This window comes from Planifilum fimeticola, assembly GCF_003001905.1.
Taxonomy (GTDB): Bacteria; Bacillota; Bacilli; order Thermoactinomycetales; family DSM-44946; genus Planifilum; species Planifilum fimeticola.
In genome coordinates, this window is sequence record NZ_PVNE01000002.1 from 1 (window position 1) to 57,671 (window position 57,671).

Annotated in this window: 49 protein-coding genes and 3 tRNA genes (1 of these 52 running past the window's edge); 46 read left to right on the forward strand and 6 right to left on the reverse strand. The window is 59.0% G+C overall.

The annotated features are described in order from the left end of the window. Positions 1-344 precede the first annotated feature (344 nt). Positions 345-1,727, reverse strand: a complete 1,383-nt coding sequence (locus CLV97_RS01440) for a GGDEF domain-containing protein (RefSeq protein WP_106343756.1) — start codon at positions 1,725-1,727, stop codon at positions 345-347. A 194-nt stretch (positions 1,728-1,921) separates the two neighbouring features. On the opposite strand from CLV97_RS01440, the gene CLV97_RS01445 reads away from it, so the two are divergent. From CLV97_RS01445 to phoU, 22 genes are all read left to right on the forward strand, one after another. Continuing rightward, complete coding sequence (locus CLV97_RS01445; RefSeq protein ID WP_106343939.1) at positions 1,922-2,836, forward strand: Gfo/Idh/MocA family protein; 915 nt, start codon at positions 1,922-1,924, stop codon at positions 2,834-2,836. Between the two features lie 13 nt (positions 2,837-2,849). Further along, entirely contained in the window at positions 2,850-4,532 is a 1,683-nt protein-coding gene (locus CLV97_RS01450; RefSeq protein ID WP_106343757.1) for a polysaccharide deacetylase family protein, read from the forward strand. 41 nt (positions 4,533-4,573) lie between these two features. Beyond that, positions 4,574-5,812 (forward strand): DegT/DnrJ/EryC1/StrS family aminotransferase, encoded by a 1,239-nt coding sequence (locus CLV97_RS01455; RefSeq protein ID WP_106343758.1) that lies wholly within the window; start codon positions 4,574-4,576, stop codon positions 5,810-5,812. Between the two features lie 192 nt (positions 5,813-6,004). Continuing rightward, entirely contained in the window at positions 6,005-7,900 is a 1,896-nt protein-coding gene (locus tag CLV97_RS01460) for a beta-N-acetylhexosaminidase (RefSeq protein WP_106343759.1), read from the forward strand. A 123-nt stretch (positions 7,901-8,023) separates the two neighbouring features. Next, positions 8,024-10,120: an alpha-amylase family protein gene (locus CLV97_RS01465; protein WP_106343760.1), complete on the forward strand. Its 2,097-nt coding sequence runs from the start codon at positions 8,024-8,026 to the stop codon at positions 10,118-10,120. 171 nt (positions 10,121-10,291) lie between these two features. Further along, positions 10,292-11,554, forward strand: coding sequence for an Nramp family divalent metal transporter (locus CLV97_RS01470; RefSeq protein WP_106343761.1), 1,263 nt, complete (start codon positions 10,292-10,294; stop codon positions 11,552-11,554). Between the two features lie 178 nt (positions 11,555-11,732). Then, positions 11,733-13,295: an extracellular solute-binding protein gene (locus CLV97_RS01475; RefSeq protein WP_106343762.1), complete on the forward strand. Its 1,563-nt coding sequence runs from the start codon at positions 11,733-11,735 to the stop codon at positions 13,293-13,295. Between the two features lie 219 nt (positions 13,296-13,514). Further along, positions 13,515-14,531 (forward strand): NAD-dependent epimerase/dehydratase family protein, encoded by a 1,017-nt coding sequence (locus CLV97_RS01480; protein WP_106343763.1) that lies wholly within the window; start codon positions 13,515-13,517, stop codon positions 14,529-14,531. Between the two features lies 1 nt (position 14,532). Then, positions 14,533-15,600: a dihydrodipicolinate synthase family protein gene (locus tag CLV97_RS01485; protein ID WP_106343764.1), complete on the forward strand. Its 1,068-nt coding sequence runs from the start codon at positions 14,533-14,535 to the stop codon at positions 15,598-15,600. A gap of 6 nt (positions 15,601-15,606) precedes the next feature. Then, positions 15,607-16,266: a YesL family protein gene (locus CLV97_RS01490; RefSeq protein WP_106343765.1), complete on the forward strand. Its 660-nt coding sequence runs from the start codon at positions 15,607-15,609 to the stop codon at positions 16,264-16,266. A 13-nt stretch (positions 16,267-16,279) separates the two neighbouring features. Further along, positions 16,280-17,170 (forward strand): ROK family protein, encoded by an 891-nt coding sequence (locus CLV97_RS01495; protein WP_170070324.1) that lies wholly within the window; start codon positions 16,280-16,282, stop codon positions 17,168-17,170. Positions 17,171-17,182: 12 nt separating this feature from the next. Beyond that, complete coding sequence (locus tag CLV97_RS01500) at positions 17,183-18,145, forward strand: ABC transporter permease (protein WP_425440533.1); 963 nt, start codon at positions 17,183-17,185, stop codon at positions 18,143-18,145. Positions 18,146-18,158: 13 nt separating this feature from the next. Beyond that, positions 18,159-19,034, forward strand: coding sequence for a carbohydrate ABC transporter permease (locus CLV97_RS01505; protein WP_245891317.1), 876 nt, complete (start codon positions 18,159-18,161; stop codon positions 19,032-19,034). A gap of 360 nt (positions 19,035-19,394) precedes the next feature. Next, positions 19,395-19,997, forward strand: coding sequence for a TetR/AcrR family transcriptional regulator (locus CLV97_RS01510; protein ID WP_106343767.1), 603 nt, complete (start codon positions 19,395-19,397; stop codon positions 19,995-19,997). Between the two features lie 92 nt (positions 19,998-20,089). Then, the gene (locus tag CLV97_RS01515; RefSeq protein WP_106343768.1) at positions 20,090-22,120 is read left to right on the forward strand and encodes a YhgE/Pip domain-containing protein; all 2,031 of its coding nucleotides are present in this window, start codon (positions 20,090-20,092) and stop codon (positions 22,118-22,120) included. Between the two features lie 173 nt (positions 22,121-22,293). Further along, on the forward strand, positions 22,294-23,007 hold the full coding sequence (locus CLV97_RS01520) for a response regulator transcription factor (protein WP_106343769.1): 714 nt from the start codon (positions 22,294-22,296) through the stop codon (positions 23,005-23,007). Further along, positions 23,004-24,761: a two-component system histidine kinase PnpS gene (gene pnpS, locus CLV97_RS01525; protein WP_106343770.1), complete on the forward strand. Its 1,758-nt coding sequence runs from the start codon at positions 23,004-23,006 to the stop codon at positions 24,759-24,761. Before CLV97_RS01520 ends, pnpS begins: the two co-directional genes overlap by 4 nt. A gap of 172 nt (positions 24,762-24,933) precedes the next feature. After that, complete coding sequence (locus CLV97_RS01530) at positions 24,934-25,872, forward strand: PstS family phosphate ABC transporter substrate-binding protein (RefSeq protein WP_106343771.1); 939 nt, start codon at positions 24,934-24,936, stop codon at positions 25,870-25,872. Positions 25,873-25,958: 86 nt separating this feature from the next. After that, positions 25,959-26,903, forward strand: coding sequence for a phosphate ABC transporter permease subunit PstC (gene pstC / locus CLV97_RS01535; protein ID WP_106343772.1), 945 nt, complete (start codon positions 25,959-25,961; stop codon positions 26,901-26,903). Then, positions 26,903-27,826 (forward strand): phosphate ABC transporter permease PstA, encoded by a 924-nt coding sequence (pstA, locus tag CLV97_RS01540; protein ID WP_106343773.1) that lies wholly within the window; start codon positions 26,903-26,905, stop codon positions 27,824-27,826. Before pstC ends, pstA begins: the two co-directional genes overlap by 1 nt. 15 nt (positions 27,827-27,841) lie before the next feature. Beyond that, positions 27,842-28,600, forward strand: coding sequence for a phosphate ABC transporter ATP-binding protein PstB (pstB, locus tag CLV97_RS01545; RefSeq protein WP_106343774.1), 759 nt, complete (start codon positions 27,842-27,844; stop codon positions 28,598-28,600). A 19-nt stretch (positions 28,601-28,619) separates the two neighbouring features. Beyond that, positions 28,620-29,276, forward strand: coding sequence for a phosphate signaling complex protein PhoU (phoU, locus tag CLV97_RS01550; RefSeq protein ID WP_106343775.1), 657 nt, complete (start codon positions 28,620-28,622; stop codon positions 29,274-29,276). A gap of 65 nt (positions 29,277-29,341) precedes the next feature. Here the strand turns inward: phoU and CLV97_RS01555 are convergent, their stop codons facing one another. Then, positions 29,342-29,548 carry a NucA/NucB deoxyribonuclease domain-containing protein gene (locus CLV97_RS01555; protein WP_170070325.1) on the reverse strand — a complete coding sequence of 69 codons (207 nt, stop codon included), beginning with the start codon at positions 29,546-29,548 and terminating at the stop codon, positions 29,342-29,344. Positions 29,549-30,185: 637 nt separating this feature from the next. Here CLV97_RS01555 and CLV97_RS01560 point away from each other — a divergent pair. The 21 genes from CLV97_RS01560 (at position 30,186) to CLV97_RS01665 (ending at position 51,058) form a co-directional block, all read left to right on the forward strand. Then, on the forward strand, positions 30,186-31,118 hold the full coding sequence (locus CLV97_RS01560) for a sporulation protein (RefSeq protein WP_106343777.1): 933 nt from the start codon (positions 30,186-30,188) through the stop codon (positions 31,116-31,118). A 315-nt stretch (positions 31,119-31,433) separates the two neighbouring features. Next, the gene (gene polA / locus CLV97_RS01565; protein ID WP_106343778.1) at positions 31,434-34,079 is read left to right on the forward strand and encodes a DNA polymerase I; all 2,646 of its coding nucleotides are present in this window, start codon (positions 31,434-31,436) and stop codon (positions 34,077-34,079) included. Between the two features lie 14 nt (positions 34,080-34,093). Next, complete coding sequence (gene mutM, locus CLV97_RS01570; RefSeq protein ID WP_106343779.1) at positions 34,094-34,918, forward strand: DNA-formamidopyrimidine glycosylase; 825 nt, start codon at positions 34,094-34,096, stop codon at positions 34,916-34,918. Positions 34,919-35,170: 252 nt separating this feature from the next. Then, positions 35,171-36,373 (forward strand): ROK family transcriptional regulator, encoded by a 1,203-nt coding sequence (locus tag CLV97_RS01575; protein ID WP_106343780.1) that lies wholly within the window; start codon positions 35,171-35,173, stop codon positions 36,371-36,373. A gap of 15 nt (positions 36,374-36,388) precedes the next feature. After that, positions 36,389-37,687, forward strand: coding sequence for an ABC transporter substrate-binding protein (locus tag CLV97_RS01580; RefSeq protein WP_106343781.1), 1,299 nt, complete (start codon positions 36,389-36,391; stop codon positions 37,685-37,687). A gap of 132 nt (positions 37,688-37,819) precedes the next feature. Next, positions 37,820-38,686: a carbohydrate ABC transporter permease gene (locus CLV97_RS01585; protein WP_106343782.1), complete on the forward strand. Its 867-nt coding sequence runs from the start codon at positions 37,820-37,822 to the stop codon at positions 38,684-38,686. 21 nt (positions 38,687-38,707) lie between these two features. Continuing rightward, the gene (locus CLV97_RS01590; RefSeq protein ID WP_106343783.1) at positions 38,708-39,538 is read left to right on the forward strand and encodes a carbohydrate ABC transporter permease; all 831 of its coding nucleotides are present in this window, start codon (positions 38,708-38,710) and stop codon (positions 39,536-39,538) included. Positions 39,539-39,681: 143 nt separating this feature from the next. Beyond that, on the forward strand, positions 39,682-40,632 hold the full coding sequence (locus CLV97_RS01595; RefSeq protein WP_106343784.1) for an ROK family protein: 951 nt from the start codon (positions 39,682-39,684) through the stop codon (positions 40,630-40,632). A gap of 63 nt (positions 40,633-40,695) precedes the next feature. After that, the gene (locus CLV97_RS01600) at positions 40,696-41,661 is read left to right on the forward strand and encodes a glycoside hydrolase family 130 protein (protein WP_245891318.1); all 966 of its coding nucleotides are present in this window, start codon (positions 40,696-40,698) and stop codon (positions 41,659-41,661) included. Between the two features lie 15 nt (positions 41,662-41,676). Further along, positions 41,677-42,876 (forward strand): prenyltransferase/squalene oxidase repeat-containing protein, encoded by a 1,200-nt coding sequence (locus CLV97_RS01605; RefSeq protein WP_106343785.1) that lies wholly within the window; start codon positions 41,677-41,679, stop codon positions 42,874-42,876. Further along, positions 42,873-43,412: an SDR family NAD(P)-dependent oxidoreductase gene (locus CLV97_RS01610; RefSeq protein WP_245891319.1), complete on the forward strand. Its 540-nt coding sequence runs from the start codon at positions 42,873-42,875 to the stop codon at positions 43,410-43,412. The genes CLV97_RS01605 and CLV97_RS01610 overlap by 4 nt, the downstream gene beginning before the upstream one ends. Before the next feature lie 588 nt (positions 43,413-44,000). Next, positions 44,001-44,762 (forward strand): 2-phosphosulfolactate phosphatase, encoded by a 762-nt coding sequence (locus tag CLV97_RS01620; protein WP_170070326.1) that lies wholly within the window; start codon positions 44,001-44,003, stop codon positions 44,760-44,762. Between the two features lie 117 nt (positions 44,763-44,879). Further along, positions 44,880-45,494, forward strand: coding sequence for a dephospho-CoA kinase (gene coaE / locus CLV97_RS01625; protein WP_106343789.1), 615 nt, complete (start codon positions 44,880-44,882; stop codon positions 45,492-45,494). Beyond that, complete coding sequence (locus tag CLV97_RS01630; RefSeq protein WP_106343790.1) at positions 45,452-46,087, forward strand: lytic transglycosylase domain-containing protein; 636 nt, start codon at positions 45,452-45,454, stop codon at positions 46,085-46,087. Before coaE ends, CLV97_RS01630 begins: the two co-directional genes overlap by 43 nt. A 215-nt stretch (positions 46,088-46,302) precedes the next feature. Beyond that, positions 46,303-47,340, forward strand: coding sequence for a glyceraldehyde-3-phosphate dehydrogenase (locus CLV97_RS01635; RefSeq protein ID WP_106343791.1), 1,038 nt, complete (start codon positions 46,303-46,305; stop codon positions 47,338-47,340). Between the two features lie 115 nt (positions 47,341-47,455). Next, on the forward strand, positions 47,456-47,956 hold the full coding sequence (gene nrdR, locus CLV97_RS01640; RefSeq protein WP_106343792.1) for a transcriptional regulator NrdR: 501 nt from the start codon (positions 47,456-47,458) through the stop codon (positions 47,954-47,956). Between the two features lie 274 nt (positions 47,957-48,230). Next, positions 48,231-49,700, forward strand: a complete 1,470-nt coding sequence (locus CLV97_RS01645; RefSeq protein WP_106343793.1) for a DnaD domain protein — start codon at positions 48,231-48,233, stop codon at positions 49,698-49,700. After that, positions 49,697-50,638: a primosomal protein DnaI gene (gene dnaI, locus CLV97_RS01650; RefSeq protein WP_106343794.1), complete on the forward strand. Its 942-nt coding sequence runs from the start codon at positions 49,697-49,699 to the stop codon at positions 50,636-50,638. Before CLV97_RS01645 ends, dnaI begins: the two co-directional genes overlap by 4 nt. Positions 50,639-50,800: 162 nt before the next feature. After that, positions 50,801-50,876 (forward strand) — tRNA-Phe (locus tag CLV97_RS01655). Between the two features lie 7 nt (positions 50,877-50,883). Continuing rightward, a tRNA-Gly gene (locus CLV97_RS01660) sits at positions 50,884-50,958 on the forward strand. 12 nt (positions 50,959-50,970) lie between these two features. Further along, positions 50,971-51,058: transfer RNA gene (locus CLV97_RS01665), tRNA-Leu, on the forward strand. A gap of 294 nt (positions 51,059-51,352) precedes the next feature. On the opposite strand, the gene CLV97_RS01670 is transcribed toward CLV97_RS01665, so the two are convergent. The 4 genes from CLV97_RS01670 to queD form a co-directional block, all read right to left on the reverse strand. After that, complete coding sequence (locus CLV97_RS01670) at positions 51,353-52,822, reverse strand: thioredoxin-like domain-containing protein (RefSeq protein WP_170070327.1); 1,470 nt, start codon at positions 52,820-52,822, stop codon at positions 51,353-51,355. A 132-nt stretch (positions 52,823-52,954) separates the two neighbouring features. Next, a complete protein-coding gene (gene queC, locus CLV97_RS01675; RefSeq protein WP_106343796.1) occupies positions 52,955-53,647 on the reverse strand; it encodes a 7-cyano-7-deazaguanine synthase QueC in 693 nt (230 codons plus the stop codon). Positions 53,648-53,661: 14 nt separating this feature from the next. Beyond that, on the reverse strand, positions 53,662-54,360 hold the full coding sequence (locus CLV97_RS01680; protein ID WP_245891320.1) for a 7-carboxy-7-deazaguanine synthase QueE: 699 nt from the start codon (positions 54,358-54,360) through the stop codon (positions 53,662-53,664). Next, positions 54,357-54,881, reverse strand: coding sequence for a 6-carboxytetrahydropterin synthase QueD (queD, locus tag CLV97_RS01685; RefSeq protein ID WP_106343798.1), 525 nt, complete (start codon positions 54,879-54,881; stop codon positions 54,357-54,359). The genes CLV97_RS01680 and queD overlap by 4 nt, the downstream gene beginning before the upstream one ends. 204 nt (positions 54,882-55,085) lie before the next feature. On the opposite strand from queD, the gene mqnC reads away from it, so the two are divergent. The 3 genes from mqnC to ytxC form a co-directional block, all read left to right on the forward strand. Continuing rightward, positions 55,086-56,195, forward strand: a complete 1,110-nt coding sequence (gene mqnC / locus CLV97_RS01690) for a cyclic dehypoxanthinyl futalosine synthase (protein ID WP_106343799.1) — start codon at positions 55,086-55,088, stop codon at positions 56,193-56,195. 124 nt (positions 56,196-56,319) lie between these two features. Beyond that, positions 56,320-56,958: a metal-dependent hydrolase gene (locus CLV97_RS01695; RefSeq protein WP_170070328.1), complete on the forward strand. Its 639-nt coding sequence runs from the start codon at positions 56,320-56,322 to the stop codon at positions 56,956-56,958. A gap of 14 nt (positions 56,959-56,972) precedes the next feature. Further along, positions 56,973-57,671 carry the 5' portion of a putative sporulation protein YtxC gene (gene ytxC, locus CLV97_RS01700; protein WP_146130383.1) on the forward strand. It continues 264 nt past the right edge of the window, so 699 of the gene's 963 nt are visible here — the first part of the coding sequence; the start codon lies at positions 56,973-56,975; its stop codon lies beyond the right edge, outside the window.

The following is a 57,671-nucleotide window of genomic DNA, read 5'->3' on the forward strand; positions in this document are numbered from 1 at the left end:
CAGGTGATCCTGCGGTACCAAATCTTCGATATTGACCAATTCAATACTGCCTTGCCGATGGGAGTGGGTTTGAAACATACCATCCCGTCCTTATCCTTTTTGTGTTATCTTCTGATTTCGACAAAAAAAGACTGCTGACCTGCTACCTTTGTCAGCAGTCTCACCGGGATTTGAAACCCGGTGTTTTTTATGCATCCGACCACCCGGGATGCGACAAATGGTCCGCCGGCATATGGGTTCCGGCTCATTGATCCTGTCATGCAATTCGTTTAATGCTCCTTTGCCGCTGACCCCGTCAAAGGCGGCATCGCCCCCGAAGCGTCGGCGCTCTTGTCTTGCGTGAATCATCCGTCATGGCGCGTTTTTTCCTTCAGCAGGTTCCGCTTTCGCATCAGCTCCTGGACGAAGGTGAGGCGGTAGATTTGCCGGGGTCGCCCTTTGGTGGCCACTTTCTCTTCTCCGACGATGTCCACCAGCTGGGCATCGATCCACTGCAGCAGGATCCGGTGGGCGCTGCGGATGGTGACGCCCAGCACCGCGGCCAGTTCGTGGGCGGTGTAGTCCGTTTTGCCGTACCGGGCGATCTGGGCGGCCAGCTTGCTCATGTAAATGGCGGACATGCCCGCTTTTTCCGCTTCCCGCAGGAGGGTTTCATCGGTGACGGAAAGTTCGTAGATCATGGGATGGGTCATTTCCACCGGACCGATGACGCTGCGGTCCTCCCGCACGATGAAGCAGATGTTGCCGCCGAATTCCGTGGATTGCCGGAGGGCCATCCGGGCGTGGGTTCCCGCATCCGTGGCCGATCGGCCGAAGCCGATGCCGATGCTCAGGGTGATGCCCAGGGAGCGGTGGGTGTCCTTCAGCAGGGGGAGATATTTGTAGCCCCGGGTTTCCCGCTCGAAGACGCCACGGGTGGTGAAGAAGAGGTATTCTCCTCCTCCCAGGTTGGTCAGATGGCCGTCCAACTGTTTCACGTAGTCCAGCAGCAGCCGGTGGAGGTCCAGTTCCAGCCGTTGGATGTCGTGCTCGTAGGAAAACTGTCCGGCGATCTTCCGGTAGTTGTCGATCTGGATCAGGCCCACCACGATTTGCGCCTCTTTGTTCCGCCGGGTCTCGGTGGACAGCAGCGCCCGCTCCAGGGCCACGATCAAATCCTGCAGGGTGGGAGTGACCCACTCGTGGGGGATGTTCTCTTTTTCCATTTCCATGGCGACGGCGTGGATGCCGGTCATCGCCACGCACCGCGGATGGCTGAGGGCATTTTTTCGGTGAAAGCGGACAATCTCTTCCACCGGCGCCGTGGGCGGACCATGGAAGTAGGCGGACTCGCGGTTGCTTTCCCCCAGTTCCCCCAGGATTTGTTTCACGTATCGCTCGGCGATAGAATCCACGGAAAGTTTCTGGGCGCCGTGCAGACTCTGGAGCCGGAAGAGGGAGCGGTACAAACCCGTTCCCATCAGGGGAACGTAGTGGGCGGGCACCTTGAATTCGAGGCGGTCCTGGGCCAGTTTGTACCCCCGGTATTCCGGAAACAACATCACTTCGACGGAATCCATCAGCTCCGACACGGCGTCCAACAGCTCCTCTTCGGAGGACAGGGGACGCAGGTGGGGCACGAAGGTCGGAAAGGATTTCAGCGCCTCCCCGGTGCGATCCACCAGCGGTTTGGGTCCGATGACGCCGATGGCGATGACGGAATCTCCGGTGGTGAAGGGTTCGCTCATGGACTTCTCCTCCTGATGCGCTAATGAGTGATCGGATAAAAAGACACTTAATCGACTTGTCTATAAAATAAAACATTTCGTATAATGATTGCAAATGTACAAAAAAGTAAATCGTCATCGACTTGTTTTTCATTTCGGCCGTTTCTCGAATTCTTTCGCCTTTGAAGAGAATTGAGAAGAAACGGGGGGATTACATGGCGTCGATAAAAATCGGGATGATCGGTTTGGACACCTCCCATTGCACGGCCTTTGCCCGGCTGTTGAATGATCCGGATGAGGAATTTCACGTGCCGGGGGGAAGGGTGACCGTCGCCTATCCCGGCGGGTCCCCCGATTTTGAGCTGAGTCGGTCCCGGGTGGAGGGGATCACTGAGGAGCTGCGGGAACATTACGGTGTCCGCATGGTTTCCTCCCCGGAAGAGGTGGCGGAACAGTCCGATGCCATTCTCCTGACGGCTGTCGACGGGCGCGTCCATCCGGAGTTGCTCAGGCGGATCGCCCCCTGCAGGAAACCGGTTTTTATCGACAAGCCCTTCGCCGTCAGTTTCCGGGATGCCCGGGAGATGGTCCGCATCGCGGAGACGCATCGGACTCCCCTGATGAGCGCCTCCTCTCTCCGGTACGCGGAACCCCTGGTGGCGGCCCTGGAGGAAATGGATGAGCCGTACGGGTGCGATTGTTTCGGGCCGATGGCGATCGAGCCGACCCAGCCCGGCCTGTTCTGGTACGGGATTCACGGGGTGGAGATGTTATACGCGGCGTTGGGGACCGGATGCGTCCGGGTGAGGGCCGTATCCCATCCCCGGCAGGATGTGGTGGTCGGGGAATGGGCGGACGGCCGGATCGGGACGTACCGGGGAAACCGGGAGGGCAATGCCTCCTTCGGAGCGCTGATTCACGGCAGGAGGAAATCCGTGTTCGCGGATGTGACCCGGAGCCGCAAACCCTATTACGCCGGTTTGTTGGAGCAGGTAATGTCGATGTTCCGTTCGAGTTCGCCGCCGCTGGATATACGGGAGACGCTGGAGATCATTCGTTTCATCGAGGCGGCCAATGAAAGCAGGGTCACGGGGAAAGCGGTGGAGTTGGATCGCCAGCACGAGGTGTGAGGGGGGAACAGATGTGAAAATGGCCGATGTGGCGGTCCTCTTGGACCGGGAAGAGGCGCGAAGGCGGTGGCGTTGGGGAGAAAACGCCTTCGGCGGGGAACTGCTTGAAATCCTGTCCCACGGCGGCATTCCCCACCGCCGGGTCTTTGATCCGAAGGAACTCGCTTCCCGTGCGCCGGATGTTTTGCTCGTCGCCCTGGCGGGGAAGGAGGCGGTTCCCCTGTTGAAGGGGGTGGCCGAACGGGGAGGAGAAGTGTTCATCTTCGGCAGCTATCCCGAGATGGCCGAAGCGTTGGGAGCGGCGGAAAAGATCCTCGAGGGAGCGGGCTACGCATACACGGAGGTGGAGAACCAACCTCCTCTGCGCTTTCTTCGCGCCTGCCGCTGGAGGGTTACTTCCCCGACTCCCTTTGCCACCAAGGGGGGATTGAACGAAAGAACCCCCGACGGACCTTTTTACGGCCCCCTCTACCACCGGTTCGAGATCGGATCGGGGGGCATCACCCACTGGGCGGTGGATCTTTCCGCCACGGTGGTGGGGCTTCAGCAAGGAACCCGTCCGGTGGAGAGGGACGGGTTCCCCGCCCCCGACGGCACGGCGGGGATCGATGACGGCATCCTGAAAGCCGATGACGGTTTCGAGATGGACTGGGAGGTGGATCGGGCCCGTACCGAGACCGGCGAGCGGTATTTCGCCCACCCCTATGCGGATTTGTGGAAGGAAACCCTGCTGCGGTCGCTGATGAAGACAGTGACCGCCCGGGGGTTGACGATTCCCTTTGTGGATTACTGGCCCGGCGGCATCTCCCAGGTGGCGATGATTTCCCTGGACAGCGACTGGAATCTGGATGACTCGGCGGAGTCCACCCTGCGATTGCTGGGGGAGTGCGATGTGGCCGCCACCTGGTGTCTGATGGAGCCCGGATACAGCTCCGGGATCTATCCCAAGGTGACCGCGGCGGGGCATGAATTGGCCCTTCACTATAACGCCTACGAGCCGGACGGAGGGGCCTGGGGGCGGGAGGCGTTCTCCAGGCAACTGGAATGGCTCAGGGGTGCGATCGGGACGGAGCGGGTGGTCTCGAACAAAAACCATTACACCCGGTATGAAGGATGGGGGGAGCTGTTCCGCTGGTGCGAGGAGTTCGGCATCCGGTCGGATCAGACCCGGGGGCCGAGCAAAAAGGGGAACATCGGCTTTTTGTTCGGCACATGCCACCCCTATTTTCCCATCGCCCGGGCAGAGGAGGAAAACCGGTTCTACGACGTGCTGGAAATCAGCTTCCTCACCCAGGACATCAATCTCGGCCGCCTGGCGGATGAGAGCGTGATCGTCCCCTTTTTGGAGGGGGTGCGGCGGGTGCGGGGCGTCGCCCATTTTCTCTTCCATCCCATCCACCTCCACCGGGAAGAGCCGGTCCGAAGGGCGCTAAGGAGGGTGGTCGAGGAGGCGCGAATGCGGGATTTTGACTTCTGGACGGGGGAGCAAATCGATGACTGGGAGCGGCGCCGCAGGCGCATCCGTCTGGCGGGAGTGGATGAAGAGGGGAGACCGCTGGTATCCGAGACGGCGGGATGCGAGGATGCGGCGATCATGGTTCCCGTTCCGAGGGGAACGGAAGAGCGGGGGAGGACGGTCCTCCGCCACGGAGTTCGGTGCAAAGCATGGTCCCTGTCGCTGGCAAAACGGGTTTGAGGGCATTTTCCGACCATGGTGCTTGAAGGAGGGGAAAGCCGGTGCGGGAAGAGGAGCTGGCCATCCATGGGGGGCCGAGGGTGAAGACGGACGCCTTCGGAACGGGAAAGCGGTTCGGCGCGGAGGAGGCGAAGGAACTGCTGGAGGCCTTGGAACAAAACACGCTGTTTTATCACTCCGGGACGAAGGTGAAGACCTTTTTGAAGCGCTTTAACGAACTGTACGGCGTTCGATACAGCGTGGCCGTTTCCTCCGGAACGGCGGCGATCCACGTCGCCCTGGGGGCGGCGGGGGTGACGGTGGGGGACGAGGTGATCACCAGTCCGATCACCGATCAGGGGACGCTGATTGGCATTTTGTACCAGAACGCGATTCCGGTGTTTGCCGACCTGGATCCCCGTACCTACAACCTGGACCCGGCCTCGGTGGAGAAGCGGATCACTTCCCGGACCAAGGCCATCCTGGTCGTCCATCTGGCGGGCAATCCCGCCGACATGGACGGGATCATGGAGGTCGCCCGGCGGCACCGTCTCAAGGTGATCGAGGATTGCGCCCAGAGCTGGCTGACCCGCCACCGGGGAAAACTGGCGGGCACCTTCGGCGATTACGGATGTTTCAGCACCAACGATTTCAAGCATATCAGCACCGGGGACGGGGGAATCGTCACCGTCAATTCCGGGGATGAAGAGGATTTTCAGCGGGTGCACGCCTTCGCCGACAAGAATTACCGGCGCTTTTCGGATGAGGTGATGCGGGATCCGGAATGCCTGGCCCCCAATTACCGGATGACGGAGCTTCAGGGGGCCGTCGGCATCGCCCAGCTGAAGAAGTTGTCCTGGATCTGCGGAAAGCGCCATGCCTACGGCGAGCAGATCACCGAGGGCATCCGGGATTTGCCGGGCGTCCTTCCGCCGAAAGTGCCCGAGGGAGGCTGGTCTTCCTATTGGTTTTACATGTTCCGGTTGGATGAATCGCAGCTGTCCTGCACGCGGGATCAGTTCACCCTCGCCCTCCGGGAGGAGGGGATCCCGGCGAGCCCCGGTTACATTCCCCGGGTGCTCTACCGGCAGAAGATGTTTCGGGAGAGACGGGCCTATCCCGACAGCGATTTCCCTTTTTCCCTGTCGGACGTCTCCTATGAACCGGGACTCTGCCCCGTCGCCGAGCGGATTTTGGAGACGGCGATCCGCCTGCCCGTGAGCGAATTTTTCACGGAAAAGGACATCGACGACATGATCCGTGCGATCCGGAAAGTGGCGCATTATTACGCCAAGAAGTGAGCAGTCGGTATGGTCTGTCGGGCGGGAGGGAGTGACGCGATGCGCTCTTGCAACCGGTGCGGCGCGCACTTCCTTGGCGGGTGCGGCTTCGGGCCCCGCGGGGACGGAGATGAGCGGTCCCGTCCGGAGTTTGGAGGGTGCAGGTTTGACGGCCCGTTAACAGACTTTATCAGCGGGTGGGGGGAAAAGAGCATGAGGCTGCGTTTTCAAGGAGATCTGTCCGGCCTGGAAGCCGGGCTGAAGGAGCTGGAAGAGGATCTTTCCTTTGTCCGGGATGAAAAGGGGTTCCCCGTCGAAGCGGAGCGAATTTCGGAAAATCTGCTGCAGGTTGAAGTGGGGAAAGAGCGGGGGCGGATCCGGTTCCGCGATCCCGTCCATTTCTACCGCGGACTCGGCATTCTGATCGGCGCCCTCCGGGACGGAAAGCCGGTAGACGTGACGGAAAAGCCCCGGTTTTCGATGAACGGGGCCATGTTCGACTGTTCCCGGAACGCCGTGTTCCGGCCGGAGGTCCTGCGGCGGGTGATCCGGATCATGGCGGTGATGGGACTCAACATGCTCATGCTGTACACGGAAGAGACCTACACCGTGGAAGGGGAGCCCTACTTCGGGTACATGCGCGGCCGCTATACGCCGGAGGAGCTGAGGGAGCTGGACGATTACGCCGCCCTTTTCGGCATCGAGATGATTCCCTGCATTCAAACCCTGGCCCACTTGGCCGCCTTTCTGAAGTGGGCGCCGGCCCAGAAGTACCGGGACACCGAGGACGTGCTCCTGGCCGGATCGGAGGATACCTACCGGCTGATCGAAGAGATGATCCGCTCCGTCGCCGGAACGTTCCGAAGCCGGCGCATCCACATCGGGATGGACGAGGCGTTCGGCCTGGGGAGGGGGCGGTATCTGGACCGCTTCGGTTACCGTCCCCCCTTCGAGATCATGATGGATCATCTCGGGAAGGTGCTTGACATCACTTCCCGATACGGGCTGAAGCCGATGATGTGGAGCGACATGTTTTTCCGGATGGGCTCCCCCGGTCACGAGTACTATGATCTGAACGCAGAGATCCCTGGGGAGGTGGTCCGCCGGATGCCGGAGGGGATCCGGTTGGTGTACTGGGATTATTACCACGATGATCCCGCCTTCTACGAACAATTCATCGAAAAGCACCGCTCGCTGGGGTCCGATCCCGTTTTTGCGGGAGGGGTGTGGACCTGGGCGGGGCCGGCGGTCCATTACGAGAAGACCTTCGCCACCACCAACGCGGCGCTCAGCGCCTGCAAGCGGAAGGGGATCCGGGAGGTGTTCGCCACCTTCTGGGGGGATGACGGGGCGGAGACCAACATGTTGGCCGGACTGCTGGGGCTGCAGTTGTTCGCCGAACACGGCTATTCCGAGCAGCCGGATCCCGAGAAACTGAAACGGCGCTTTGCCCTCTGCACCGGCGGCGATGCCGACGCCTTCCTCAACCTGGGGAAGTTCGACACCTTTCCCGGGGCGGACACAGGGGCGCTGATTCCCGACAATCCTTCCAAATTTCTGTTATGGCAGGACGTGTTGATCGGCTTGTTCGACAAGCACATGGAGGAAACGGATGCCGCGGAATATTACGATCGGCTGCACCGCAGCCTGAAGGCCGATCGGGACCGGGCCGGAAGGTGGAGGGAACTCTTTGAAGTTCCCGTCCAGTTGAGCGCCGTACTGCGTCTGAAGTGCGACATCGGCCTGAGGATCAAGGCCCATTACGATCGCGGGGACAAAAGCGGGCTGGAGGCCATCGCGGGAGAGGAACTGCCGGCATTGCACCGGGAAATCGACCGGTTGCGGAAGGCGCATCGGAAACAGTGGCTCAGCACCTACAAACCCTTCGGCTGGGAGGTGCTGGACATCCGCTACGGAGGCTTGTTGGCCCGGGTGGAGACGGCGATGGAACGTCTTCGCGACTTTTGTGCCGGAAAGATTTCACGCATCGAGGAGCTGGAGGAAGAGCGGCTGGGCTTTGACGGGTTCCGGCCCGGACAGGACCCGGGGGTCGGGAAAGCCAATCTGTATTCCCGGATCGCATCGGCCTGCGTCATGGGCTTCCGCTGAAGCCGAAGGCGGAGTGGGACATTCCGGAGGGTCTTACGGGAGTAGGGACGGAGGGGTGCTTGTGCCGAAGGAAGCGCCGCCTTCTTACATGCGGTTCATTTTTCTTAAGATTGGGGGGATCCGATGAATCCGGATCGCCTGCTGCTGATCGCCGATTTGATTCCGCCGGGTCCGGAGGCGTTGGAACGGTTCGACGTGGGCGCCCAGGTGGAGGCGATCACCCGCTTGGGTTTCAACGCCCAGCATATCGAGGTGACCGATGTGACCGTCGGGGAGGCGGGGATCGCCTTTTTCAAGTCCGAACACGCGCGCTTAAACCGGCGGGACCTGCTGAAGGAATACCGAAAGCACCACGGGCGTCGGGGGAGTTGGGACATTGTCTATTTCAACGTGCACTGGCTGAGCGGGGAATTGATGCCGCTTCATCCCGAGTGGCTCCAGCGGGATGGCGGCGGGGAGATCATTCCCATTCCCTACGGAAGCGGGGGCTATTCCTGCGTCAATTCCCCCTTTCGGGATTGGGCGAAGGAAATGATCAGGGAAATCGGCGCGTACGGAGTGAAGGGGATCTTCCTGGACGGCCCCGTGTTCAGTCCGAAGGGCTGTTATTGCGACGCCTGCAGGGCCGGTTTCGAAGGACAACACGGGTTTCAATACACGCCGGAGCAAATGAAGGACCCCCTCGTCTTTCACAAGGTGCTGACCTTCAAGCAGGAGAGCATCGCCCGGTTTGTCCGGGATGTGCGGGCATCCCTGAAAAGCGTCAATCCGGACGCGGTGCTGTACATGAACGGACTCCCGCTGGGGCCGGGCACCTGCGGCCGGGACAACCGCCTGGCAGAACCCTGGCAGGATGCCTTGCTCGCCGAGGGAGGGTTTTTGGCCGGGGATTTGCGGAGTCTGCCGGTCTGGAAGCCGGCGGCAACGGCCAAATGGCTGGAAACCCAGTCGGAGGGGAAGCCGACCATCGTCGCCGTCGCCGGGAGGCACGGCCCGTGGAACCGTTATCTGCTTCCCGCGGCGGAAACCTGGATCGCCTGCGCCTTTTCCGTCGCCAACGGCGCCCACATCTGGTACGGCATCTACGATGCCAACCGGGATGACCCGCGGATGGACACCGTGAGGGAAATCAACCGTCTTTTATCCGCCCACTCCGATTGCCTGGCGGGGACTGCCCCGGTCGCCAGGGTGGCCCTGGTCTGGTCCCTGAAAAACGCCAATTTCTATCAGACCACCGCGGAGCAGCTGGATTTTGTGGAAGGGAAGACCGACCTTGAGCATCGGATGAAGAGCGATGCGAGGCGGGCTTTTAACGGATGGTTCGAGGTGTTGTCCCGTTCCCACCGCCTCTTCGACGTGATCGATGATCGCTTCCTGGAGCGCGGCGGTTTGTCCCGGTACGAGCTGATCATCCTCCCCAACGTGGCCTGCATGGGGGAGGAGGAGTGCCGGTCCATCCGGGATTACGTGGCGGGGGGCGGCCATGTCATCGCCACCTACGACACCGCCCTCTGGGATGCCTGGGGGAGGCCGCGGGAAACCCATCCCTTGAAGGACGTGTTCGGGATCGCGGAGACGAAGGGGGTCGAGCATCTGCGCTGCGATCATGTGGCTTTGGAGCCGGCGCCGCTGACCGAGGGAATCGACCAGCCGCTCATTCCCGCTCCGCATCTGCACGTGAAGGTGATTCCCGGGCCGGGGACCTGGGCCCATATGCGTTTCCGGGAAAAGCAGCCGTCCAGTTACTGCGACCTTCCTCCGGAGACGGACCACCCGTTCCTCTTGAGGAACCGCTTTGGAAAAGGGACGGCGCTCCTGTTTACGGGAAACCTCGACGCGATGTACGATACCTACCGTTTTCCCGAACACGGCCGGCTGATGCAAAACGCCGTCGACGGGCTGAGCCGGCGCGACATCCGGCTGGATGAAGGATTGACCTCCCTCTTTGTCAATGTCCGCGAAAAGGGAAATCGGCGGATCCTCCACCTGGTCAATTGCACCCACGACGGAGGGCGGCCGATCGATCGGGTGAAAGTGTTGCGGGAGGTGGAAATCGCCGTTCATACGGGGAGAAGTCCCCAATCGATCCGAACGCTCCGGGGAGAGCGCGATCTTTCCTTTTCCTTCGCGAAGGGATGGGCTTCTTTCAAGGTGCCGGAAGTGAGAGAGTATGAGGCTGTGGTGATCGATTTTCCGGATCGGGAGGATTCACACCATTGACGCACGCTTGTCCATCCCGCTCATCCGCTTGACTTGTCGGCTCGGCATGTCGGGCGAGCAGGCGTGGTGATGCGGTCCGGGCAGCGGGCAGCGACCCGGGAGACAGAAAAGATTTTTCGGCTGAAAGGGAAGGGAGGCGCCTTTTCACACCCAGGTGGAGGTGGGATTCGGATGGCAAATCCGGAAAAGAAGCCGTTGGGCGAAGAGCCAAGGGCGGAGGAGGGCCCGGGCTTTATCCGCTGGTTCAGATCCCTGGGACCGGCGGTCATTACCGCCGCGCTGGTGCTGGGTCCCGGGAGTCTGACGGTGTCCACCAAACTGGGCGCCTTGTTCGGATATCAGGTGCTGTGGATTGTCGTCCTGGCGACGCTGTTCATGATGGTTTTCACCGAGATGGGCGCGCGGATCGGAATGGCTTCCGACCAATCCCTGCTCACCCTCGTCCGGCGGAAGTGGGGTACGCCGGCGGCTGTTCTCATCGGGGCGGGCTCGTTTCTGATCACCTCTTCCTTTCAGGCCGGCAATGCGATCGGGACGGGAATCGCCTTCGGGACGCTGACCGGAACCCCTGCTTCCCTTTGGACGGTTCTCTTTACGCTCTTGGCGATCGGTTCGCTGTTTCTGAAAAACTTCTATCGTTTTCTGGAAAAAATGATGCTGTGCCTGGTCGGCCTCATGCTGGCATCCTTCCTCTTCACGCTGCTGATGGTGAGGCCGGATCCGGCGGCGATGGCGGGTGCCCTGATTCCCCGCATTCCGGAAGGCTCCTTCGCGTTGATCACCGCCTCTGTGGCCACGACCTTCTCCATCGTCGGCGCCTTTTATCAATCCTACTTTGTTCAGGAGAGGGGATGGGGACGCGGGCAGGTGAAGGAGGGGGTTCGGGAGAGTTATTCGGGAATCCTCTGTCTGGGTCTGATCTCCGCCATAGTGATGATCTGCGCGGCCGCCGTTTTGCTTCCTCAGGGAATCGAGGTGAATTCCGTCGTCGAAATGGGCAAGACGTTGGAGCCCCTTTACGGAGGCACTGCCACCGCGGTGTTCACCCTCGGCCTTTGGGGAGCCGCCCTCTCATCTCTGATGGGAAACGCGGCGATCGGAGGCGCTTTGTTGGCCGATGCCCTGGGATGGGGCACCCGGTTTCACGAGAAGCGGGTGAAAGGGTCGGTGATGGCCGTCATGTTGATCGGAGCCCTTGTCGCGCTGACCTTCGGCAGTGCGCCCCTGGAGCTGATCGTGACGGCCCAGATGATCACCGTCGTGGTCGTCCCCGTGATCGGAACGGCGATGTTTCGGATTTCCAACGACCGAGCCGTCATGGGGGATCTGAAGAATTCGGCCGTCAAGAACCTGATCGGCGGGATCGGCCTCCTCGTCCTTTATTTCTTGTCGGTTTACACCCTCGGAAGTTTGATCCGCGACGCCTTGGGATGAAGCCGCGTGACGGGACCATATTTAAGACAATTAAAAGACTTGTCTTGATATCGCCATCCCCCTTTATAATAGTAGTGAACCCATCTATCCAGAATCTTCCGAAGCAGGCGTCTCTTTTGAATAGTGCATACGGAAGGGCAACCATTTTTCGGGGGAAAAACCGGAAGGAGGAGAGGCGATGCGGAAGTTTCGCCGGTGGATCGCTCTGATGTGTGTGGTGGCATTGACGGGAACCCTTCTGGCGTGTTCGTCCCAGGAGGCGGAGGATGCGGACTCCAAGGATAAGAAGTACACCATCACCTCCATCGATTTCCTTTATACGGACATCCCTCCCAAGGACGGCCGGGGCGTGAAGATGATCAATGAACGGTTCAACGTGGATTACCAGCGGGAGTACGTGGTCTACACCGAGTACGTTCAGAAGCTGACCGCCCGGGTGGCCTCCGGAGACATCCCCGACGTGATCGGCTTCGAGGGAAGCATCGACCGAACCAACTTTTTCAAGTGGGCCAAGCAGGGGGCGTTTCTGCCGCTGAACGATTACATCGATGATTATCCCACCCTGAAGATGGTGCCGAAGGAGGTGTGGAACGCCGTCTCCGTCGACGGGAAAATTTATGCGATTCCCAAGTACTACCCCAAAAACTATCTGCTCACGCCGATCATCCGCAAGGATTGGTTGGACAAACTGGGCCTTAAGATGCCCACCAATTACGAGGAACTGAAGGAAGTTGCCATCGCCTTCGCCACGAAGGATCCGGACGGAAACGGAAAGGACGACACCTACGGCCTGGTGTTCGGGGAGAAGGTCTGGCCGAACTATCACTTCGGCACCTACTGGGACGCGGATGCCTGGTATCACAAAAACGAGAAGGGGCAGTACATTCCGGGGATCATCAGCGACGCCCGGAAAGAGTGGATCCGGGTGATGGCCGAGCTGTACAAGGCCGGCGCGATCCAGAAGGATTTCGTCCTCCTCAATCCCAATGAAGCCAATACCCGCGTGTTTTATGCGGGGAAGGCGGGAATCTTGGTCGGAGCGCCCCGGGGGATGTCGGACGATTACATGAAAGCCCTGAAAAAGATCCATCCCGATGCGGAACTGGCCGCCATTCCTCCCTTTAAAGCCCCTGACGGTTCCCAGGGTTACACGGCGGGATCGGGCTATTACACCATGACCGCCCTGTCCGCCAAACTGGCCGATGATCCGGGCAAGGTGCGCCGAATCCTGGAGATCATCGATTTCGGCCGCAAGTTTTACCCCCCTGAACAGCAGAAGCCGGAAAACAAGGATTTCGACTGGCTTTACGGCAATGAGGGAACCGGGTACCAAATCGTGGACGGCGTTGCGACACCCCCTGAGGGGAAAAAGGGGCTGGCCCCCTTCAACTATCTGTTCGACAACAAGATGTGGGCGCCCAGCGACGAGGCCAACCAATATCACTTGACGTACAAGACGGAGGAATACCGGAAGCTGGCCAAGGAGCTGGAGGAGATGCATGCCGGCATCAAGCACTATCAAAATCCGATCCATCAGGTGTATTCGAAAACCTTTGTCGATAAAGGACAGGAGATCACCGAGAAGTTGCTGAACGAGCAGGCCCGGATGATCACCGGCGATCTGCCCCTGTCCGAATGGGATCGGCTGGTGAAGGAATATCTGGATTCCGGCGGGGCGCAGATCATCGAGGAAGTGAACCAGGAGATTCAGAAGAACAACATTCAGCCCGGATGGAAATGAGGCCGTCCGGCGGAGCCTTCCTCCGCCGTCTGCCCGAGAGAGCCGGTCCTGATCCGGCACCGGCTCTCCCGCCTCTTTTATAGTCCGGTGAAACAGGCGGAAAAGCGGAAAGAAGTCCGCCGATGCTTCGCCCTCCAGCGGCATCCTGCGATCCGGGTCTGGTCATTTCCATACACGCAAGAGCCGCTCCACCTTTACACGGAGAGGAGAGGAACAGCGATGGAAAGTCTTGAAGAATTGGAGCAAATCATGACGGAACCTTCGGACCGGCTGATTCGCGACGTGTCCCGGCTGGACGGGGATCTGATCATCCTGGGCGTCGGAGGGAAAATGGGTCCCGGACTGGCGAAACTGGCCAAGAGGGCCTTTGAACGGGCCGGGCTGAAGCACAGGGTGATCGGGGTCTCCCGCTTTTCGGACAAAGGGGTTCGCGAGGAACTGGAGAGGTGCGGAGTGGAGACGATTTCCGCCGATCTCCTGGAAGAGGATCAACTGCAGGCCTTGCCTGACGCCAAGTACGTGATTCACATGGTCGGCCGGAAGTTCGGAACCAAAGGCAAGGAACACCTGACCTGGGCGATGAACGCCTATCTTCCGGGAAGGGTGGCCCTGAAGTATCGGGATGCCCGGATCGTTTCCTTTTCCACCGGGAATGTGTACCCCCTCGTGAAACTGGCGCAGGGGGGCGCGACGGAAGAGGATCCGCCTCGGCCCGCCGGCGAGTACGCCCAGTCCTGTCTGGGGCGCGAGCGGGTATTCGAATACTTTTCCCGGAAATTCGGGATTCCGATGTTGCATTTTCGCCTCAATTACGCCATCGACATGCGTTACGGGGTGCTTCTGGAAATCGCCCGCGCGGTGCGTCAGAGACAGCCCATCGATCTCCGCATGGGCCAGGTCAACGTGATCTGGCAGGGGGACGCCAGCGAAATGGCCATCCGCTCCCTTCTTCATTGCCAGTCGCCGCCCAAGATCCTGAACGTGACGGGGCCGGAAAGCATCCCGGTCCGTTGGCTGGCCCGGGAGTTCGGCCGCCGGTTCAACGTGGAGCCGATCTTTGAATATGAAGAGGCGGACAGCGCCCTCCTGAGCAACGCTTCGGAGGCCCATCAGCTCTTCGGTTATCCCCGGGTTTCCCTCCGGCAGATGATCGAGTGGACGGTCAAGTGGCTTGAGGCCGGGGGCGTCACCTACGATAAGCCGACGCACTTCCAGGAACGGGAGGGAGAGTTCTGAGATGGCGAACGAATCCTTGTCCCCCCGGTTGCGGGAGGCATTGCGCGACGGTCTGGTGATTCCGGCCCATCCCCTGGCCTTGAACGCCTCCAGGCGTCTGGATGAGCGGAGACAGCGGGCGTTGACCCGTTACTATGTCGAAAGCGGTGCCGGAGGGGTGGCGGTGGGGGTTCACACCACCCAGTTCGCCATCCGCAGTCCGGGGATCGACCTGCTGGAACCGGTGCTCCGTTTGGCGGCGGAAGAAGTGGCGCGGCGGGAGCCGGATCGCCCCTTCCTGCTGGTGGCGGGGATCTGCGGGGAAACGGAGCAGGCCCTCCGGGAAGCGGAATTGGCCCGGAAGCTGGGCTATCACCTGGGGCTGCTCAGCCCCGGCGGACTCGGTCATCTCAGCGAGGAGGCCCTTCTCAAGCGGGCCGAGCGGGTGGCCGAAGTGATCCCTCTGTTCGGTTTTTACCTGCAGCCGGCCGTCGGCGGGAGGGAACTCTCCTTCGATTTTTGGAAGGCTTTTGCGGAGATTCCCGGGGTGGAGGCGATCAAAATCGCCCCCTTTGACCGGTATCGGACGGTGGACGTGGTCCGGGCGGTGTGCCATTCTTCCCGACGGGATGAAGTCGCCCTGTACACCGGCAACGATGACAACATCCTGGCGGATCTGTTGACCCCCTTTCGGTTCACCGTCGACGGAAAGATCGTGGAAAAGCGGATTGTCGGCGGTTTGCTGGGACAGTGGGCGGTCTGGACCCGGAAGGCGGTGGAACTGCTGGAAGAGGTCAAGCGGGTTCGGAACCAAAACGCGATTCCGTCCGAATTGCTCGCCCTGGGAAGCCGACTGACCGATGCCAACGGCGCGCTGTTCGATGCGGCCAATCGCTTCCGCGGCTGTATCCCGGGGATTCACGAGGTGCTCCGCCGTCAAGGGCTTCTGGAGGGACGATGGTGCCTCGATCCGGAGGAGGAACTGTCTCCGGGACAGATGGAGGAGATCGACCGGGTGTGTCGGGAGTATCCGGAGCTTGCCGACGATTCCTTTGTGCGCCAAAATCTGCGGCGTTGGCTGGAGGTGTGAGATGTCATGCGCGGTTGGGCAGGAGCGCTGATGCGGGCGGGGGAATGGGTGGTCCGCCTGGCATGCCTGAATTTCCTCTGGATCCTGTTCACCCTCCTCGGCGTCGGGATCCTGGGGCTGTTTCCCGCCACGGCGGCCGTATTTTCGGTGATCCGCAAAGGGCTAGTGGATGAGGGAAAGACGTTTCCGCTGTTTCGCACCTTTTGGTCGTTCTACCGCGCCGATTGGATTCCCATGAACATTCTGATGCTCGTCTATTCGGTGATGGGACTGGGACTTTTTCTCGACTTCCGCCTGGTTCGCGGATGGGAGGGAGCAGCGCAGCCGTGGGTCGTCCTTTTCCTGGTCTTCGCCCTTTCCGTCTATCTCCTTTCCCTGATCCACCTTTTCCCTCTCTATGCCCATTACCGGATGAAGCTGCACGAGTACGTCCTGCAATCCTTCCTCATCACCCTGTATCGACCACTGTCCTCCGCGTTGATGGGGGGTGCCGTGTATTTGATGTACGCCGCCATGACGTGGCTGCCCGGCACCCTTCCGGTGTTCGCGGTCAGTCTTCCCGCCGTGGTGGTGATGGCGCTTTCCTTCCGAACCTTCCGTTCGATCGACCCGTCCACCGCCATCCCCAGTACAGGCTGGGCCGGGGTCGGAAAAAAACATGCCTGAGGGGGGAAGCGGTGTGGAACGGGCTTTGGGAGTGGATATCGGAGGGACAAAGGTGGCCGCCGGTCTGGTCAGCGCCGCCGGGGAATGTTTGCACTACACGGAGCTGCCCAGCGTTCCCGGCGACGGCGACGAGATGTTTCGGCAGGTGATGAGGGCCATCCGGGGCGTGATGTCCGAGGCCGGGGTGTCGCCCGACGGCATCCGCGGGATCGGCGTCGGTGTTCCGGGAAAAGTGGACCGGAAAAAGGGGCTGGCGGTCATGCAAAACAATCTTCCTTGGCGCGATTTTCCCTTGGCGGACCGGATCCAGGAGGAGATCCCCGGCCCGGTGGTGCTGGACAACGACGTTTGCATGGCCGCCCACGGGGAGTGGATGAAACGGGGGGGATCGGTGAAGGAAACCTTCGTCTATTTCACGATCAGCACCGGCATCGCCTGCTGCACCATCCATCGAGGGCGGATACTTCGGGGAACGGGATTTTCCGGGGAAATCGGCCTGGCGGTCTTTTCGCCGGATGGAGGCCGTCTGGAGAAGAAGGCGGCGGGACCGGCGATCGGACGGCTTGCTGGCGGGAAAGGCCCGGAAGCCTCCCGGCGGGTGATGGACCGCTTCCGGGAAGGCGACCTTCGGGTGGTTGCGGGGATGAACGGGGTGATCGAGGAGTGGGCCCGGGGATTGTATGCGATCATTTGTCTGCTGGATCCCCACCGGCTGGTGCTGGGGGGAGGAGTGATCCACCGCAACCCGTTCCTGTTGGATGAGATCCGCCGCCGCCTGGAATCCTTGGTCATTCCGGAACAGCGTCCGTCGCTGAACCGGATCTCCCTCACGGCGCTGGGGGAGAGGGCGGGATGTATCGGGGCCGGTCTACGGGTGCTGCGGGGAGAAACCGTTTCGTCCTGAGGGGGTGGAGGTATGGAAACCCAGAAACAAACCGAAATGGGCACCGGGATCCGCTGGGCGATCCCTGCGGTCAAGCGGCGCAGAGCTCGCCCCCTTTACCGGTATTGGCATCTCTATCTGCTGATTTTGCCGGGGCTTCTCTATTTTCTCGTCTACAGATACCTCCCCATGTTCGGGCTGGCCATGGCCTTCCAGGATTTCAGCCCTTTTTTGGGTTTTTTCGACAGCCCCTGGGTCGGCTTGAAGCATTTCAAGACGATGTTCGAGGATGAAGAGGCGCTCCGGGTGATCTGGAACACCCTGGAGATTTCCCTGCTTCAGATTTTGTTCGCTTTTCCGCTGCCCATCATCCTGGCCCTGATGATCAATGAGCTGCGCAATGCCGTGTACAAGCGGCTCATTCAGTCCATGGTCTATCTGCCCCACTTCCTGTCCTGGGTGGTGGTGGTCGGGATTTTCGTCGTCTTCCTCAAATCGGACGGCATTGTGAACCAGCTCCTGCAAGCGCTGGGATTCGGTCAAATTCCCTTTCTCACCAGCCCGGAATGGTTTAAGCCCCTCATCGTGTTCCAGGTGATTTGGAAGGAATCGGGATGGGGAACCATCATCATCCTGGCCGCTCTGGCGGGGGTCAATCCTCAGCTGTACGAGGCGGCGGTGATTGACGGCGCCAACCGCTGGCAGCAGATGTGGCACATCACGCTGCCCGCCATTCGCAGCACCATCGTCATTTTGCTGATCCTGCGGCTTGGCTCGGTGATGGATACCGGTTTTGAGCAGATCTTCCTGATGCTCAATCCCTTTACGATGGAAGTGGGGAACGTTTTGGACACCTATGTTTATTTCAAGGGGATTCAACAGGGGGATATCAGTTTTGCGACGGCGGTGGGATTGTTCAAGGGAGCGGTCGGCCTGATCCTGGTGGTGATCGCCAACCGCCTGGCGAAGCGGTTCGGTGAAGGGGGAATTTACTGAAGGAGGGAAGGGCGTGAGATATCGAAGCACCGGCGGGAAGATCGCGGATGCCATCAACGCCTTTGTGTTGCTGTTGATCGCTCTGTCGATGCTGTTTCCCTTTGTCTATATCTTCGCCGTATCCTTTTCCAGCTTGGAAGAGGTGCTCAAGAACGAACTGCTGCTTTGGCCCAAGGAATGGGTGACCGACGCCTATCGGTATATTCTTTCCTCCGAACAATTCATCCGGTCGTTTTTCGTCACGGTGTTCGTCACCGTTGTCGGAACCTTCGTCAACATGGCCTTCACCACCACCATGGCCTACGGTTTGTCCCGGCCGGTGCCCGGACAAAAACAGCTTTTGTTCATGGTGGTGTTCACCTTGCTGTTCAGCGCGGGGATGATCCCCACCTACATGGTGGTCCGGGCGACGGGGCTGATCGACAGCCTGTGGGCCCTGATTCTCCCGGCGGCCATCAACCCCTTCAATCTGATCGTCATGCGCCAATTCTTCCTCAACATACCGGAGGAGCTGCACGAAGCGGCCATCATCGACGGGGCGAACCACCTGCAGATCTTCTGGCGAATCATTCTGCCCCTGTCCAAACCGGCCCTGGCCGCCATCAGCCTGTTTTACGCCGTCGTGCACTGGAACAACTATTTCTCGGGGATTTTGTACATCAACGATCCCGCCAAGTGGCCCCTGCAGGTGATTCTTCGGCAAATCGTCATCGTGAATGAACCGAATGCGGCGCTCCGGGGCGGACAGCAGATGCTCGAAAATCCGCCCCCTCCCGAGACGGTGCAGATGGCGGCGATCCTGCTCGCCACCCTGCCGATTCTGTTCGTGTATCCCTTTTTGCAGAGATATTTTGTCAAGGGAGTCATGCTGGGTTCGGTGAAGGAATGACTCCCCGGGGCGTGCGGCCCTTCCGCAAAGATGTTTGCACCATGAAATGCCCCGCGTTCCGCCGGCTTTTGAGCTCGGGGCCCGGTCTTCTCCATGATGTTTGATGGCGTCAGGGTTGACCGCAGGCATGTGCGGTTAGAAAAAAGCCTTTTTTGCGGCCCCTGGTTGACAGCCATGAAAATGGAAAAGAGGCGAGGTTGTGATGGATCTCGGTGCCGGTGAGGTTGTACGCGGGGCAAAGCGCCTGAAGGGGCATTTTCCCGACTGTTCGGGAAGATGCCCTTGCTTCAATCCGTTTCGGATTTGGCGTATACTGATTTAGAGTGATTCCGCAAGGACAGATTACCGGGAGGCCTTATCATGCGCCACGAAACAGTGGATCTGATCTTTGATGCCGCAATAGAAGTCTTTGCCGAAAGCGGTTTTGACCAAGCGAAAATGGACGATATCGCAAAGGCGGCCGGAGTTGCGAAAGGGACCATTTACTATCACTTTAAGAGCAAAGAAGAATTGTTCGTCGGCTTGATGAATGAGGGAGTTCAAAAGCTGATTGACCGCGCCAGAAGGAATATGGAGCTGCATGCGTCGCCGACGGATCAATTGTTGGGATTGGTGGAAAATCAGATCCGTTTTTATGTGCAGAACGGAAAGCTTGCCAAACTGCTTTTGAGTGAAGCGTTTGGGACCAAGACAAGACAACTTCAGTTTCGGATAAAGATCGGCGAATATCTGCAGCTGATCGAGAAGGTGATTGACGAAGGGAACCGGATCGGTGAATTTCGGGTCAGGCATGTCCCGGAAGCGGCCAGTGCCATTTTCGGGGCGGCCAGCGTCGTGGTGCTGCAAAAATTATACAGCATGGATGAATTGGATCCCGCCCGGATTGAACGGGACATTCCGCCGATGATTGAGACGGTCCGGCACATGGTGATGTGCGGCATGAAAGATTCGTCGTGGCGCTAAGAGATTCATGGCTTGTGTGGAAGGCGAAAAGTAGTATAATATTATTTGTACTGACCAGTCAGTTTAACAGATCCCTGTTAGGGGGGGAAAGGATGAAAAGGAGGAAGGAGAACAACTTTTTGTTTCTGTCAGGACTCCGAGACCTGGAGCGGTTGTGGGCATCCAGGTCCATGCGGCTGGGATTGGTCGGAGTTCTGCTTGTTCCCCTGGTTTACTGCGTCATTTACCTGTCGGCTTTTTATGATCCGTACGAAAATCTGCAATACCTGCCGGTGGCATTGGTGAACGAGGACCAGGGAGCGGTTCGGGACGGGGAGAAGCTAAACGTCGGCGATGAATTGGTTGAGGAATTGCAGAAGGATTCCAAGGTGAAATGGGAACTGACCGACAGAAAAAACATGGAGGAAGGGCTTGACGAGGGGGCCTATTACATCGGAATCGTCATACCCAAAAATTTCTCGCAAGCCGTGGCATCCGTGGACTCTCCGGAACCGCTGAAGGGACGATTGGAATATCATGTGGACAAAAGCAACAACTATTTGTCCGGGACGATCGGAGAATCGATCCGACGCGAGTTGGAAATGAACCTGGATGAAAAGTTGAGCAAAATCTATGTGGAGCAGCTGTTTGCCCACATCTCCGATTCGGTGGAAGAGCTGCAAAAGGCGGCAGACGGAGCGGGATTGTTGGCTGAAAAAACCGGTGATGCCCGATCCGGCTCCCAAACCCTTGCCGAGGGCTTGTCCAAACTGGATCGAGGCGCTTCCGAAATTCGTGAGTATCTCCGGCTTTTTAACCAAAAAGCAATCCAGGCGGACCGGGAGATCAACAAGATTCCGATTGAGGACCTGGAGAAAGCGCAACGGGTCATTCATCAGGTGAACGATGAGATTCAAAGGATTGCCGGACTTCCGCTTCCCGAGACTCCTCCGGACCTCAGGGGGCTCCTTCTGGAAGGACAGGGGTCGGTGAAAAGGTCCGGGGATGAGGTCCGGAAAACGCAGGAAGCTTTATACCGGTTGATCGAAAAACATCCGGAGCTGGCGGAGGATTCAGCCGTTCTTTCCATGAAGGATTCGCTTAGAGAGGCGGAGAGGAGAAATGCTTCGGGACAAAATCACCTCGATGACATGAATCGAGCCATTCCCGAATGGGAAAAGCATTGGGAGAAATTTCTAAAAGAAAGACAAAAAATTGCACACCAGGCAGAGCAGTTGACGGAGCGGGTGGATCAGGCCGTGGCGAAGGCCAAGGAACTGAAAGGAAAGGCCGGCCGGATTGTTCAGGCTTCATCCCAGCTGTCTGACGGACAGCAACAGCTGGTAAACGGCATCCATCAGCTGGAGGCCGGGGCGGAAACCTTATCGGAGGGATTGGGAAAAATCGAATCCGGACAAAGGGAACTGGCTCAAGGCTTGAAAGATGGGGCGGAGAAAGCGAAAGGCGAACTTAAGGATCCCGAAAAAAAGGAAGATGTGATTTCGGATCCGGTGGAGATCCGGGAGAATGTTCATCATGATGTCCCGAACTATGCAACCGGATTTGCCCCGTATTTTATCTCCCTTTCCCTTTGGGTGGGAGCCATGCTGTTATTTACGGTGGTGGATCTGTATCAGGTGTTTTCGTACCGCCAAGAGCCGCTTTCCGTGACTGCCGCATGGCTGATCGGCATCGGTCAGGCCGTGCTGCTCATCACGGCCGTTGTATGGGGGCTGGGAATTCAACCGGAACTCCCGGCATGGCTTTACCTGTTCGGTATCCTGATGTCCATCACCTTTATCGCTCTAAACCATATGCTCAACGTTTTCCTGGGAAATGTGGGCCGCTTCCTGTCGATTGTCATTTTGATGCTCCAGCTGGCATCCAGCGCCGGAACGTATCCGCTCGAGCTGTTGCCCGCGTTTTTCCGCGAGGTCCATGAATATTTGCCCATGACCTACACCGTCCAGGGGCTGCGCGCGATCCTGTCCAGCGGGAATGCGGATACAGTGGTACATTGCGCGCATATCTTGCTCGGGTTTCTGACGGCGGCCGTTCTCCTCGCCCAGTTCCATCTTCAGATCGGAAAGCCCTGGATGAAAAAAGGCGTGCGTCAGATCAAAGCCGTATTCCATCGCGCATGATTAAAGCGCCCGGTTTTTCCGGGCGCTCTTGCCGCAGGGGACACGCAGCCATCCACGGATCGATCCGCAGGAGCATCCACGGGCCAGTGTCATATTTTTGTGCTATGATGATGGGTGAAGACGCCGGTTCATTCACCAGTGGATGCATAACGAGGTGGAAGCGGGGTTACAAGATGGGAAAACGGATCCTGGTGGTTGATGACGAGCCGTCCATTGTCAAACTGGTCCAATTCAACCTGGAAAAGGAAGGGTTTGAGGTGGACTGCGCCTATGACGGGCAGACCGCGCTGGAAATGGCGGAGCGGGAGCCGCCGGATTTGATGGTGCTGGATTTGATGCTCCCCAAGATGGACGGATTGGACGTCTGCAGAAAGTTGCGCAAACGGGATGTACACATCCCCATCCTGATCCTGACGGCAAAATCGGACGAATTCGACAAGGTGCTCGGACTGGAGCTGGGGGCCGACGATTACATGACGAAGCCCTTCAGTCCGCGGGAACTCATCGCCCGGGTGAAGGCGATTCTGCGCCGGATGGAAGCGATTCGGGAAGCGGGGAACGCGGGCGAGAGGGACGGTCGCATTGCGGTGGGGGATCTGATCGTCGATGTGGAAGCCTATGAAGTGATCCGGAATGGGGAAACCGTGGATCTTACCCCGAAGGAATTTGAGCTCCTGGTCTATTTGGCCCGTCACCGGGGCAAGGTCCTCTCCAGGGATCAGTTGTTGAATGCCGTGTGGAATTACGATTTTGCGGGAGATTCCCGCATCGTCGATGTTCACGTCAGCCACCTCCGGGATAAAATCGAGCCCGATGCGAAGCATCCCGTCTACATCAAGACCGTTCGGGGAATCGGGTACAAATTTGAAGGACCCAGGGAAAAATGAAGACCCTGCACGCTCAGATCAAATCGATGTTTCTCTTGTGGATCGGCCTGTCCGTTCTCGCTTCCGGTCTGTTCGTCACCTGGCTGCTGGAAAGTTCCTATCGGGAATCCCTGATGAACCGGGCGGCCAAGGAGGGGGCCCTGGCCGCATCCTCCCTGGAGGAAAAGCTGTCCGGAGATGCGGTTCAGAGCGTGGCGGAGCAATTGGGTCGGACCCTCGATGCACGGGTGATGGTCGTGGGCCGGGACGGGAAACTGCGGGGGGATTCGCAGGGAGACCCGGCGGATGCGAACCGGTTTGTCGAGGATCCGGAGGTGCGCCGGGTTCTTCGGTCCTCCCCGGAACAGCCCGTCTCCTCTATTCGGGAGGGGCGGATCCATGTGGTGGCTCCCGTGGCGCGAGGCGGGAGCGAGGCGGGGGCCCTCCTGATCGTGTATGATCCGGAAAAGGAGAAGACCTCCCTGCGCCATGTGGGTTATTCACTGGTGGGCGGTTTGGCCGTCGCCTACGTCCTCGCAGCTTTTGCCGCTTCCCGGCTGGCCAAGCGGTTGACCTTGCCCCTCGGGGAGATCGCCCAGGTGGCCGTCGATATCGCCCAGAAGCAGTTTCACCGCCGGGTGAAGGTGAGGGGCCAGGATGAGATCGCCCGACTGGGTGAGGCCATCAACCGGATGGCCAAGAGCCTGCAGAGTCAGATGGATGCCCTGCGTCAGAGCGAGCGGCGCCTGGCCGGCGTCATCGACACGATGGACAGCGGGCTTTTGCTGGTGGATGCCGACGGAAAGGTGAACCTGGCCAACCGGGCCTTTGAAAACATGATCGGCGTTCAGGCCAGGAAGATCGTGGGCAAGCCGTACACGCAGCTGACGTATCCCTACGAGCTGGCCTCCCTCATCGACAAGTGCAGGGCAACCGGCGGTCGAATCCGGGAGGAACTCCAGGTTTATTATCCCGAGGAACGCATCTTGTCGGCCCACTTCGCGCCGATGGAGGGTGAGAGGGGAACGGTGGGATTGGTCGGCGTTTTTCACGACATCACGGCCATCCGTCGTCTGGAGAAAATGCGCTCGGAGTTTGTGGCCAATGTCTCCCACGAGCTGAAAACCCCGATCACTTCGCTGAGGGGATTTGCCGAAACCCTGCTGGACGGAGCGATGAACGATCCGGAGACGTGCCGGGAATTCCTCCAGATCATCCACGACGAGAGCCTGCGCCTCCAACGGTTGGTCAGCGATATTCTGGACCTTTCCCGCATCGAATCCAAACTGCAGTTGAAATGGGAAAAGGTTCCCGTCGGCGAGATTATCGAGTCGGCGACGAAGACGGTAGAGGAGCAGATGCGAAAGCGGGAGCTTACCCTCGACATTGTGCTCCCCGAATCCTTTACCGTCCTGGTGGACAAGGATCGTTTCCGGCAAATTCTCCTCAACCTGCTGACCAACGCCATGGCTTACACCCCGGAAGGGGGAAAGGTGACCTTGGAAGCGCGACGGGAGGCGGAACGCTGGTGGATTCGCGTGGCCGATACGGGAATCGGGATTCCGGAGGAAGATCTGCCCCGGATCTTCGAACGCTTTTACCGCGTCGACAAAGCCCGTTCCCGGGAGTCGGGCGGAACCGGCCTGGGACTAGCGATCGTGAAACACCTGGTCGAGGTGCATCGGGGGGAAATTCGGGTGAAAAGCCGGGTCGGAGAGGGAACCGAATTCAAGCTGATCTTCCCCTTCAAAGAAAAAGAAAAAGAGGATGAATAACGGGGATGCGGGGTGTCGCTTCAGACTTTTGGAGCGGCACCCCTTTTGCATGTGCGGATGAAGTTCGGCCCTTAACACAAACTTTACAATGCATTTATAAAGGGACAAAAGAGAAACGTTATAGTGGGACGTGATGAGGAACCACATCACTTTTCGAGGGGGCCATCATCCGATGTTCAAGCGCGGAGTCGCTCTTTTCGGGTCCATTGTCCTTGCTGTCGGCCTTCTGGCCGGTTGCGGGCAATCCAACAAGGCGGAAGGGGGCGGTGAGGGCCTGTCCGGCGCCGTGAAAATCGACGGATCCAGCACCGTCTATCCCATCAGCCAGGCGGTCGCCGAGGAATTCATGGTGGAAAATCCCCAGGTGCAGGTGACCGTATCGGAATCCGGAACCGGCGGGGGGTTTCAAAAATGGGTGGCCGGCGAGACGGACATCAATGACGCCTCCCGTCCCATCAAGGATGAGGAAAAGAAAAAAGCCGCCGAAAACGGCATTGAACCGATCGAGATTCCCGCCGCATACGACGGAATCACCGTCGTGGTCAACAAGGACAACGATTTTGTGGAAGAATTGACCGTCGACGAGCTGAAAAAGATTTGGGAGCCGGACAGCAAGGTGAAATTTTGGAGCGACGTCCGTCCCGAGTGGCCGAAGGAGCCGATCAAGCTTTACGGCCCGGGCACTGCTTCCGGCACCTTCGGATACTTTACGGAGGCCATCGTAGGTGAAGAAGGGAAGAGCCGGACGGATTACACGGCGAGTGAAGATGACAATGTGCTGGTTCAGGGGGTCTCCGGGGACAAATACGCCCTCGGCTACTTCGGATACGCCTACTACACGGAAAATAAGGACCGATTGAAAGCGGTGAAGATCGACGGCGGCGACGGCCCCGTCGAGCCCACCGAACAGACGATCAACGACGGAACCTATTCTCCTCTCTCCCGGACCGTCTTCATCTACGTCAGCAACAAAGCCATGGAGCGGCCGGAAGTGAAGGAATTCGTCAAGTTCTACATCGAAATTGCCAAGGACCTGGTCAAGGAAGTGGGTTACATTCCGCTGCCGGATGCGGATTACGAGGAGTCCATGAAGCGGGTGGAAGGAAAATAAAGGATAGCCAATCGTTCCGCTCCCCGGCCCTTAGCCGGGGCAGCGCGCTTTTTTCGTGATCGATAAAGGAGAGGGGAGTCGGTCGGATGTCCCAGGTTGCAAACAAGGGCTTGTCGGCTTCCGGCGGCCGTTTTCGCAGGCCGCGGACGTGGCGAAATGCGGTGGAGTCGGTCATCCCCAGGATTCTTTTGATCTGCGCTTTTTTGTCCGTGATCACCACCTTCGCCATCCTTTTGACGTTGCTGTTTGAAACGGCTTCCTTTTTTGAGGAAGTTTCCATCATCGAATTTGTCACGGGAACGGAGTGGACGGCGCTGTTCAGCGGGGATCAGCAGAAATTCGGCGTCCTTCCCCTGGTGGCGGGGACCCTGCTCGTCACCGCGGGGGCGGCGATCGTGGCGATGCCGATCGGTCTTGCCAGCGCCATTTATCTCAGCGAATACGCACCGGACCGGGTGCGACGGGTGTTGAAACCCGTCTTGGAGGTCTTGGCTGGAATTCCGACTATCGTCTACGGTTTTTTTGCCCTGACCTTCGTCACCCCGCTGCTGAAAAAATGGATTCCCAATCTGGACACCTTTAACGCGCTGAGCGCCAGCATCGTCGTGGGGATCATGATCATTCCCCTGATCGCATCCCTCAGCGAGGATGCGATGATGGCCGTTCCCCGGAGCATTCGACACGCGGCCTATGCGTTGGGCGCGACGAAGTTGGAAGTGGCCCTTCGGGTGGTGGTTCCTGCCGCGTTGTCCGGCATCGTCTCCTCCTTCGTTCTCGCCCTCTCCCGGGCCATCGGGGAGACGATGATCGTCACCATCGCCGCCGGTTCAACCCCCGTGCTCACCTTCAACATGCTGGAATCGATCCAGACGATGACGGCATACATGGTGCAGGCGGCCACAGGGGACATCGCCTACGGGAGCATTCAATACAAATCCCTTTATGCGGTGGGCATGACGCTCTTTCTCTTCACTCTGGCAATGAATCTTTTGGCGCAATACATCGCCCGGAGCTTCAAGGAGGATTACTGATGAGCACCGAGGAGATCGCAGTGAAGGAGGTACCGAAATCGGAGCGGGAGCGGGGAAAATCGGGGGAAGCATCCGGCCGGATCCGTTTTCGCCGGTGGAAGAACCGTTTGGCTCACGGGGTCTTTCTGATGGCCACCCTTGTCGGCGTTGTCGTGCTGGCCCTTCTCCTCGCGGACATCATTCGCAAGGGATGGTCCTGGATCGATGCCGATTTCTTCAACCGCTTCGCTTCCCGCATTCCCGAGCGGGCGGGGATCAAAGCGGCCCTGTGGGGATCCCTGTGGCTGATCTCCATCACGGCCCCCCTCACCTTCCTGTTCGGGGTGGCCACCGCCATTTACCTGGAGGAATACGCTCAAAAGGGGCGGCTTAGCCGGTTTATCCAGCTCAATATCAGCAATTTGGCCGGCGTTCCCTCCATCGTTTACGGAATCCTCGGGTTGACCCTGTTCGTGCGCTGGCTGGCTTTTGGGCAGAGCGTGCTGGCGGGAGCGCTCACGCTGACCCTGTTGGTCCTGCCCATCGTGATCGTGGCCGCCCAGGAGGCGATCGCCGCCGTGCCCCAATCGCTGCGCCAGGCCTCCTACGCCATGGGAGCCACCCGTTGGCAGACGATTCAAAAGGTGGTCCTTCCCTACGCCTTTCCGGGCATCCTGACGGGGACGATATTGGCCCTCTCCCGAGCGATCGGGGAGACGGCCCCGCTGATCATGGTGGGGGCGGTCACGTTTATCGCCTTCACGCCGGGAAGCGCCTTTGACGGGTTTACCGCGTTGCCCATCCAAATCTGGAACTGGACGAGCCAGCCCAAAGCGGAATTTCACGAACTGGCCGCCGCCGCCATCATCGTGCTGCTCGCGGTCCTGTTGTCGATGAACGCCTTGGCCATCTACCTGCGCAACAAGTTTCAGCGGAAGGTGTAAGGGAGGAGATCGGACGTGGGTCAAACGGCGATCGAGGTTTGCAATCTGAATCTCTTTTATGGGGATAAACACGCTCTGAAGGACATCAGCATGACCGTCGAAGAAAACAGCATCGCGGCTTTGATCGGCCCCTCCGGTTGCGGAAAGTCCACTTTCCTGCGCACGCTCAACCGGATGAACGACATGATCGAGGGCGTGCGCATAGAAGGAACCGTCGAGATTCACGGTGAAAATATTTACCATAAGGACGTGGACGTGGAGATGCTCCGAAAGCGGGTGGGGATGGTGTTTCAGGCACCCAATCCCTTTCCGAAGAGCATCTACGACAACGTGGCTTACGGGCCGCGCATCCACGGGATCCGAAACAAAGCGCGGCTGGACGAAATCGTGGAGAAAAGCCTGAGGGCGGCCGCCCTGTGGGATGAGGTGAAGGACCGGCTGAAGGATCGCGCGACGGGGCTGTCCGGAGGCCAGCAGCAGCGCCTGTGCATCGCCCGCGCGCTGGCGGTGGAGCCCGAAATCCTCCTCATGGATGAACCCACGTCCGCCCTCGATCCCATTTCCACGGCGAAGATCGAGGAGCTGCTCCAGGACTTGAAAAAGAAGTACACCATCGTCATCGTCACCCACAACATGCAACAGGCCGCGCGGATCTCCGACAAAACGGCTTATTTCTTGAACGGCGTGCTGGTGGAATACAGCGACACGGATAAACTGTTCTCCAATCCGGAACGGAAAGAGACCGAGGATTACATCACCGGCCGTTTCGGATGAGAGAGGGGAGGCTTCCCAGGTGATCCGACAGTTTGAACAGTCCCTGCAGGACGTGAAAAACCTGCTGCTGCAAATGGGGGAAAAGGTGGAGGTCGCCATCGACAAGGCGGTCAAGTCGCTGGTCAACCTGGACAAAAAGATGGCCCGGGAGGTTTTGGACAGCGATTCCGAGCTGGACGAGCTGGAGAATCAGATTGACGACATGGTCGCCAAGCTGATCGTGACTCAACAACCGGTGGCCAAGGATCTGCGCCGGTTGATCGCGGCGATGAAGATCGCCACCGACATGGAACGGATGGCCGACTACGCCTGCAACATCGCCCGGGTGACGATCCAGCTGGTGGAAAGCGGACAGCCGCTGTTCAAAAAGCTGGAGGACATCCCCCGGATGGCGCGGATCACCCAGCAGATGGTGCACGACGGGATCAACAGCTACATCGACGGAAACGTGGAGCTGTCCAAGCGGCTGGCCGATCGGGATGACGAGGTGGACCGGTTGTATCACACCGTGGTAAAGGAGCTTCTGGAGCGGATGATCCAGAAACAGCAGTTTACCGAAGCGGCCCTTCACTTGAGCTTTGTCGCCCGCTATCTGGAACGGATCGCCGACCACGCCACAAATGTCGCTGAAAGCATCGTCTACATCGAAACCGGCAAACGGGCCGATTTGAACTGAAAAAGAGGAACGCCCCCGCCGTCAGAGGTGCGGGGGCGTTTTTTCGGTCGGATCGCGGGAAAGCCTTATTCAACGACTTTTACATTGAACACATCGTTGTTCAATATCCGGTCATACGCATACCACGCCGCCAGCCAGTTTCCTCCCGCCCGGTTGGAATCCGCGTCAATGTACCGAACGGAAAATTTGCCGACGTCTTCGGTATAGGACCCTTGCCAGGTGGACGCAAAAGGAAACTCGTCACACTCGCTGTTGGCGGGTCTGGGTATCACACCTTCTCTGCTCAATTTCCGACACCAGTCTCTCAAGACATTCTTCTTTGCTGATGAAATCACAGGAGTATTTCGGCGGCACCCATTGATTGGCGATTTTTACGGGGGATTCACCTCTACCGGATAAGTGTCCTTGGTTTGGGCATCCTCCTGTTGCAGGGAGGTCAAGGTACTGAAGGATTGGCTCTCCGCTTTCCCCGTGGACAAGTTCAATTCCTCCGGAGTAGAACCCTCTTCAGCCTGTTTTCCAACTCACCCGCTTTATCGGCATCACCCCTTGCGGTGCTTGGGCATCCGTTGCTCCGGGCCATGCGACCAGGGTGAGCAGCATCACCAATGCCATGGATCGGTTTAACCACCGCTTATTCATTTGATCCCCCATTCCATCTCTTGGGAATAAAAGAGTTACACCGCATTGTGCTGAAAAGCACCATAAAAAATTCCAAAAAAATTTCAGGGTTGACCAGGACGATTCTTATTCGGAGAGGGCCGGCTTTGAAAGGCGGCAAAAAGTGATGCTGACGGCGATTTCGGTATCTCCCTGCGCTGAAAAATCGCCTGTATCAAAGGGGCTATGCACCGGGAAGAACCGATCTTATAATAGAATTTGCAACAGATACATACAGGGAGGGTGGAAATGTTCAAGCGAGTCTTGGCCAAGCTGGGCGTCGGTTCCGCCACGGTGAATCTGCTCTTGAACAGGGATGAATACACGCTGGGAGATACGGTGGAAGGGCAGATCCTGGTCGAAGGGGGAACGGTCGAACAGCACATCAACAAGATCGATGTGGACCTGGTCATGAGCGTCCGGGCGAAGGAGCGGGTGTTCTCCCACTCCGTCGAAACCGCCTCCTTCCACACCCCCTTTCGCGTCGCGCCTTCGGAGAAAAAGGTGCTTCCCTTCACCTTCACCCTGCCCAATAACCTCCCCGTTTCGGGGAATGCGGTCCGGTACGATTTTGTCACCCGCCTGGATATCGCCGACGGGATCGACCATTCGGACCGGGATCCCGTTCGTATTCTTCCGCCCGAGAGGTTGAACCGTGTCTTGAGGGCCCTGGGGAGTCTCGGATTCCGGGAGAAGCACGATTCCCGCTCCTTTGACGGATACGTGCAGGAGTTTGAATTTTTCCCGACCGATTTCATGAGGGAGCGGATCGAGGAACTGGAATTCGTGGCCGCCCTCGAGGAAGACGGCATCCGGCTGCTCCTGGAGGTGGATCTCCGCACCCTTTTCGGCCGTGAGAAGGAATTGAAAAGGGAGGTTCTGCTGGAGAATTCGTTGCTGGAGGATGAATCCGCTTTGGCCGGACATCTCCGGGGGCTGATCGGGGAAATGGTGGAAAATCCCGAGAGGTTTTCCGGATTTCGGTTTGGCCATCGTGCCCATCCGCACCAGACCTTTTCCAAATACGGGGGAGCGATCGGCGGACTGGCCGCCGGGATGTTGGGAGGCCTGGTTCTCTCCGAGCTGATGGAAGAGACGGGGGAGGCCGTTGAGGAATTGGGTGAAGCCTTCGAAGATGTCGGCGATTTGTTTGGGGATTTCGATATCGGCGGAGAGGACTGATCGAAAGTGATCAGCCGCCGCGATCATCTGGACGGTTTCCGATCCGGAAAAGACCTTTCCTTTTATTCCCGATCCGGATCAGATTCTCATCGAAATTGCCAGATATGAGGATTGATGCGGAGCGGCAACGGAGGCCGTCCGGGATTGCAACCCCCGGGGAAAAGACCCGGGGGTTTTGCCTTGCCCGTCACGGGGATCGGCTGGATACGGAAGAACCCTCGTGATACAATAGGCTTGATTCGCGATGAAGTGTTCGGTGCCCCGCCCCGATGCCCATCGGATAGATTATGGAACCGGTTCGGACGGAGGATGGTTATGGATAAACTGGTTTTGATCGACGGGAACAGTATCGCTTTTCGGGCCTTCTACGCCCTGCCCCTCCTGACCAACGGGAAGGGCGTTCACACCAATGCGGTGTACGGTTTTACCATGATGCTGATGAAGGTGCTGGAGGAAGAGAAGCCCACCCACATGCTGGTGGCTTTCGATGCCGGGCGGATCACCTTTCGGCACAGCGATTATCAGGAATACAAGGGAACGCGCGCCCAGACTCCCGCCGAGTTGTCCGAACAATTGCCGCTGATCCGCGAAGTCCTGGATGCCTTCGGCATCCGCCACTTTGAGGCGGAGGGGTACGAGGCGGACGACATCATCGGCACGCTGGCCAAAAGCGCCGAGGAAAAAGGGATGAATGCCCTGATCGTCACCGGAGATAAGGATCTGCTGCAACTGGTGACGGACCGGGTGACCCTGCTCCTCACCCGGAAAGGCGTGACAGAGGGGGAGCGGTACGACCGGGAAGCGGTTTGGAAAAAGTATCAATTGACCCCGGCGCAGATCGTCGACTTGAAGGGGCTGATGGGAGACGCCTCGGACAATATCCCCGGGATTCCGGGAGTGGGGGAAAAGACCGCCCTCAAGCTTCTGCACCGGTTCGGCTCCGTTGAAGAGGTGCTGGACAAGGTCGACGAATTGACCGGAAAGCTGCGGGAGCGGGTGAAGGAACACGGCCGGCAGGCCCGGATGAGCAAGGATTTGGCCACTATTTACTGCGACGTTCCCCTCGGCTTTTCCGTGGAGGATACCCGCTACGAGGGGTATGACCGGGGCCGCGTCGCTTCCATCTTTGAACAGCTGGAGTTCAAGTCCCTCCTGGAGCGGATCGGCGGGGAGGAGTCGGGTACGGGTACGCCCCGGAAACTGAGGGAAGTGGAAGTTCACATTGTGGAACCCGAGGACCGGGACCGGTGGAATGATTTTCTGGAAAGCTCCTTCCTCTCCCTCTGGCTGGAGACGGACGGGGAAAATTACCACCGGGCGGAGATCATCGGTCTGGCCCTTTCCGACGGGGAGACCCACCTGTATGTTCCCTGGCGCACCGCCCGGGAATGGGAAGCCCTCCGCCGCTTTCTGGCCGACGAAGGAAGGGAAAAGACCGCCTTCGACGGCAAGCGGCTTCGGGTGGTCCTGGAGCGGCAGGGATTCGACGTCAACGGATTGACCTTCGATGCGCTTCTGGCTTCCTACCTGCTGGATCCCTCCGAATCGGGGCACAGCCTGAGCGACATGGTCAAGCGAAAGATGGACGGATCGCTTCCCTCGGACGAAGAGGTGTACGGGAAAGGAGCGAAGCGCCGGCTTCCGGGGGAAAAGGAGCTGGCAGAACACCTGGCCCGCAAGGCGGAAGCGCTGAAGCGCCTTGATCCCCTGCTCAGGGAGGAAGTCCGGGAGACCGGCATGGAGTCCCTGCTGTTCGAGACGGAGCTGCCCCTTTCCCAGGTGTTGGCCAGAATGGAGCTGCACGGGGTCCGGGTGGACCGGGACCGGTTGCTGGATCTGGGCGAGGAGCTGAAGGAACAGGCGGAGGCGCTGACCCGGCAGATCTACGAACTGGCGGGGGCCGAATTCAACATCAATTCCCCCAAGCAGTTGGCGGAGATCCTGTACGACAAACTGGGGCTGCCCGTGCTGAAAAAGACCAAGACGGGCTATTCCACCAGCGCCGACGTGTTGGAGAAGCTGGCGTCTCAACACGAAATTGTCGAGAAGATCCTTCATTACCGGCAGATCATGAAGCTGATCTCCACCTATGTGGAGGGGCTGCTCAAGGAGATCGACCCGAAATCCGGAAAGATCCACACCCGCTTCAACCAGACGATCACGGCGACGGGGAGGCTCAGCAGCACGGAGCCGAACCTGCAGAATATCCCGATCCGGCTGGAGGAGGGGCGGCGGATTCGGCAGGTGTTCGTTCCGTCGGAGGCGGGTTGGCAGATCCTTTCCGCCGACTATTCCCAGATCGAGCTTAGGGTTTTGGCCCATCTTTCGGGAGACGAGTCCCTGAAGAGGGCGTTCTCGGAGGACATGGACATCCACACGAAGACGGCGATGGATGTGTTCGGCGTTCCGGAGGACGAGGTGACCTCCCTCATGCGCCGGCAGGCCAAGGCGGTCAATTTCGGGATCATCTACGGCATCAGCGATTACGGATTGTCCCAAAACCTGAACATTCCCCGCAAGGTGGCGGCGCAGTTTATCGATCGCTACTTCCGAAGCTACCCCGGCGTGAAGGAATACATGGACCGCGTGGTGGAGCAGGCGCGGAAGGACGGTTATGTCACCACGATGCTCAACCGGCGCCGGTACCTTCCCGAGATCCGTTCCCGCAACTACAACCGCCGCAGCTTTGCCGAACGAACGGCGATGAACACGCCGATCCAGGGATCGGCGGCGGACATCATCAAGACGGCCATGGTCCGACTCCACCGGGAGATGGAGAAGCGGCGCGTGCAAAGCCGCATGCTCCTGCAGGTCCATGACGAGCTGATCTTTGAAGTGCCCGAGGAGGAACTGGAGGAGATGAAAAGCCTGGTGAGGAGCGTGATGGAGCAGGCCGTTCCGCTGTCCGTACCCCTGAAGGTGGACATCCACACGGGACAAACCTGGTACGAAGCCAAGTGACAGGAGGAATGGTCTTGCCGGAGCTGCCAGAAGTGGAAACGGTGAAACGGACCCTGAAGCGGTTGATTGTCGGAAAAACTGTTGAGGACGTGGATGTGTTCCTGCCGAAAATCGTCAAGGAACCGCCCGATGTCGATCTGTTTGTTGAGCGGCTGCGCGGGAGGAAGGTAACGGGACTGGGCCGGAGGGGAAAGTTTCTCAAGATCTTTTTCGATCCCTGGGTGCTGGTGTCCCACATGCGCATGGAGGGCAGATACCGGCTCCTTCCGCGGGAGGAACCGCTGGAAAAGCACACCCACGTCGTGTTCCGCTTTACGGACGGAACCGATCTGAGATACCGGGACGTCCGCCAGTTCGGAACGATGCATCTGTTTCGGCGGGGGGAGGAGGAACGACATCCTCCGCTGAACAAACTGGGGCCGGAACCCCTGTCCGAGGAATTCACATGGGAACAATTTCGGGAGAGGATGGCCGGCAGAACCACCCGGCTGAAGGCCCTTCTTCTCAACCAGGAGTTTCTGAGCGGATTGGGAAACATTTACGTGGACGAAGCGCTGTTTGAAGCGGGTCTCCATCCCGAGCGTCCCGTGCCGTCCCTCTCCGACGAAGAGGTGGAGCGGCTGTTCAGGAGCATCCGCTCCACGCTGGCAAAGGCCGTGGAGGCGGGGGGCTCCACCGTCCGTTCTTATGTGGACGGGAACGGGGAGATGGGCATGTTTCAGCTGCAAATCCAGGTGTACGGGCGCCGGGGAGAGCCCTGCCCCCGGTGCGGGGAGCCCATTCGGCGCCAGGTGGTCGCCGGAAGGGGAACGCACCTCTGTCCGAAATGCCAACGGTGAGGCCGATGGGGAGAAGCCTTCCTGAGAGGGAAGGCTTTTTGCTTTTCTTTGACCACCCCGGGACCGTGATCCCGTTGCACGCAAAAAAATATTTTTATTCAGAAACGGGGAGGAATTTGGTATAATGGTCTCGAAAACTTATTCAATGAAGTTTAATATCATTAGCGAACTCGCCGTTTGATTCCGTTTTGGGTGCGCTTTCATCCTCATTTATTCCGTTTCTTATTCAACTCAGTTTATAAATTGGAGGTGATGCGACTGCTTCGCGGAGATCACCATTTGGTGAAACAAGTGAACCGAACGCAGGTGCTGGATCTGTTTCGCACGTTGGGCCCCTTGACGAAGTCGGAGATTGCGGAGCACACCCGGCTTACCTTTGCCGCCGTGTCCAAAATTGTAAGGGATCTGGAGTCCTCGGGTATCATCATTCCCCAAGGGGAAGGGAAATCCAGCGGGGGCCGGAGACCCGTCCTCTATGCCCTCAACTCGGATGCCCTTTATGTGGTGGCGGTGGACGTGTCGGTGGAGGAGATCCGGGTGGCTCTCATGGATGTCCACACCCGGATCGTCGGCGAGCGGCGCTTGCCGGCACCTCCGGGGAAAAAACCCCGGGATTACACATTGCTCGCCGCCCGGGCGTTTCGCGAGCTGGTGAAGGAATCCGGGGTGGATGAAGGAAAAATCATCGGTTGCGGGGTTTCCACGCCGGGACCCGTCAACGCCCAAACCGGGGAAATCTTTCATCCTCCGAACCTTCCCTGGGACGTCGTTCCCTTCAAGGATCTGATGGAGGATGCCCTGAAGATTCCGGTCAAGGTGGAGAAGGATGCCAACCTGTCCGCCCTGGGGGAAAGGTGGCGCGGGGCGGGCAGAGATGTGGAAAACCTGATTTACATTCTCGTCGGGGAAGGAATCGGAGGCGGCATCGTCATCGGGGGTTCCCTGTATCAGGGGAGCCTGTTCGGGGCGGGAGAGATCGGCCATGTTACGGTGGATATCGACGGGTTTCGCTGCAACTGCGGCAATTACGGGTGTCTGGAGGCGATGGCTTCCGGATTGGCCATCGTGCGAAGGGTGGAGCGGGAGCTCCGCCGGGGGGCGGTGAGCAGCGCCTATCCGGAGGACGCGGAGTCGATCACCCTTCCCGTGGTGCTGAAGGCCATTCGGGAAAGGGATGATCTGACCTGTCGCATTTTTGACGATTCCGCCCGGATGCTGGGCATCGGCCTCACCGGCGTTCTCAACTCCTTCGCCCCGGAGAAGGTGATCATCGGCGGGAAGATGGTCCGGGCGTATCCGAAGATGGTGGAGATCGCCGCCGACATCACCCGGAAGCGCGTCGTATCCGTGCTGAGGGACCGTGTGTCGGTCGTTCCCGGGGAGCTGGGTGAAGACGCTTCGTTGATCGGTGCCGCCGCTTTGATGATGGAGGATCTTTTTACCCTGCATCTCTGACAGGGAGGGAGAAGCATGAGAAAAGCGTTGATCTTGTGTGCCGCATTGCTGTTGGTGTTGGTCCAGACGGCCTGTTCTTCCCAAGGGGAAGGCGGAGGGAAAGTGGAGCTGACCTACTGGCCCGCGGCCAACCCCTCGGAAGTGGAATTTGCCAAGGAAGTGGTCAAGGAGTGGAACGAAAAGCACCCCGACATCCAGGTGAAGATGGAGCCGCTTCCCGCCAGCCGTTCTTCGGAGGAGGTCATCCTGACCTCCATCGCCGCGGGAACCACTCCGGACATCACCTCCAACATCAATCCGGGGGCGTTGGGGCAGTTTGTGGAAGCCGGAGGGATGCTGGCCATCGACGAGATTGAAGGGGCGATGGAATATATCTCGGAACGGACCCCGAAGGAGACCGTGGAAGCCTTCAAGTCCGCCGACGGGCATCTCTATCAGATCCCCTGGAAGGGCAATCCCGTCATGATCCTTTACAACAAAAAACACTTCGAGGAAGTGGGGTTGGATCCGGAGAATCCGGACATCGGCACCTATTCCAAGTTCCTGGAGGCGGCCAGAAAGCTGACCCGCGACAAGAACGGCGACGGGAAGCCGGATGTCTGGGCGATCAACCCCAACGTGGAACAAACCTGGTGGCAGCGGTTTTTCGATTTCTACCCCTTCTATTTGGCGGCTACGGGGGGAGAGACGCTGCTGAAGGACGGCAAGGCGGCCTTCAACAATGAAGCCGGATTGGAGATCGTCAAATTGTTCCGCACCCTCTTCGAAGAAAAATTGGCTCCCAATTCCACCTACAAGGAAAATCTCTTGGCCAAAGGAAAGGTCTCCATGACCATCACCGGCCCCTTCGCTTTGCCGGATCTGAAGAAACAGGCGCCGGACATGGAGATCGGCGTCGCTCCGATCCCGGTTCCCGACGGTCAGGATGGGAAAGAGGTAATCACCTACGGCGATCCGAAAAACATCGGAATTTTCAGCACGACCAAGCATCCCAAGGAAGCCTGGGAGTTCGCCAAGTTCCTGATCAGCAAAGAGAACGATCGCAAATTCCTGGAGATGACCCAGCAAATCCCCTTCCGCAAAGGGATCGATCAGGATCCGGATACGAAAAAGTTCTTTGAGGAGAATCCGGCGCTCAAGGCCTTTGCCAAACAGGCCCCCTACACCCGGGCGACGGATGATTCGGATAAGCTGACGGATATCTTCGACGCCTTGTCCCTGGAATATCAACAGTCGGCGGTGCTGGGGAAGAAGTCTCCGAAGGAGGCCCTGGCCGAGGCGGAAAAGAAAGTCAACCAACTTCTTAAGAGATGACGGGGCTGACGGATGGTTCCGTTCAGAAGAATGGGTCCCCCAGTCTTCTCGGCCCGGGGGACTTCTTTATACGCGTGAAGAGTCCCGGGGAGGGAAATCCCTCCCCGGAGACTTGCCGGGAGGTGACAACGGTTGAAACGGAGCGTCCGATCCGCCTATCTTCTGATCGCGCCCTATCTGTTGTTTTTGTCGGTGTTTTTGATCTATCCCATTTTCTTTTCCGTCTGGCTCACCTTTCACGATTGGAACATCGTGTCGCCGGAGATTCCCTTCGTCGGGTTGGAAAATTACCGTCGACTGATCGGGGATGAACTGTTCTACAAGGCCCTGTGGAACACCTTCCGCTTCATTCTGATCAACATCCCGCTACAGATCGTCATCGCCCTGCTGCTGGCCGTCGCCCTGAACCAGCCGATCAAGGGAAGGGGATTTTTCCGGGCGGCCTACTTTCTCCCGGTGGTTACCTCCGGGGTCGTGATCTCCTTTCTCTGGTCGTGGATGCTGTCGACGGACGACGGGATCATCAACGAAGTGCTGGGGTGGTTCGGAATCGGCCCCATACCCTGGCTGACCAGCGAAACCTGGTCCATTCCTTCCCTCGCCTGGGTGGCCGCCTGGAAAAACCTCGGGTATTATGTGGTGATTTTTCTGGCCGGCCTGCAGAGCATCCCGAAAACCCTGTACGAGGCGGCGCGGATCGACGGGTCGGGACCGGTTCAGACCTTCTTCCGGATCACCTTGCCCATGTTGAATCCGGCGATGCTGTTGGTGCTGGTCATGTCTACGATCAACGGGTTTCAGCTGTTCACCGAACCCTTCATTATGACCGGAGGCGGACCGGCCAACAGTTCCCTGTCCGTGGTGATGTACATCTACAAAAACGCCTTTCAAAGCCTGGACATGGGGTATGCCGCGACCGTCGGGCTGGCGCTGGCCCTGATCATCCTTACCGTGTCCCTCTTGCAGAAGAAGATCCTGGAGCGGGATGCCTACTATTGATCGAGGAGGGAGGAGATCGAGATGAACGCCGGACCTGGAAGGTGGTTGAAAACGGGGCTTTTCTACCTGGTGCTGCTGGCCGGTGCCGTCCTTTTCATCTTTCCCTTCTACTGGATGGTGTTGGCCTCGATTAAAACGCCCCGGGAAGTGTTTGACCTCAATTTGATTCCTTCGGAGATCACGTTTCAAAGTTACACTTACATGCTGGACCGGATCCCGGTGGGAAGGTCGCTGTTCAACAGTTTTCTCTTCGCCGGCGGCGTCACCCTGATCACCCTCGTGGTGACCTCGATGGCCGGCTATGCCTTGGCCCGGCTCAAGTTTTGGGGAAGGGACGCGCTGTTCTCCGTCGTCCTCCTGACGATGATGATCCCTTTTCAGCTGCTGATGATTCCCCTGTATGTAATCGTGGTCAAGCTGGGATGGATGAACTCCTACGCCGGACTGATTTTTCCGGTCTCCGTCAATGCCCTGGGCATCTTCATTTTCCGGCAGTTCTTCCGTACCGTTCCCCAGGAGCTGATCGATGCGGCCCGGATTGACGGAGCCGGGGAATTGCAGATCCTGTTCCGGGTCATGCTGCCCCTGTCCAGACCGGCGATGATTACGGTGGCGATCCTCACCTTTATGGGACCGTGGAACGACCTGTTGTGGCCCCTTTTGGTGACCCGGGACCAGGAGATGATGCCCCTGGCCCAGGCGGCCACCCTGTTCGGGCTGGAGGGTCAAGGAGGGCAGTGGGGGAGTATTATGGCAGTGACCACCATTCTCGCCCTTCCCGTCGTACTCCTTTATCTCTTCTTCCAGCGGTATTTTATCGAAAGCATCAGCAACACCGGGATGAAGGGCTGAACCCGAAGCGGTCCCGGATTTCGATCCAAAGGGCGATCTTCTTCATCGGAGGGGAGCGGTTCCCCTCCGGCACCCCGGGGATGAGAGACATCGTATCACGAGGTTGAATCAAGGATTGCAGACGAGTCGGGAGGTTGGATGCCATGTCGTTTGTGATGGGCCGATGCATCGGCGTGGATGTGGGTGGCACCAAAATCGCCGCCGCCCGGGTGGAGCCCGACGGCTCCCTGAGCCGGCGGTTTCGGACGGATACCCGAGCCGCCGAAGGGCCCGCCAGCGTGATCGAACGGATTTGCCAGGGGATTGAGCAAGTGATGGGGGAAGAAAGCGTGGAGGGGATCGGCATTGCTTGCCCGGGGCCTTTGAATGCCCGCACCGGGGTGGTTCTCTCCCCGCCCAACCTGCCCGGCTGGGACCGGGTTCCTCTGAAAGATCGGCTGGAGGAGCGCTTCGGCGTGCCTGTCCGGGTGGAAAACGACGCCAACGCCGCCGCCTGGGGAGAATATCTGATGGGAGCGGGCCGGGGGGCGGATCCGATGATCTACATCACGGTGAGCACCGGCATCGGCGGCGGAATGGTTTTGGACGGGCGCCTGTATCGGGGAGCCGACACTTACGCCGGAGAGATCGGCCATACGATCGTGGATCCCGGGGGAGCCCCCTGCGGTTGCGGACGAAGGGGGTGTCTCGAGGCGATGGCGTCGGGGACGGCGATCGCCCGGGCGGGGGCGGAGGTGGTGCGGAAGGGAAACCGTCGGATCAGGGAATTGAGCGGCGGGAGCGCCCCCCGCGCGGAACACGTTTTCGCCGCATGCCGGGAAGGCGACGAGGACGCATCGAGGATCATCAGCGAAACGGTCCGCTATCTCGCCATCGGAATTTCCAACATCATCCACCTATTCAATCCCCGGGCCATCGTGATCGGGGGCGGGGTGGCCAGCGCCGGGGACGTGCTGTTCCCTTCCCTCCGGGAAAGGGTCCGAGCCTGCCTGATGCCGTCCTTTGCGGGAACCTTTGAGCTCCTTCCGGCGAAACTGGGAGAGGATGCCGGAGTGATCGGAGCCGCCGCGTTATGGGCGAAGCGGTCGGAGTGAACCGCCATCTTCCGATTTGGCCCGATCAGACTGAAACCTGGGAAAATTGAGGAGTGATTGCAGGTGTCGAAATCATCGATTCTTTTTCCTTTCGGATCATTTGTGAAGCATGAATCCAACCCGATTTTGTCCCCTCGGGGAGAGGGATGGGAATCCAAGGATGTGTTCAATCCGGCCGCTGTTGTGAAGGATGGCAAGGTGCACCTGTTGTACCGGGCGGAGGATCGCACCGGGATGGGGAAGTGGAACGGGACTTCCCGCATCGGTCTGGCGGTGAGCGAAGACGGGATCCGCTTTGAACGCCATCCCGAACCGGTTCTGATTCCGACGGAGCCCTATGAGGCGGACGGCGGGTGCGAAGATCCCCGGGTGACCCAGATCGGGGACACCTATTATATGACCTATACGGCCTATGACGGAAAAAACGCCCGGATGTGCCTGGCCACATCCAAGGATTTGGTCAACTGGGAAAAGCACGGGATCGTGTTCCCGGGATGGGAAGGGGACCAGGCCCGGGAATGGTCCAAATCCGGAGCGATTCTTCCGGAGAAGATCAACGGCAAATACGTCATGTATTTCGGGGACAGCTGCATCTGGATCGCCTTTTCCGACGACGCGATCCATTGGGAGCCCGTGGAGGAGCCGGTTCTCAGACCCCGTGAAAATCCCGCCGACTTCGACAGTTTGCTGGTGGAACCGGGTCCCCAGCCCCTCCTGACGGATGAAGGGATTCTCCTGATTTACAATGGAGCCCGGAAACTGGGCGAGAGCGGAAGGAGCGGAACCGGGAACATCCACGCCTTTCCCGTCCGCTATGAGGCGGGGCAGGTGCTGTTCTCCCGGGAAAATCCGGCACAGGTGATCCGGCGGACGGAATCCAGCTTTTTCGCCCCGGAATCCCTGGCCGAGACGGAAGGCCAGGTGGACAACGTCGTCTTTCTGGAGGGGCTGGTGGAGTTCCGGGGCGCCTGGTATCTGTACTACGGAATGGCGGACTCCCACATCGGTGTGGCCATTTACCGTCCGTAGAGGGGGTGAAGGGACTTGTCCCTGAGAAGGCTTGTCGCCGGTGCGGTGGCCGGTGTGCTGTTGGCGGTCGGTTCCGTTTTTCCGGCCGCCGCAAAGCCGTCCGGGAATGCGGAACGCGAATCCCTTTACCGCAGGATGATCAACCTGGACCACCTCAATCATCTGCAGGATGAGGTGACCCTGGGAGGTCGGGAGATGGCGGTGACCCGGATCTACTCGGAGTACCCGGATTACGGATGGGTGGATGCCGGCGAGGAAGGGATCGGCTGTGTCGATGACACGGCCCGGGCGGCGGTGGTGTATCTCACGGATTATGAGCGTACCGGAGACCGGAAGAGTCTGGAGAGGGCGCGGAAGGCTCTCAATTTTGTCCTGCACATGCAGGCCGAGGACGGAGAATTCTATAATTTCGTCCGGGAGGATTATTCCATCAACCGGGACGGACCGACCAGCCGCAAATCCATGAGCTGGTGGGCCTCTCGCGCCATGTGGGCTTTGGGGAACGGTTACCGGGTGTTCCGCAAGGAAGATCCCGCCTATGCCGCGGAGCTCAGGGAGCGGTTCCTGCTGGCCAACGAGGCCCTGCAGCGGAAGATCGGCCCGGATTACGGAAAATACCGACGGATCCACGGTCAAAAAGTTCCCGCCTGGATCGACGAATTTGACGCCTTTTCCAACGCCCTGCTGGGGCTGACGGAGTTTTACCGGGCGGAGCCTCTGCCCGAAATCGCGGACTCCATGGTGAAGCTGGGGGATGGATTGTCCCGGTATCAGTTGGGGACCTTTTCCGAATACCCCTACCGGGCTCACATGGACTGGAGCGGTTCCGTCCAGCTCTGGCACACCTGGGGAAGCTCCCAGCCGATGGCGTTGGCGAGGGCGGGAAAGGTGCTGAACCGCAGGGACTACATTGAATCCGCCCGGAAAGCGGCGGAGGGGATTTACGCTCATCTGCTCACATCCGGGATGATCAAGGAGATGGCCCCCACTCCCTCTTACTACGAGCAAATCGCCTACGGGGCCAACCGGATGGTTCAAGGGCTGATCGCCGTGGGAGAGGCTACGGGAGATGCCAAATACCGTCGGATGGCGGGATTGGCCGCTTCATGGTTTTTCGGAAACAACGACGCCGACGCGGTGATGTACGATTTCCAAACCGGGCCCGCTTCATCCATGCGGACACCTCCGATTATGAAAGCGTGGAGGGGCTGGTGAAGGAGACGCTCCGCTCCTTCGGAAGGTTGGACATCATGTTCAACAATGCCGGGATCGGCAATCCGCCCGTTTCCGTCCTGGACATGCCTCCGAAGGAGTACCACCGGACCGTTGCCGTCAACCAGCACGGGGTTTTTTACGGGATCAAGGAGGCGGGCAATGCCATGAAGGAGAAGGGGGGCGTCATCATCAACACCGCTTCCGTGTACGGGTTTTTTGCGGATCGGAGGCATTTTCCCTATCACGCCAGCAAGGGAGCCGTGGTGATGATGACCAAGGCGGCGGCCTTGGAGCTGGCCCGGTACAATATCCGCGTGGTGGCCGTCGCGCCGGGGCTGGTGGACACGGAGATCGTCGCCCCGTGGAAACAGCGTCCCGACCTGTGGCGGACGGTGGAAAAGGCGCAAATGCGGGGCCGGGTGGCAAAGCCCGAAGAGGTTGCCAAAGCGGTGGCGTTTCTGGCCAGCGACGACGCCTCCTTTGTGAACGGTTCCGTCCTGTTCGTGGACGACGGAGCAGCCTCCTTCAAGCGGTGAGGGGAAATCGCACACAAACCGACGGTGTGACTTCTCGGCCAAACGGATCTCCTCCCGATGTGGTCCATGGGATGCGCGGGGATTTCCATCATCGGAACCTGGATGAAGGAGCCGGTCCGTCTCCCGGATGCAGGAGGAATCCGGCCTTCCGTCGCCCGGTACGCCGGGATCCGATGGGGATAGCGTCCTCCCTCCGGGAAATGCCCGGGGATTTTTATGGACGTTCCGCATATACATTCTACGGATTGACGGAGAGCCGCCGGATCGGGGGATACCGCCGGGACACGAGGCGCAAACGAAAGCAGGTCCCCGTTTCATCGCCTTGAAAGGAGGTGAAAGCCGGTGATCAAACCCTTATGCGGCGGACGCGGTCCCGGAAGTCCCGATCAGGATGAACAAAAGGGTGGGGAGCAAAAGGGAGCGACATTCTCATAAAAAAATTCTCGGTCGGGGGTTCCTCGAGGGGTGCAACCTTGATGTCCGGGTTGCACCCTTTTGTGCGGGAGCCCGAAAGGAAGACGTTTTTGTCTTGTCCCTCCAAGGGAAAGAGAGGGTAGACGGGAAATCCTTCAACGGGAGATGAGTTCGTTGCCGAAAAAGATCCGCATATGGATGAAAAAGGAAGAGATTGAGGAGACGGCCCTCAAGGGATCGACCGCCGTCGTCATGGATGTTTGTCTGGCGACCACGACGCTGCTAAAGATCATCGAAGGGGGACCCCGCAGGGTGTTTCCCACCGGCAGTCTGGAGGAGGCCCGCCGGCTTGCGGAGGAGCTGGATGCCCGCCATCTGTTGACCGGAGGAGAAGAAGGGGGATTTCGGATCGAGGGATTTCACTGCGGCCCCTTTCCCGATGAGTACCCTCCGGAGAAGGTGAAGGGAAAGGATGTGGTATACCTCACTTCCAACGGAACCCGGGCCATCCACCGCGCCCGAACCGCCGATGAGCTGCTGATCGCCTGCATTCGCAACGCTCCGGCGGTGGCCCGATATCTGCAGGAGGTGACGACGGACACGGTCCGTCTGATCTGTGCCGGTTCCCTGGGAAGGGTTTCCCTGGAGGATGTCTTGTGTGCGGCAATCATCCTGACGGAGATGGATCTGTCCGGATGGGACCTGGATGACGCGGCCGTCCTTTTGCGGGATTGGGGGAGTCGCGTGCGGGAGGAGGTTCCCCGTATCCTGGAGACGGGGCGGATCGGCCGGTGGTTTGAGCGGGAGGGGGAAATCCGCGCCCTTCGCTATGCCGGAGAAGTGGGCGCCAGCGACACCCTGATCGTCTTCCGGGATGGGCAATTGGTGGCCATGGCCGGGAGCGGGGAGCGGCGGGAGGCGGAAAAGCGCCGGTGAACGGGGGTGCGAGACGTTTCGTCCTCATTTTTTCGGGAATGGAATTGGATTTTGTTCCCGAAACCGTGTTATGATTTCTCATATATCGGGCAAGAGGGAAGGAGGGGAGCGATCGGGATGCGCATCGGATTGACCGGTGGAATAGCGACGGGCAAAAGCACCGTTTCCCGGATGCTGCAAACTCGAGGAGCGGCGATCGTCGACGCCGATCAAGTGGCCCGGGAGGTGGTGGAGCCCCATACGCCGGGATGGAGGCGGATCCGGGAGCGCTTCGGCGATCGGATCCTTCGACCTGACGGTTATCTCGACCGGAAGGCCCTTCGGGATGTGGTTTTCCGCGATCCCCAGGCCCGCAGGGATTTGAACGGAATTCTGCATCCCCTGATCCGGGAGAGAATGCTGGAGCAGGCAAAATTCCTGGAACGGGAGCGCCCGGGAAGGGTCATCGTGTTTGACATTCCCCTTCTCTATGAGAGCAGACTGACCGATTGGGTGGAAAAAGTGATCGTGGTGTATGTCCCGGAATCGGTTCAAATCCGCCGATTGATGGAGCGGGAGGGGATCGGGGAGGAGGAAGCGCTCCGCATGGTCCGGGCCCAGATGCCGATCGAGGAGAAAAAGCGGATGGCGGACTGCCTCATCGACAATTCCGGCTCACTGGAGGAAACGGAAAGACAGGTTGATCATCTATGGCGATGCCTGACCTCAGAAAATGGATCCAGCCCGCAGTGATGGCCCTGCCGTCAAAGCGGAGAATGGCCCTGGCTCTTCTCCTTTTGCTGTTGTTTTTGTCGGTGGTTTCCCCGCTGTTTAACCAGTGGATGTACCCCCTCAGATTTGAGGAGCACATCCTTTACAGCGCCGAAGCCACTGGTGCCGATCCGTTTTTGGTGATGGCCATCATCCGAGTGGAGAGCAAGTTTGATCCCCAAAAGCGGTCACCGAAGGGCGCCCAGGGATTGATGCAGCTGATGCCCGAAACGGTGGACTGGGTGATTTCGGAGGGCAAGTTTTCCCCGGCCTTTTACGACTTGGTGTATGAACCGTCGGTCAACATACATATGGGCAGTTGGTACATATCCGGTCTGGTCCGGGAATTTGAAGGCAACAAAATCGCGGCGATCGCCGCTTACAATGCCGGACCGGGCAATGTAAAGCGATGGCTGAAGGAGGGAAGGTGGGACGGGACCCGCCGGAATCTGAATGGTGTGCCTTACGGGGAAACGCGCCACTACATCCGCCGAGTCACCTTTTTCTATGAAAAGTACCGAACCCTCTACGGCCATCTGATCGAGAGCAAGGAGACCTACACCCTGCCGCAGTAGCGTCTCGATAAAACGAAGAAATCCCCAAAACAGGGGGCGCAGGTACCTTTTGCCAATCAAAATGAAGGCGAAGGGATGCGTCCCTTTTTTTGTCCAACGGGACGGTTTTTGTCCCGGTGAGGCAAATTTTGTCGTCGCATTGCAATATGTGACATACTGTTTATAATGAGAAGAGGGTATTTTGATGTTCACTTTGATTGAGGAAGGGGAAAATCATGCCACTTCGAGTTGCCATCAACGGATTTGGACGAATCGGGCGAATGGTTTTCCGCAGAGCGATGCGAGAGAACGATATGCGGGTGGTTGCCGTGAATGCCAGCTATCCACCGGAGACGTTGGCCCACCTGATCAAATATGACACGGTACACGGGGTGTTCGAGGGAGAAGTGGTGGCGGAGGAGGACGGATTCACCGTCAATGGCCAAAGGGTGAAACTGCTTTCCGACCGGGATCCCTCCCGCCTTCCCTGGGGCGATTTGGACGTCGACGTGGTGGTGGAGGCCACCGGGAAGTTCCGGGACCGGGAAGGGGCCGGGAAGCATCTGGAGGCCGGTGCAAAGAAGGTGGTCATCACGGCCCCCGGCAAGGACGAGGATGTCACCATCGTCATGGGAGTCAATGAAAGCGCATACGATCCGGAGAAGCACCGCATTCTCTCCAACGCCTCCTGCACCACCAATTGCCTCGCTCCCGTGGTCAAGGTGCTGCACGAGGCCTTCGGGGTGGAACACGGACTGATGACGACGGTTCATTCTTACACCAACGACCAGAAAAACCTGGACAATCCCCACAAGGATCTCCGCCGGGCCCGGGCGTGCGCCCAATCGATCATTCCGACCAAAACGGGTGCGGCCCAGGCGATCGGCAAGGTGTTGCCGGAGTTGGCCGGGCGGTTGAACGGACTCGCTTTGCGCGTTCCCACTCCCAATGTTTCCGTTGTCGATCTGGTGGCGGATCTGACGGTGCCGGTGTCGGCGGAAGAGGTGAACCAAGCCCTCAAGCGAGCGGCGGAAACGCATATGAAGGGCATTCTCCAGTATTGCGACGCCCCGCTCGTCTCCTCCGACTTTAACGGAAATGAACACTCCGCCATCGTTGACGCTCCCTCCACCATGGTGACCGGGGAGCGGCAAGTCAAGGTCCTGGCTTGGTATGACAACGAGTGGGGATATTCCTGCCGCGTGGTCGATCTGGTAAAACTGATCGGCCGGCTGCAGGAGGCCGGGCGGACCAAGCAGGAAGTGGCATTGTAAACAGGATTTTGGAGGTTTATGAGACAAGTTCCCGTCGCCTTGAAGGGCGGGAACTTTTTTGTTTTCAGCGCACCCCTGAAAGAGGATACAATGAGTATGAAGGAGGGATGGTTGGATGAGATGTCCCTATTGCGGATCGATGGGAAGCCGGGTGCTGGATTCCCGCCCGGCCAACGAAGGAAAATCGATACGGCGACGCCGCGAATGCGAAAGCTGTGAACGGCGCTTTACCACCTTTGAGACGGTGGAAGTGAAGCCCCTCATGGTGATCAAGAAGGACGGGAGCCGGGAGGAATTCAGCCGGGAGAAGGTGCTGCGCGGGCTGATTCGGGCGTGCGAAAAGCGGACCGTGCCCCTGGACAAGTTGGAGCAACTGGTCGATCGGATCGAGCGCCAGCTGCGCGAGCAGGGGCGGTCGGAGGTGCCGTCCCGGGAGATCGGTGAGATGGTGATGGAGGGGCTGGCGGAAGTGGATGAGGTGGCCTATGTCCGATTTGCTTCCGTATACCGGCAGTTCCGGGATATCAACATGTTTGTGAAAGAACTGGAAGAATTGTTGAATCGGTCCCGGAAGCCGCTTCCGGATGTGAAAGAGAAAGATGGATGGAAAGAATAGAGACCGTCGGGAGAAAGCCCGGTTTGTCAACCCGGAAGGGGATTGGTACAATAATAGGACCCCTTGCGATCGGATTTCTGATAACGATTCTTCCCCGGACGGATGAACCCCATTCAAAGCCGTGGGATCCCCCTTTGGTGCGTCGCCGATGAGGGTTTCCCGCCCGGATGATCACGGTTCCGGGCCGTTTTAATCCTTTCACAGGGCGGAACGGCCGGAGGGTTTCCGATGGTTGCTGTTTTACCCGAAAAGGGACGTTGAGGAGGCTTCGGGTATGTCTTCGATGATCTGGAAGGAGTGCACGCCGCGCGACGGCTGGTGGAGCCGGACACTTCGGCCGATTCACGCGGCGGATGTGAGCAGTCTGTTGCACCTGTATCAACCGATTGTCGGAACAGCGGCCATTGGTCTGTATCTCACCTTGGCCTACCAGATTCCCTTGCACCGGGCGGGTGCTTCCGAGGTCCATTCCCATCTATATTTGATGAATCTTCTGTCCCTGCCTCTGCAGGACCTGCTGGAAGCCCGCTACCGGCTGGAGGGAGTGGGCCTGGTCAACACCTACCGTTCGGACAAGGGAGAGATGCGCCTCTACGAGTACGAAATCGTTCCCCCTCTCTGTCCGGAACAGTTTTTCCAGAGCGACGTTCTCAGCATCGCCCTGTACAACCGGCTGGGGAAAGAGCGGTATCTGGCCATCCGGCGGAAGTTGCTGGAGGGAGAGGGGGCTTACCGGAAAGAACAGAGGGGGAAAAATGTGACCAAGTCGTTCCAGCAGGTGTTTGGGAGCTTCTCCCCGGCGGAGGTGAGCGCGGCGGCTTCCGTCGAGAAGATGTGGAACCCCGGAGTGGAACCGGTGTCCCGGGAGGGGAAACCGCCCTCTTTTTTCACAGAAGAGGACGATTTGGCCATGATCCGCATGCGGTTGGAATCCGTCCTCGATCCCGATGCCTGGACGGAAGAAGTGGAGATGCAGCTGAGGGAAATCCGCTTTCTGTACCAGTTGACCGATTGGGATCTCCTGCGGGCGCTGCAAAATCCCTATGTGACTTACAATGGGCGAATCGATCTGGATCGTCTTCGCAATTTCGTCTGCAACGAGTATCGCTTCCGTTTCGGGGCACTCCCCGTGGTGATCAACCGGGATTTTTCCCGCGCGGATTCGCGCAAGGAGCCTCCCGTCAAGGGGGGACAAGCCAAGGGATCGGCCGCCTCAACGGAGGAGGAGGATCACCTGAAGCGACATCTGAAGGAGTTGGCCTCCATCTCCCCCCTGGAACTTTTGTCCCACTTTCAAAACGGCATGCGCATCCCCGACGCCGATATGGATCTGGTGGAACGACTGGTCCGCGAATACGGACTGCCTTTCGGCGTAATCAATGTTCTGTTGGAGTACGTGATGTACACGCACGATTACAAGCTGCCACGTCCCCTGGTGGAGAAAATCGCCGGCCACTGGAAGCGCCGGGGAGTGAAAACGGTTGAAGAGGCTTACGATCTGGCGCAGAAAGAGCTAAACTGGGAGTGGAAGAAGCAGAAACAGCAGCGGAGGCAGACCAAGGATCGCTCCGCCCGAAAGGGAACGGGCGCGGAACAGCTGCCGCGGGCGGTGGCCAAACAGATGGAAGCGGAAAGACGCGGAAAGACGGAACAGGCGGAAGTGGATCCCAAGGTGCAGGCGGAGATCCTGGAAGAATTGAACCGCATGCGTGAACGGTTCAAAGAAAAGAGGGGTTCAACATGAACCGGATTGATCGCTACACGGGTGAATGGATGAAAAGGATGCCCGGGCGAAAGGGGATGGAGGCCCGCGTTCAGTCGTGGATGTCCCATCCGGCGGTCGCTCAGTTTTTGCGGGATCACCCGCAGGTAACCAAGAAGACGTTGGTTCGCTCCCTCGCCCGGGTGCGCCAGTTTGTCCAGGAACAGGAGAATTGCGCCAAATGCCCCGGTCTGGACAACTGTCCCAATCTGGTGCGGGGGCATGCGGGAAGACTCGTGTACTCCGGCGGTTATGTGGATTTGGTTATGAAACCCTGCGACAAGCTGAAGGCGAGAATGGAGGAGGAGAAGCGGAACCGACTGATCCGCAGCCATTACATCCCGCGCGACATTCTGTCCGCCACCTTTGAAACGATCATTCCCGACGCGGGGAGAACCGCGGCGATCCGGGCGGCCATTCGCTTCTGCAATGCCTTTGCCGACGGAAAGCCGGAGCGGGGACTCTATCTGTACGGCCCCTTCGGCGTGGGAAAGAGCCGAATCGCCGGAGCGATGACCCGGGAACTGGTGCGACACAACGTGGATTCCCTGATGGTGTACGTGCCGGACTTCATGCGGGAGATGCGCGATTCCATCCAGGAGGGATCCCTGGGCGAGAAGCTGGACCGGTTGAAAAAGGCGAGCGTTCTGATTCTGGACGATATCGGCGCCGAAACCCTCACCCCCTGGACCCGGGATGAGGTGTTGGGTTCGATTTTGCAATACCGGGTGACCGAGGGATTGCCCGTGGTTTATACGTCAAACCTGGATCTGGAGGAGCTGGAAGATCACCTGGCTCACTCTCACCGGGGAGGGACCGAACGGGCCAAAGCCCGGCGAATCATGGAACGGATCCGCCATTACGTGGACGTGTACCTGGTGGAAGGCCCCAATCGGCGGCTGATGAAGGGGGGATCCTGATTCATCGGGAGGATTTGCGCACGGGGCCCTTGACTTCCCTGACGGAGGCGGATAAAATATTAACTGTCCCTCGGACGAGCGGTCAAAGGCGATCCCGCCGAAAAAAACCTTGATCCGGAAAGGGATGCGTGGTATAATCAACATCGTCGTCAAATGTAATGTGGTTCGGTAGCTCAGTTGGTAGAGCAGAGGACTGAAAATCCTCGTGTCGGCGGTTCGATTCCGTCCCGAACCACCATCTGCGAGCGGAAGTGGCTCAGGGGTAGAGCACCGCCTTGCCAAGGCGGGGGTCGCGGGTTCGAATCCCGTCTTCCGCTCCATTTTCATTTTACGCCGGGGTGGCGGAATGGCAGACGCACGGGACTTAAAATCCCGGGGTGGGTTTCCACCGTGTCGGTTCAAGTCCGACCCTCGGCACCAGCGATCTCCTGGAGGTTTCAGCTGACAGGGGATTTTTTTGTGCCGCCGAAAAGACGCATCAGGTGCCGGAATGGAAGAGGCGGAGTTATTTGCCGCGACCCTGGAGAGTGTAATGGTTGCGGCGCGCGATGGACTCGGCTCGTATCCGGAAGGGAAATATCGCGCCCCGTGCCCCCCTTAGGGTCGCTCTCATAGGTGGTAACAGGTTGGCACAACGCACAAAAGTATGGGGCGAATCCATTTTAACCGCGTCCCATGGGTGGAATGTGAAACTCCCGCTAAAGCGGGAGTTTTTTATATCAGCTCCAATGTCTTTAGTTCCTCCGTTTGGAGATCGAAGACGCGGATGAGATGGTTGTTGGTGTCGGCGATATACAGTTTTTCTTCATGCAGGAGAACGTCATTCGGTTCATTCAGGGGAAGGAGATCGCAATCCTTGTCGCCGATCCGGCAGAGGGATTTTTTCGGCCGGGCGATCACCGTGGAAATGCTCCGGGCGGAAAGATCCGCTCTCCGAATGGCGTGATTGTAGGTATCGGCGATGTAAACGGTGTTTCCGGACGCGGATACGCCCAGGGGATGCTGGAGCAACGCCGTCCGGAAGGGACCGTCCCGGTGTCCGAAATCGAACAGTCCGCGCCCGATCAGTGTGGTGACTTCGCCGGTTTCCGCATGGCAGGTGCGAAGGGAGGAGGTCTCGCTGTCCGCGAAGACCAGCTTCGTCCCCAGGATGTCGATCCCGCTGGGCTGGGCGCAATTGGCGATGCGGGGAGGTCCGTCGATCAGGTTTTCCCTTCCGCTGCCGGCAAAGACCTCGGCCCGGCGGGTGTCCGGGTCCAGCTTCCACAACTGATGGGAGCCGGCCATGGCGATGTACAACCGGTTGCCAAAGGCTGCCAGGTCCCAGGGGGAGTTGAGGGAAATGGAGGAACCGATCCCCTCCGCCGCCGGCCACATGGCCTGTTTTCCGTTTCCCGCCAAGGTGCGGACCGTCTGTTCCGTTAAATCGATCTCGCGGATCTTGTGGTTGTCCGTATCGCATACATATAGCTTGTTCCCGACTGCCTCCAGCCCCTGGGGGAAGCGGAAGGCCGCCTCCGAAAAGGAGCCGTCCCGGTCTCCCGCCTCTCCGCGACCGATGATGCGCCGCACTTCGGCGCGGTCGCCTGCGGGCTTCAGCTCCAGGATGCGGTGGTGGCGGGAGTCGGAGACGAAGAGGTGGCCGGTTTCCGGATGGATGGTCAGTTTTCCGGGAAAGGACAAGGTGCTGTCCGGCAGGGGCGGGCGGCGAATTTGGATTTTTTCTTTGGCCAGGATTCCGCGCCTTTTGGCTTGGTCGAGGGCCTGGGCGATGTGACGGTCCAGTTCATCCCGGAGCCCTTCCCCCGATCCCCGGGCGAGCAACCGGCCGTCGGCGCCGATCAGGACAAAGGTCGGCCAGGCCCGGACGAGGTAGTTGTTCCAGATGTCGTGTCCGTTGTCGATGACCACCGGGTGCTCGATGTCGTGGCGGATGATCGCCTGACGGATGTTCTCCGGATCCTGTTCGTTGTCAAATTTGGCCGCGTGCACTCCGATCACCAGGAAGGGCTCTTTCCGGTACTTTCTTTCCAGGTAGGCCAAGTCCGGAAGGACGTGCAGGCAATTGATGCAGCAGTAGGTCCAGAAGTCGAGGAGCACGACATGCCCATTCAACATGTCGAGGGACAGGGGGCGGTCCGTATTGAGCCAGAGGGCATTTTTCGGAAGTTCGGGCGCCTTCATCGATTTCACCTCGCAAGGTGTGATGGCCTGAACACCAAGAGGGGGTGTACCGCGAAGCGCCTTTGTCATCGCGACGAAACGGATCGGCACACCCTCCTCCGAAACCCCCGATAAAGGCGTTTTCGCCGAGCTTTATGAAAGGTCGGCGGGCCGCTCTTCATAAGGGATCGGGTCTATTATTCCCGCTTCGCGGAATCCCTTGAGCCGGAGCCGACAGCTGTCGCATACCCCGCAGGCCCGCTCCCCGCCCCGGTAACAGGAGGTGGTCAGATGATAGGGGGCGCCGAGCCGGTGCCCCAGCTTGACCGTCTCCGCCTTCGACAGGCGGATGAGGGGAGTCCGGATTTCGATCGGTTCCGACCGGGTTCCCGCCCGGGTGCCGACCCGGAGCACCCGGTTCACCGCTTCGATGAATTCGGGGCGGCAGTCGGGATAGCCGCTGTAATCGACGGCGCTGACACCGATGAAGATGGCCCGGGCACCGACCACCTCCGCGAAGGAGGCCGCCAGGGACAAGAAAATCAGGTTTCTTCCGGGGACATAGGTGTTGGGGATTTCTTCCCCCGTTTCCCCGGAGGGAATCTCCATGCGGGAGTCGGTGAGCGAGCTCCCGCCGATATGTTGCAGGAGGTCCAGTTGCACGATCCGGTGTTCGCGGGCGCCAAAGTGTTCCGCCACCCGGCGGGCGCAATCCACCTCCCGCCGGTGCCGCTGACCGTAGTCGAAGGTGAGGGCGTAAATCTCGAACCCCTCGTCCGCCGCGACGGCCATGCACGTCGTGCTGTCCAGGCCGCCGCTCAGGATCACGACCGCTTTGTCGGACAACGCTTTTCCTCCTCTCAGACCCCGCGTCGGTCCGGGTCCCAGATGTATTTGTGCGTCTGCAGGTTTAACCGGATATCCTTCCGCTTGCCTTCGAGCAACCAGGCGACCAACCGGTCGGGGGGAAGCGTGTTCCATTCGGGGCTGAAAAGAATCTGACCCCGGCGCACGGCGTTTTCCACCACCGACAGGGCTTCGTTGAATTCCTCCCGATCGGAAATGACGAATTTGATCTCATCCCGGTCCGTCAAGTGGAGAAAATTGCTGGGGATCATCTTGTCCCGTTCCCCGCTGGAACGGAGCTTGAAGTCCATGATGAAGCGGACTTTCCCCCCGTGGGGAGAGGCTTCCCGCCAGCGGTGGAAGGGGAGAAGATCAATGGCCCCGTTGGTCTCGATGTGGATGTCCTCCAAAAAGGGGAGGGGCGCCAATTCCTGAAGCAGGGCGAGGGCCTTGTCCCGGTAGAGGAGCGGTTCGCCTCCGGTCAGGCAGATGTGGCGGTTGCCGTAGCGCTTCACCTGTTCCAGGATCTCTCCCAGGGTAAGGATTTTCTCCGGAGGATGCGGAGCGTAGCTGTAGGGGGTGTCGCACCAGGTGCACCGCAGATTGCAGTTATACAGACGGATGAAGGTGGTGGGGAATCCCGCCATGTTTCCTTCGCCTTCCACCGTTTGGAAAATTTCCACCAGGGGAATCGTGATTTCCTTGGGGTTCATCGGTCCTCCCCCATCCATTCCCGGCGCAGGGTCGCGGCGCTGGTGGGCGTTTCTTCCAGCCGAAGGGATTCCAGCCGCAGGGCCTGCTCCGGTGATCCCAGCTCCTTCAGCCCCTCTTCCAACCGTTCCCAGATCCAGACGATCATGTTTTCGACGCTGGTGTTCATGGGGGGCAGGACGCCGTTCAGGTATTGGTGGTCCAGGGGGACGAGGATTTTTTCCTTCACCATCGCCTTCAGATCCTTGAAGTCGACGACCAGTCCGATATCGTTGACGAAACCGCTCACTTGGACGGTGAGCCGGTACGTGTGCCCGTGGAGCGCCTTGCACTTGCCTTCATACAGGTGCAGGTGGTGGGATGAGTCAAAGGTGAAGGTTTTCTCCACGGCGACGCGTCGCTGATGATACTTCAGCTGTTCCTTTTGAATGTCCCTGCCGAATACCTGCAGTTTCGGCGGAAAGGGAAAGGCGCCCTCCTCCTTTCGGGAGGGTCCCGCTTGATTCCATTCCTTTGGGTTCATGGTGATCGCTCCCTAGTGTTTGTTTTGAGAGTGGTGGGTTTTCGACACTCTGCGCCGCATACGGTCTCGTGAAGCCCGTGCCGCGGCACATATCCAGTTTAGCATACTGGCGGTTTTGGGGGGAATGCAAGACAGGGAGCCGGCTCATGTGATAGGATAGAAAAGAAGCCGCTACTGTCGGATCCGGGTTGAGGAGGTTGGCTGATGGCGAAGATAGATCAAATATTGGATCGTGCGTTGAAAGGGGAACGGCTGGGGCTGGAGGAGGGCATTCTCCTCTGGGAGAGCGACCAAGTGGAGAAAATGGGATGGGTTGCCAACCAGATTATGGAGCGCCTGCATCCGGAACCGATTACGACCTTTGTGATCGGACGCAATATCAACTACAGCAACATTTGTGACACCTACTGCCGCTTCTGCGCCTTTTACCGGCCGCCCGGCCATGAGGAGGGCTATGTGCTCAGCAATGAGGAGATCTTCAAAAAGATCCAGGAAACGATCGACGTGGGCGGCACGGAAATTCTGATGCAGGGTGGAACCCATCCGGATCTCCCCTTCAGTTATTACACCAATCTGCTGCGGGAGATCAAAAAGCGGTTTGATATTCACATCCACTCCTTTTCGCCGGCGGAAATCCTGAAGATGAAGGAAGTTTCCGGTCTGTCCCTCGAAGAGGTAATCCGGCAGTTGAAGGAAGCGGGATTGGATTCGCTCCCCGGCGGAGGCGCCGAGATCCTGGACGACCGGACCCGGCTCAAGATCAGCCGTCTGAAGGGTTCCTGGCGGGATTGGATGAACGTGATGCAGACGGCGCACCGGTTGGGGATGCACACGACGGCGACGATGGTGATCGGTTTCGGGGAGACCCTGGAAGAGAGGGTGCTCCACCTGCTCCGAATTCGCGAAGCCCAGGATGAGACCGGCGGATTTCTCGCCTTCATCGTTTGGACCTTCCAGCCGGACAACACCCGGTTGAAGCGGGAAAAGCTCACCGGAGAGGACTATTTGAAGGCGGTGGCCATTTCCCGTATCATGCTGGACAACATTCCCAACCTGCAGTCCTCCTGGGTGACGATGGGAACGAGGATCGGGAAACTCTCCCTCAGCTACGGCTGCAACGATTTCGGCAGCACGATGATCGAGGAGAACGTGGTCTCCGCCGCGGGCACCACCCACAAGGTGAACACCAATCTGATCCTTCAATTGATCCGCGAAGCGGGGAAAATCCCCGCCCAGCGGAATACGCGTTACGAGATTCTCCGGATCTTCCGGGAAGGGGAGAAGGCGGAAAAGGATTTTGTCATGCAAAACTGATCCCCTCAAAAGATGCGGGAGAACAGCGACGAGGTACCGGCCCGCCTGTGGGCGAACCGGTGCCTTGTTGCTTATTTGGGAAAAATACATCTTTTTTTCTTCGCAGGAAAGGAGAGGAACCGCGTTGACCGGCAAGACCCATTTGTCCTTGGGGCTGGTTTCCGGGGCGGCGACGGCGGCCGTGATCGATCCCGCCCAAAACCTCAACGAAGCGACGGTGACGATTCTGGTCAGCGGAACCGTGGCGCTGCTGCCGGATATCGACGACAATGACAGCACGGTGAACAAAATCCTTTTCCCCCTTTTGCCGGCGGGCCTTCGATCCTTGGTGTTGGCCGCCTTGGGCGGTCTGGTCGTCATCCTATACATTCTCAGGGATTGGCCGCTTTGGACGTTGCTTGCGGGGATCTACGCCCTGTGCGTCGCCTTCGCCAACCATCGGAGCATCAGCCATTCCCTACTGGCCTTCGGTATTGTCGTATGGACCGCATATCTGGCTTCGCCGATGATCGCCCCGGCGGTGGCGGTCGGATACGGCTCCCACCTGCTGGCCGATGCGATCACCACGGGAGGCGTTCCCCTGTTTTGGCCTTGGTCGAAGCGGTTCGGGCTGCGCAACCTGGGGCTGAGCATCCCTACCGGCGGATGGCTGGACCAGTGGGCGGGAAAGGTGGGCCTGATGGGCACCTGTGTGATTTTTACATATCTCGTGTACCGACGGGTGATGGAGGAAGGTTTGGCCGCCTTCGGCTTTTTCGGATGAGGTGATCCGGCGGGGTGGAAGCGGTATACCGGTCGGCATCCTCCCATATACTAGGAATACCGACGGACGATGGGGAGGATGTGTTGTGCGTGACCGTCTATCAGTTATCCCTGCCGGACAGGGTTCCGGAAGCCGTATGCCACCTGTGGAACTGCCTGGATGAGCAGATGGTGCGGATGCAGTTTCACGGGATCGCCTTCCGCATACAGGAAGAGCGAATCGGTTCCCGCGTCGTCTTTCTGTGCCACGACGGCGGCGGGGACGATGCGGAATCGAGGGAGGTCCGCCACGGGATCGGCTTGACCGTCGCCGAATATATCCGCTCCTATCACGAGCCGAATTTGGTCCGCGATGCCGTCCGGAAAGCCTTCCCCTTCCAGCCTTCAAGGTCTGATGCGGCCGAGAAGGCGGTGCTGAGCTGGATCGGAAAGAAAAGGCGGCGCAAACCCTCCCTCGGATTGGACTGGAAAATCGCGGGACAGGTTTCCGGCTTTCTGAAGGAGAGCCGGCGTTTGGCCGTCGACGGTTTCATCCGCTTTCGCCTGAAGGGGTATCACCGGGTGTTTTCCCGGCTGCTGGATCAGGCCGTCCGGGAATACCGCCTGGAGCAGGAATACCAGGAGTTCATCGAGCTCCTCCGGTATTTCGTCTCCACTCAGAAGACCCAGATTCCCGTAATTCACGTCCTCCATTTCGGAAAGAGCCGGTTCCAC

Bases quoted from the DNA above. Each gene is read 5' to 3' on its own strand.
- CLV97_RS01465 (WP_106343760.1), top strand. From the start codon at position 8,024: ATGAATCCGGATCGCCTGCTGCTGATCGCCGATTTGATTCCGCCGGGT.
- pstC (WP_106343772.1), top strand. From the start codon at position 25,959: ATGTCCCAGGTTGCAAACAAGGGCTTGTCGGCTTCCGGCGGCCGTTTT.
- CLV97_RS01645 (WP_106343793.1), top strand. From the start codon at position 48,231: ATGTCTTCGATGATCTGGAAGGAGTGCACGCCGCGCGACGGCTGGTGG.
- CLV97_RS01530 (WP_106343771.1), top strand. From the start codon at position 24,934: ATGTTCAAGCGCGGAGTCGCTCTTTTCGGGTCCATTGTCCTTGCTGTC.
- CLV97_RS01520 (WP_106343769.1), top strand. From the start codon at position 22,294: ATGGGAAAACGGATCCTGGTGGTTGATGACGAGCCGTCCATTGTCAAA.
- CLV97_RS01560 (WP_106343777.1), top strand. From the start codon at position 30,186: ATGTTCAAGCGAGTCTTGGCCAAGCTGGGCGTCGGTTCCGCCACGGTG.
- dnaI (WP_106343794.1), top strand. From the start codon at position 49,697: ATGAACCGGATTGATCGCTACACGGGTGAATGGATGAAAAGGATGCCC.
- CLV97_RS01630 (WP_106343790.1), top strand. From the start codon at position 45,452: ATGGCGATGCCTGACCTCAGAAAATGGATCCAGCCCGCAGTGATGGCC.
- CLV97_RS01635 (WP_106343791.1), top strand. From the start codon at position 46,303: ATGCCACTTCGAGTTGCCATCAACGGATTTGGACGAATCGGGCGAATG.
- pstA (WP_106343773.1), top strand. From the start codon at position 26,903: ATGAGCACCGAGGAGATCGCAGTGAAGGAGGTACCGAAATCGGAGCGG.
- CLV97_RS01445 (WP_106343939.1), top strand. From the start codon at position 1,922: ATGGCGTCGATAAAAATCGGGATGATCGGTTTGGACACCTCCCATTGC.
- queD (WP_106343798.1), bottom strand. From the start codon at position 54,881: ATGAACCCAAAGGAATGGAATCAAGCGGGACCCTCCCGAAAGGAGGAG.
- CLV97_RS01475 (WP_106343762.1), top strand. From the start codon at position 11,733: ATGCGGAAGTTTCGCCGGTGGATCGCTCTGATGTGTGTGGTGGCATTG.
- CLV97_RS01490 (WP_106343765.1), top strand. From the start codon at position 15,607: ATGCGCGGTTGGGCAGGAGCGCTGATGCGGGCGGGGGAATGGGTGGTC.
- CLV97_RS01440 (WP_106343756.1), bottom strand. From the start codon at position 1,727: ATGAGCGAACCCTTCACCACCGGAGATTCCGTCATCGCCATCGGCGTC.
- CLV97_RS01470 (WP_106343761.1), top strand. From the start codon at position 10,292: ATGGCAAATCCGGAAAAGAAGCCGTTGGGCGAAGAGCCAAGGGCGGAG.
- CLV97_RS01500 (WP_425440533.1), top strand. From the start codon at position 17,183: ATGGAAACCCAGAAACAAACCGAAATGGGCACCGGGATCCGCTGGGCG.
- nrdR (WP_106343792.1), top strand. From the start codon at position 47,456: ATGAGATGTCCCTATTGCGGATCGATGGGAAGCCGGGTGCTGGATTCC.
- CLV97_RS01510 (WP_106343767.1), top strand. From the start codon at position 19,395: ATGCGCCACGAAACAGTGGATCTGATCTTTGATGCCGCAATAGAAGTC.
- CLV97_RS01485 (WP_106343764.1), top strand. From the start codon at position 14,533: ATGGCGAACGAATCCTTGTCCCCCCGGTTGCGGGAGGCATTGCGCGAC.
- CLV97_RS01460 (WP_106343759.1), top strand. From the start codon at position 6,005: ATGAGGCTGCGTTTTCAAGGAGATCTGTCCGGCCTGGAAGCCGGGCTG.
- CLV97_RS01580 (WP_106343781.1), top strand. From the start codon at position 36,389: ATGAGAAAAGCGTTGATCTTGTGTGCCGCATTGCTGTTGGTGTTGGTC.
- pnpS (WP_106343770.1), top strand. From the start codon at position 23,004: ATGAAGACCCTGCACGCTCAGATCAAATCGATGTTTCTCTTGTGGATC.
- CLV97_RS01680 (WP_245891320.1), bottom strand. From the start codon at position 54,360: ATGAACCCCAAGGAAATCACGATTCCCCTGGTGGAAATTTTCCAAACG.
- CLV97_RS01595 (WP_106343784.1), top strand. From the start codon at position 39,682: ATGTCGTTTGTGATGGGCCGATGCATCGGCGTGGATGTGGGTGGCACC.
- CLV97_RS01480 (WP_106343763.1), top strand. From the start codon at position 13,515: ATGGAAAGTCTTGAAGAATTGGAGCAAATCATGACGGAACCTTCGGAC.
- CLV97_RS01575 (WP_106343780.1), top strand. From the start codon at position 35,171: ATGCGACTGCTTCGCGGAGATCACCATTTGGTGAAACAAGTGAACCGA.
- CLV97_RS01515 (WP_106343768.1), top strand. From the start codon at position 20,090: ATGAAAAGGAGGAAGGAGAACAACTTTTTGTTTCTGTCAGGACTCCGA.
- polA (WP_106343778.1), top strand. From the start codon at position 31,434: ATGGATAAACTGGTTTTGATCGACGGGAACAGTATCGCTTTTCGGGCC.
- CLV97_RS01590 (WP_106343783.1), top strand. From the start codon at position 38,708: ATGAACGCCGGACCTGGAAGGTGGTTGAAAACGGGGCTTTTCTACCTG.
- mqnC (WP_106343799.1), top strand. From the start codon at position 55,086: ATGGCGAAGATAGATCAAATATTGGATCGTGCGTTGAAAGGGGAACGG.
- coaE (WP_106343789.1), top strand. From the start codon at position 44,880: ATGCGCATCGGATTGACCGGTGGAATAGCGACGGGCAAAAGCACCGTT.
- CLV97_RS01670 (WP_170070327.1), bottom strand. From the start codon at position 52,822: ATGAAGGCGCCCGAACTTCCGAAAAATGCCCTCTGGCTCAATACGGAC.